Source organism: Actinospongiicola halichondriae, assembly GCF_049103745.1.
In the GTDB taxonomy this organism is placed as follows: Bacteria; Actinomycetota; Acidimicrobiia; order Acidimicrobiales; family Salinilacustritrichaceae; genus Salinilacustrithrix; species Salinilacustrithrix halichondriae.
The window spans coordinates 3,846,309-3,902,902 of record NZ_CP171622.1; the positions used below are offsets into that span (position 1 = coordinate 3,846,309).

The following is a 56,594-nucleotide window of genomic DNA, read 5'->3' on the forward strand; positions in this document are numbered from 1 at the left end:
ACACCCGGAGCACCTCGAACAGGTCGCCGCCGCACGTCGATCCACCGAAGTTGCGCAGCGGACGAGATGTCTGGGGAGCGATGTACTCGTTGGTGACGGGATACGACGGTTCGTCGCGTGTGACCTCGCCCGACTCGAGACCGGCGGTCGCGGTCACGATCTTGAACGTCGATCCGGGGAAGTACCGCTCGCGGTAGGTCTTGGCCAGCAGCGGTTTGGCGCTGTCGGCGTTGAGGACGGTGAAGACGTCGTTGGCCGCGGCGAAGTCCTGGTCGGCGACGGCGTTTGGGTCGAAGGAGGGGAACGACCACATCGTGAGGATCTCGCCGGTTCGTGGGTCGATCGCCACGACCGATCCCCGACGGTCGCCCAGCGCCTCGCGTGCGACCCGTTGCACGTCGGCGCGCAACGACAGCGTGAGATCGCCGACACGGTCCCGTTCGACGAACAGGTCGTTGAGGTCACGGAAGCTGAGGTCGAGCGTGCGTCCGACGAGTTCGGCGTTGTACGTGTCCTCGACGCCGGTCGAACCGAGGTTGAGGGAGTAGTAGCCGACGACGTGGGCGAAGAGGTCGCCCTCGGGATAGGTGCGTGTGCGCTCGAACTGCGACCCGTCGGCGGCATCGACCGACCGGGCGATGACGACACCGTCGGCCGTGGCGATGCTGCCCCGGGGTCCGTCGTAGTCGCGGAGGATCTCGCGGGTGTTCGCGGGATTGTCCTTGAGTCGCTGCGCCCCGAACACCGTCGTCCGGTTCAGCTGGGCGAACAGCACCAGGTAACAGACCAGGAGTGCGGCACCGAGCTTGGCGATCTGGCGGTTCATCCCGCAGTCGCCTCCATCTGGCGCGCGCCACCGGTGGGTTTCACGCTGTTGTCGGAGATGCGGAGCAGCAGGGCCAGCAACACGTAGTTGAGGACGAGGCTCGATCCGCCGTAGCTGACGAAGGGAAGGGTGACGCCGGTGAGGGGGAGCACCCGCGTGATGCCGCCGATGATGATGAACGCCTGGATGCCGAGCAGCGTCGTGAGGCCGGTTGCGAGGAGGGTGTCGAACGCCGAGTCGGCCCGCAGGGCGATGCGCAGGCCGGCACCGACCATGAGGATGTAGGCGCAGAGGATCGCGGTGCCGCCCAGGAGGCCGAGTTCCTCACCGATGGCGGCGAAGATGAAGTCGGTCTCGACCTCGGGGATGCGAGTCGGGGTTCCGAGTCCGATGCCCGTCCCGGCGAGGCCGCCGTCGGCCAGCGCGAACGAGGCCTCGACCACCTGGAAACCCTCGGCCTTGGCGACCGGCCACGGATTCAGCCAGATCTCGACACGGTCGCGGACGTGGGAGAACTGCGAGTACGCGAAGAACGCACCCATCGCGAACAGTGAGGTCCCGACCGTGACGTAGGTGGTGCGTCCGGTCGCGACCCAGAGCATCACCACGAACAGGAAGAAGAAGAGGAGCGACGAGCCGAGGTCCTTCTCGAAGGTCATCACGACCAAGGAGGCTCCCCAGGCGAGGACGACGGGTCCGAGGTACTTCGGGTCCGGCAGGTGGAGCGGTCCCAAACGGAACGTCGAGAGGGCGAGCAACTCGCGCTTCTCGACCAGGTAGCCGGCGAAGAAGATGGCGAGCACCACCTTCGCGGGTTCGCCGGGCTGGAAGTTCACGGGTCCGAGCGAGATCCAGATGCGCGATCCGTTGATGGTCCGTCCGATCACGGGGACGAGCGGCAACACGAGCAGCACGATGCCGACGACGGCGAACGTGTAGCGGTACCGCTCGAGGTCGCGGGCGCGACGAACCAGGATCAGCGTGGCGATGAACGCGCCGATGCCCACGGCGGTCCACAGCGACTGGAGACCGGCGAGGCGCCCGCCGTCCTCCTGCGCCTCGTCGAGACGGACGATGAAGACGTAGCCGACGCCGTTGAGCAGCGCCGCGAGCGGGAGCAGGATGCCGTCGGCGTTGGGGGCGAGCTTGCGGACCGCGATGTGGGCCGCGACGAGCAACGCCAGGATCACGCCGAGGAAGGGCCCGATGTTGGCCGGCATCTCGGCGTTCTTGCCGAGGCCGGCCAGCGCGTAGGCGCCGGCGGTGATCAACACGACCACGAGGATCAGCCCCAGCTCGGTGCGGCGGCGCAGCAGATGCACGGCTCAGCCCGTGGTCGAGGTCGTGGTCGGCGCGGTGGTCGACGTCGTGGTGGTGGTCGACGTGGTCGGGGGAGGAGCGAGGTCCTCGATGCGTTGTTCGACGTTGGTGACGAAACGGCGAGCGCTCTCGAGGGTCGCGAAGGTGCGGCGTTCGTCGAGGTCGTCGACGAACTCGCCCGGGATGTCGGCGGCGTCGATGCCGGTCCCCTCGACTTCGGACGCGTCGATCCACAGCACGCCGCCCGGTCGGCCCTTGAAGATCGTGACCTCGTCGTCGACCACGTCGACGTAATAGGTGTTGGTCGCGTAGTCGTTGACCAACCACAGCCCGCCTCCGATCACCGCGGCGACGATCAGCACGAAGCCGATCGACCGCAGCGTGACCGCTCGTGGACGCCGCGGTTCGGCGCCGGTGCTGACCGGGTCGGCGGCGGTGCCGGCGTCGGCCTCGGCCGAGGGGGCATGGACGTGGGCCTGGTCGTCGGGGAGCGCGAGGAAGGTCTGGGTGTCGGTGTCGGGATCGTGCGAGAACCCGTCGGCATCGGGGATGGCGGTCGATGCCGCAGCCGAGATGTCGCCGTCGTCGATCACGTCGACGATGACGACCGTGATGTTGTCGCGGCCGCCGTGGTCGTTGGCCCGGGCGACGAGGAGTCGCGCCGCCTCGTCGGGGTCGTCGACCGAGCGGAGCACCTCGGCGATCTCGCCGTCCTCGACCTCGTCGGTCAGCCCGTCGGAGCACAGCAGGTAGCGGTCGCCGACGTGGGGGAGGAGTTGGAAGTCGTCGACCTCGACGCGGCCGTCGATGCCGACGGCGCGGGTGACGATGTTCTTCTGGGGGTGCGTCCGGGCCTGTTCGCGGTCGATGCGCCCGTCGCGCACCATCTCGCCGACGAGGCTGTGGTCGTCGCTGACCTGCTCGAGTTCGCCGTTGGTCAGCCGGTACGCACGGGAGTCGCCAACGTTGACGATCGCCAGGCGTTCTTCTCCCGCCTCGGTGACGACGGCGATGGCGACCAGCGTGGTGCCCATCCCCGACAGGGCAGGGTCTTCGCCGCTGCGTTCGAAGACGGTGCCGTTGGCGTCCTGGACCCGGCTGACGAGCTCGTTGACCGTCACGGTCGCGAGGTGCTCGCCGTGATCGAACGCGTCGACGGCCATGGCCGAGGCGACCTCGCCGCCCTGATGGCCGCCCATGCCGTCGGCCACGACGAAGATGCGCGGGCCGAGGAGCATGGAGTCCTGGTTGATGCTCCGGATCTGACCGACGTCGCTGGCGCCGCCGGCGCGCAGGCGGACGGTCATGCGACCTCCATCACGGTCGAACCGATCTGGATCTGGTCACCACGACTGACGACCATGGGCGCGGCGACCTTCCGCCGGTTGAGATAGGTCCCGTTGGTCGAACCCAGGTCCTCGACGTAGAGCTGGTCGTCGCGCGTGAAGATCCTGGCGTGGAGCTGTGACGCGTAGGTGTCGTCGAGGGTGATCTGGCACCCGGCGGCCCGTCCGACCGTGAGTTCGTCGCCCAGGGCGAACACCTGCCCGGCCATCGAGGCGGGTTCGACGACGGTCAGCTTCGGGGGCGTCCGCTCCCGGGAGCGGGTGCGGCGTGCCGTCCGCTTCGTGCCCGTCGGCGGGGCGGCGGTCGCCTTGGCGAGATTGACCTCGGCCCACACCGCACGGAGGACGCGGAAGAAGAACAGGTACAGCAGGACCAGTAGGCAGATCTTGAGGACGTTGAGGAGTGGCTCCGGCACCGGCCCGGACTCTAGGACCTGTGCGGGCGGGACGAGTGGCGTCTAGATCGAACGAGCGAGCCGGACGCCGTCGACCGAAACCGTGCACTTCTCGCTGTGGAACGCGATCATGCCCGCAACCGGTGCGACCTCGCGGAGCGGCGTTGGGTACGACCAGCCGACATCGTGGTGGAGTCGTCCCCCCAACTCGACCGACACGTACTCGGCGTGGCCCTTGTAGGGGCACGAACTCTTGGTCTCGGAGGGACGGAGCACGTCGAGGCGCACGTCGGTCCGCGGGAGGTAGAAGCGGGTGACGAGTCCGGTCTCGAAGACCATGACCGAACGCTTCGAGTGGGCGATGGTCGTGCCACCGAGGTCGACACGCACCTCTCGGGCGGAGTGGAGGGCATCGACGCGCACGTAGGGGCTGCGGGGATGGACGATGACGACCTCGTCCTCCTCGAACCACGAATCGAGTGCGTCCCACTCGAAACGCACGTGGCCAGCCAGTTCGGGAACGTCCTCGATGCTCCACGCGATGCCTTCGGCGCGGTCACCGTCGGGAGACACCACGTCGTAGCGCTGGGCCCGGCCCAGATCGTGGTCGGCTTCGAACTCGTCGGTGGGTTCGAGGCGGGCCGTGACGTCCCCGACGGGGACGAAGTACTGCGGGTAGTGGTCGTGTTCCCAGACCAGGAGCACCGAGGTGGAGTCGATCACCATCGCCCCGTGGAGCGCTGCACGCACCCGCTTCTCGGTCGGTTCGATCTGCAACTTTCGCCTACCCACGGGTCAGAACCTAGTGGCGGCGGGCCAGCTCCTCGGCAGGGAGGTCAGCTGGCCTCGAAGCGGAACGTCGTCGAGCCGAACGTCATCTCGTCCCCGTCCTGGAGCAGACGCTCGCTGACCTTGACGCCGTTGATCTTGGTTCCGTTGGTGGATCCGAGGTCGGCGAGCACGAAGGTGCCGCCCGACGGGCGGATCTCGGCGTGGTTCCGACTGACGTTCGGATCCTCGAGCGTGATCACGCTCTCGGGGATGCGGCCGATGGTCACGATCGTCTCGCCGAGCACGAAACGGTCGCCGTTGGGGAGCACGAGCGACCCGGCGCCGGCTCCACCGTCGCCCTCACGCAGGCGGGCGGTCACCGAGAACGCGCCGATGCGCATCTTCGGGTCGACCTCGAACGCGATGCCGATCGGGCCCATGAAGTCGTAGCCCTCGTCGCGTGCGTGCTCCCGGGCCAACTCGGCCAGGTTGCGGCGCATCGAGTCGCCGACTTCGGCGAACTCGTCGGCGTCCTGCTGCGAGAGGTTCACGGTGAAGTCGTTGGCGACCACGGTGTTGCCGCGCACGCCGATGGAGCGACTGTCGTCCATCTCCCGCGTCAGGCGACGGCCGATCTCGACCGGACGCAGCCCCGAACGGAAGACGCGGGCGAAGGCGCCCTCGACCATCTTCTCCAGCCGCTTCTCGAAGTTCCGCAGTCCCATCGGGGCGCAGGCTAGCGAGGTCCCCGATGGCGTTGGGCACCGACCACGATCGGCCTGTGTCCTGGCCTGGGTCGCGCGCTACCGTGAGCGACTCCACTCGGGCGAGTGGCGGAATTGGCAGACGCGCAGGCTTCAGGTGCCTGTGTCCTTCGGGACGTGGGGGTTCAAGTCCCCCCTCGCCCACGAGTTCGCGGTGGATCCTCCACTGCCGGACCACACCGGTCGGCGGCGCCTCGACCGGATCGGGTTGACTGTCGGCGGTGGCAGACGAACTCCCCCTGACGCAGCGATGGACGAGGGCCGGCCGGTTGGTCGACGACCTCGACACGGCGATGGAGGACGTCCGCGTCGTCGTGCGCATGCGGGGCGAGGCGAACCTGCCGGCGGGAGTCGGTGATCCGTATCGGCGGCTGACGACACGTGCGGCAGACCTGCGGGTGCGGCTGCACGCGGCAGCGTCGATGTCGAGCGCGGCCCAACGCGAGCTCGCCAAGGCCTTGAAGCCGGGCGTGCGAGAGGTGGAAGAGATGGCGCGGCGGATCGCGGTGTTCCTCGCGTCCGACTCGGATGCCGACTCGCTCGACGACGAGATGGTGCGGTTCGAGCAGCTGATCGAGTCGACCCGCGAGCTGGCCGAGCCGGAGTTCGAGTTGCCGGTCGGCGATCGGCTGCGCCTCCTCCGCTATCGAGCGAGTCGACGACTCCGGCGTGACGACCAGTGAGGGCTGGATGCGGTCAGGAGCTGGTCCGCAGCGGCCACGAGATCGGGTGACCGGGCCCTCGGGGAATACCGCCCAGGGGTATCTGTTGTACTGAGCATGGCAACAGCTTCCGATACGACGGTCCCGTGCCCGGCCTGCGGTGTCCGCAACCGCGTTCCGGCGTACGCGTCAGGGCACCCGGCCTGTGCGAAATGCCACGCCGAGTTGCCGTGGCTGGTCGACGCCACCGACACGAACTTCCGCGACACCCTCGACTCGAAGGTCCCCGTGCTCGTCGACGTGTGGGCGCCTTGGTGCGGGCCGTGCCGCATGGTGGCGCCGGCGGTCGCCGACACGGCGGTCCGCTTGGCCGGAGCGCTGAAGGTCGTGAAGTTGAACGCCGACGAAGCCCCCGGTGCATCGGGTTCGCTCGGCGTCCAGGGCATCCCCACGCTCCTCGTCTTCCATGAAGGCAAGGAGGTCGCCCGTCAGGTCGGCGCCCTCCCCGCAGCGGCACTCACCACCTGGGTCGACGGGGTGCTCGCCGACATCGGGACGTCCTGATGGCCGACGTGCACACCGCCGCTCCCGAGGTCGTGGAGGAGAAGCAGGGACGCCGCTGGATCTTCGGCTCGTTCCTGCTGTGCCCGTGTCACCTGCCGATCACGCTGGCGATCGTCGGATCGCTGGCGGGCGGCACGGTCCTCGGAGGCCTGTTGCGCGATCACGTGTTCCTGGCCGGAGCCGTCGTCACGGTCGGCTGGGTGATCGGCACCGCGAACGGTTTCCGACTGGTGAGCCACGCCCAGCGCGGGACGTGCCCGATCCCTCTCCGGGAGCGGTTGCGCCGCCTCCGGTGACTCGACGGTCAGCGCTTGGTGTCGTTGGCGACCAGGTCGTGTTCGAAGGCGAACGCCGTGGCGGCGGCCCGTGACGACACACCGATCTTGGTGAAGATGTTCGACAGGTGCCGCGACACGGTCTTGGCCGACAGGAACAGCGCCTCGGCCATCTCGTTGTTGGTCATGCCCGAGGCGATCAGTCGCAGCACCTCGACCTCGCGCTCGGTGAGGCCGGCAGGCAGGGTCGGGGAGGGCGTGTCGCCGTGGGCGAGGCGGGCGTCGAACGACGCGCCGATCTCGTCGAAGAGCGCTGCGGCACTGGCGAACGACTCGGCGGCTCCCGCAGCGTCGCCCGCCAACTGCAAGGCCTGGCCGACGAGCGTGCGAGCGGTCGCCACCTCGTAGGGGACCTGCAGCGACTCCCAGTCCTGGAGGGCCGTGCGCAGCGTCTCGACGGCGCCGGGGTCGTCGGCCGCCAACTGGAGCCGCCCCCGCGTCGACGCGGCGGTGGCTCGCAGGAACGGGGAGGCGTAGGTGTGGGCGATGTCGTCGAGTTCGTCGGCGGCCTCCGCGGCAGCGTCGAGGTCGCCGGCGGCGATGGCGATGTGGGCGAAGATCGGCAGGACCTTGGCTCGGCTCAGGGGCGTCGAACCGCAGTTGGCCATGCACTCGCCCACGGCGTCACGAGCCGCGCGCAGCTTGCCCTGGGCCAGGCACAACAGCGCGTACGCACCGCAGACCTGGCCGTTGAGCTCCCGAGCTCGCGAGAACGAGGCCTCGGCCGCCACCAGGTCGCCGAGCCGCCTGCGGATGTCGCCCATCTCGGCGTAGGCGGCGGCCGCGTTGGGGAGGTGGCTGCCCATCAACTCCTCGCCGGCGCGCTCGGCCTCGGCCGCCGCCTCGGCGAGGGATCCCTGACGCTTGAGGACGACGGCCTGATGCACGCGGCAGATCCCCGGGAAGATCGCAAAAGGGTGCTGCTCGGACCACTCGGCTGTGGCGTGCGTCCACTCCGCTGCTCGGGCCAGGTCGCCCAGTTCCTCGCAGGCGCTGATGAGGCTGCAGTACACCTTGCCGGTGGCGTAGGGGCCGAGCCGCCCCTCGAGCGCGAAGAGCATGGCGTCGTCGAGACGGGCGAGTCCTTCGGCCGGTTCGCTCCGGTCGATCAGCAGGCGTCCCAGGGTCTGGAGCGCCTCGGCCTCGAGGTCGGCGGAGCGGAGCCGCCGAGCGAGCTCGAGGACCTCGCCCGTGGCCTCGACGGCGGCGTCGAGCTCGCCCCGCCCGTGCGCCATCTCGGCCTCACGCAACGCCAGCGCCCCGTACGACACGCAGTCGGTGTCGGCCTCGAGCGCGGTGCGCGCCCTGCGCAGCCAGGTCGCGGCGATGGTCGGCCGCATGCGGAACTGGTGGTGTTCGTAGAGCCACACGGCGCACTGGCCAGCGCTCCGGTGGTCGCCGAGCTCGTCGTAGACGCGGTAGGCGCCTTCGCGAGCCTCGATGCAGTCGTCGAGCCGACCGAGCCACCACGCGGCATCGGCCAACAGGTCGAGCCGGTCGGCCTCGGCCGAGCCCTCGACCTCTCCCGCGGCCTGGCGGGCGAGGTCGAGTGCGTCCTGCCAGTCGTGGCGCGTGATCGCGTCGACGGCTCGTTGCATCGAGTTGGTCACTGCGGCCGACGCTACCGTCAGGCCGGGGCGGCCATCGCTGCGGCGAGGTGCTCCAGCACCGGGTGGAGATCGGCGGCCGGGCTGATCTCGATGAAGGTCACGCCCTCGTCGGTCCATCCGGTGTGTCCGCCCGGCCACGAGTAGACGTCGCCGGCACGGTTCGTCTCCTCGGTGCCGTCGGCATAGCGGATGGTCACCGAGCCCTCGATGATGTAGCCGGTGTGGGCGCTCTGGCACATGTCACCGGGCAAGCCGACGAACAAGGGCGTGAAGTCGACACCGGCGGGCAGGCGAAGCCAACGGATGAGTTCGCCGTTCCACTCGATGCCTCTGGTGACGATTCCGTCGACGTCCATCTCGACGGGCATCTCTTCGATGGTTGCTCGCATGGTTCCTCCGAACGATCGTCGGGTCGGTCCCGACGTCTGGATGTCCATGGTCGACGCGACCGGCGGTGGCCGCATCGGGCGTGCGCCGCATCGTCGATCGCAGTGGGCGGACGCCGATGGGGTGAACACCCCACGGCGTTCGGCACCGGCTCGACACGAGATGGGGCGACCGTCCGATGCATCGAACGCCGATCAGGACGACGATGGGTCCATGACCACACGAGATCGAGCTGGCGACGACGAGGTCTCCGCACTCATCGCTGCCGGCCGAGACCGTGAGGCTGCGCTCCGGGGCGTCGCTCGATCGTCCCGACCTCCTGGAGGAACCATGGATCCGATCAACCAGCTCGAACAGCTCATGCCGACCCTCGGCGCGCTGGTGAGCACGCTCACACCCGAGGACCTCGCCGCCGAGACCCCGTGCAGCGAGTACACGGTGCAGGGCGTGCTCGAGCACATGGTGGGCGGCGGCGCCGCCTTCGCCGCTGGCTACCGCGGCGATGAGCCCCACGAGTTCGACACCACCGACATCCTCCCCGCGTGGGAGCAGGCGATGACCGAACTCGCCGAGGCCGTCATGGCCCCCGGAGCGCTCGACCAGACGATCGCCGCTCCGTTCGGAGAGGTCTCCGGCGACACCTTCGCTCGCTTCGTGGCCCTCGACGGCCTCGTCCACGGGTGGGACATCGCGACCGCCACCGGCAAGCCCTACGCGCCCTCCGACGACCTCGTCGCCGCCGTCGACGGGTTTGCCCACGAGGCCCTCGACCCGCTCCGCGACGGCGACACGTTCGCCGCCGCCGTCGCGGCCCCGGCCGACGCCTCGCCGATCACCCGGCTCGCCGCCTACACCGGCCGGCAGGTCCGGTAGGCGGTCGATCATGGCCACCGCACCAGCGCTGCCCGACCAAGCAGCAAAGCTCCTCGGCCCGCTCGGTGGCACCGCCACCGTGTGGGGACTCGAGCTCGCCGTCCGTCTCGGGATCGTCGACGAACTCGCGGCGCACCCGGACGGTCTCACCGCTGCCGAGGTCGCCGCTGCGCTCACCCTCGACCCCGAGTACACGCACGTCATCCTGCGGTCGGCCTTCGCCGGCGAGATCGTCGAGCTCACCGACGACCGCTACCGGTTGGCCGACCACATGGCGACCCTCCTGCTCGACCAGGACCACCCGGCCTTCCTCGGTGGAGCGCTGAAGGTGTTCGTCGCCATGCGCGAGACGTTCCTCGACCTCCGCGAGTTCGCCAAGACCGGCCAGCGGGAGTGGTGGGGCGACTTCGATCCCGAGTGGATCGACGCCGTCGGGGCCCACTGCCAGGCGTACTACCGCCGGTTGGTCGACGTGGTCGTGCCGCAACTCCCCGATGTCGAGGCTCGACTGACCTCGGGTGCACGATTCCTCGACCTGGCCTGCGGCACCTGCCGCGGTCCGGCCAAGGTGGTCGGCGCGTTCCCGAACACGATGGTCACCGCCGTCGACGCCGACCGCTACACACTCGAGGTGGCAGAACGGGAGATGAAGGAGCGCGAGCTGGGCGGCCGGTTCCGTTTCGTCCACGCCTTTCTCGAGGAGTTGGACATCGACGGCGGCCACGACCTCGCCCACATCAACGTGTCGTTGCACGAGGCCCGTGACATGGAGCGGGCGGTCGAGCGGGTGCACGCTGCGCTCGACCCGGGTGGAACCTTCCTCGTGTCCGAGTTCCCGTTCCCCGACGACGAGCACGACTGCCGAACGGTGCCCGGCCGCATCATGTGTGGGGTGCAGTTCTTCGAGTCGCACATCGGTTGCCAGTTGCGGCCCGCCAGTCACTTCGTCGGCGTGCTCGAGCGGGCCGGTTTCCGCGATGTCGGTGTCATCGACGTCAACCCGATGCACGTCGTGATCCACGGCACCAAGTAGCCCCAGGGAGAACGCGACGATTGCGGTCAGGATCTGACCGGGGTCGTCGGGAGGATGGGTGCATGACCAACACCACGTCCACCCCCACCATCGACCGGACCGACCCTCGGCCCCAGTTCGCTGCGGCGATCGAGACCCTGCGGTCGGTCGTGCACGGCATCGGCCCCGACCGACTCGGGCTCCCGACGCCGTGCCCGGACATGAACGTCCGCGAGCTGATCGACCACGTCGGCATGGCCGTCGGACGAGTCACGGCCGCCGGCCGGCGACTCCCGCTCGACCAGTGGCCGACCGACGGGTTCTCGGTCGGCGACGACGTCACCGCTGGCATCGACCGGCTGAGCGCCGAGGCGCTCGCCGCATGGACCGACGAGCGGCTCGCCGAGCCGGTGCAACTGCCCTGGACCACGTTGTCTGGTGCCGACGCGCTCGCCACCTACGTCAACGAGATGCTCGTCCACACGTGGGACCTGGCCACGGCCACCGAGCAGACCCCGGACTTCGATCCCGCGGCGATCGCCGTCGCCGAGGCGATCATGCACCAGGAGCTCCCGGCCCCCGAGCGCGGGCCGATGTGGGAGGAGTTCGCGCGGCAGATGCCCGAGGGGATCCCCTTCGCGCAGCCGTTCGCGGACGCGGTCGCCGTGGCTGACGACGCTCCGGCCATCGTCCGACTGGTTGCGTGGAACGGTCGACGTCCCTGAGCGGATCGGGCGACGTCTGGACAGAACGATGGCCCCGGTCGGAACCGGGGCCATCTGGGGAAGTCGCCCGAGCCACGGACAGACATTCCTTGCTCAGCAAGGGTATCGGTCCGGCTGCTCCGCGTCTTTAGCTCATGGGCGATATGTGGTGATCATGCGGCGTGCCGACGTGATCGCCGAAGGGGCGAGACGGCGGTCACGAACAGGTAGCCGAGATCGATCATCCCGACCGCCAGTGCCAACAGCGCCAAGGGACTCGCACCCGTGCGGGGCAGTGTCGCCGACGCCGTCGATCCCGAAGTCCCGGTCTCGCCGGCACTCGCCGCCGCTGCGGTGACCGTCTCGTTCAGGACCTCGGGCCCCGCCGGCTTCGCCGGAGGGATGTCGGTCTCGCCCCGGACCGAGGCCGTCACGATGGTGGCGACCGGGTCCTTCGGCGTGCACGTGAATGCGACCGCGATCGGGCCCAACTCGACCTCGACCGAGGCCGAGGACATCGCGAACGTGACGTTGCCGCCGACGGCCTGCCACGTCATGTCCGGGACGGCGAACGTCGTCTTGGCCGGTTGGGCGACGCCCGCGCTGACCTGGACCGGCCCGACGGCGATCGTCACCGGTTTCGCGGTGACCTCACCCTCCTTGGTGTTGTCGGCGAAGACCGACACCACCGCGGTTCCCGACGGGGTGTCACCAGCCTTCAGGAGGCCGAGGTTGATCCCGGTCTGCAGGACCGAGCCGGGGACGGTGACCGTCCAGCTCTGGTCCTTGAGCGTCACCTGCTGACCCGCTTCGATCGGGGCGACCGTCGTGCCCGAGACCTCGAAGACCAGTTCGCTCACGTCGGGTGTGACGTTGTTCTTGCACGTCGTCGTGTACAGGCCGGTGCCCGACACGTCGGTGGGTTCGAGCGGCGGAACCGTGCTGGTCGTCGTCGACGTCGGGGCCGTGGTGCTGGTCGTCGTCGAGGTCGACGTCGTCGACGTGCTCGTCGTCGAGGTGGTCGAGGTCGAGGTGGTCGACGTGCTCGATGTGGTGGATCCGCCGCTGACGACGACGGTCGTGAACGGCGTGGCCGGGACGGGGTCGGTGCCGGTGCAAGCGGTGGCAGGGGCTGGACCGCAGCCGGCTGGCGACGGGGTCCCCGGGGTGCAGACGAAGGTCACGATGATGATCCCGCCGGGACCGACGAGCGCACTGGTCGAGCTCGACCCGAGGCTGATGGCGACGTCGCCACCGGCAGGGGTCCACGTGGTCGTCGGGAGCGCGGCAGAGACGGCGAGCGGGGTCGCGGTCTCGTCACCCGAGGTCTTGTTGGCCGGGGTCGGGTCGGTGATGGTGGTCACTCCCGTCACCGACAGCGGGCCGACCGACTGCGAGCCCTCGGTCGTGTTCGCGCCCAGGAGCTCGAGCGTGACGTCAGCGGGGATGTTGTTCACCCCGGTCGTCAGGAGCCCGAGGCTGTAGCCGGCGAGGAGGACGGTTCCGGGAACGTCGATGCCGAAGGTGGCACCGCTCAGCGTCACATCGTCGACGCCGAAAACCGCCGGATCCGGAGTGGCGTCACCACTCAGCGTGACGGGCAGGCTCGAGGTTCCGGCCTGCGCGTTGTTGGTGCACGACGTCGCCGTGGTGACGCTGGCGGCGTTGACAGCGGGCGCGGCGAGCGTCGCGAAAGCGAGCGCGCCGACCCAGACGGGTAGGACGAGAAGGGCGGCGCGAAGCCGCCTCCGTCGATCGATCACTGGCTTTCTCCCTCGTGGCTCGGGCTCGCAGCGACGGCGGAACCGACGCTGGTCGTTCGAAACGATCGCCCCACGTGCGGAAATTGTCAAGCGTTCTTGGGTTCGATTCGATGAAATGAAGGCAAGCGGAGGGTCGAGTTATCGCGCGTATGGGTGGTTGACAGATCTAGTCACTCCGTGCCGGCCCCGGCCGACATGTCCGGAATCTGAACAATCCTGCGGGTCGGTCTCTTTCGGTGCCTCGGGGAGAATCAGCCTCTTGACATGGGCTTTCACCCGCGTACTGTCGGCGGAAGTGCCGTCATCTGACGGTGCATCAGGGATCCGCACTGCGGACCCCGGGGGAAGATCGAGTACGGGCATCGCTGTCATTCCGGTGGCGGGTCTCGTTGCGGTCATCGCCATTTCATGGAATTGAAGCCCGAGCCACGGACATCGAAGGAGCATTACCTTGCGAACACCATCAAGGCGGCGCTACGCCGCACTCGCAGTACTCGGCCTGGTGGCCGGGTTGCTGCCGCTGGTCCTGGGGGCTTCGCCCGCCAGTGCCGGCACCGTCACGTCGCCCAACGTGTGTACGAACACCGCGCAGGCGGGGACGTCGCAGCTCGACGTCACGATGAGCGGCGACGGCACGCCCAGCCCGATCGTGCTCGGTGCAGGCGACATCGACCTGACCGGCGCGACCTTCAGCATCGATGTCCCACCGACGGTGCTGCTCGCGGGCTACGGCCTCAACCTGCTGACCGTCGGTGTGAACAACATCCCGGCTGAGGTGACACTCGAGATCATCGGGTCGAACACCACCCAGGGATCGCAGACCGTCGGGCCGCTCGCGGTCGTCGGTACCACGACGATCACCGATCCGACCCCGGCCAACAAGACCTCGGGTGACGAATCGGCCACGCCGCTTGCAGTCTCCGCTCCGGTGCCCACCACCACGTGGACGCCCACCGGCGGCGACGTCGGCCTCCGGCTCGGCACCAGCGCCACGACGGCGCTCGTCGGTCCCGGCGGCGTCATCGCAGTGACCTTCACCTGCCAGCCGGGTACTCCCGGTCCGGCCGGTTGTGGCCCGCTGCCCTTGCCCGTCCAGTGCACGACGGAGATCCCGGCCCCGGCCGCTCCGTTCAGCACGGTCACCGTCACGGCTCCGCCCACCGCTCCGGTGTGCACCAACGAGTCGGCCAGCGTCGGCATCACCCAGACGATCCCAATCGATCTGACGGACAACTGCACCGACGTCAACGGCAACATCGACCCGACCACGTTCAGCATCACCCCGCCGAGCGCGGGAACACTCACCGGCAGCAACGGCGTCTACAGCTACGAAGCGCCGGCCACTGATCCCGGTGGCCCCGTGGTGCTCGACTTCACCGTCGAGGACACTGGTGGGCTCGTGAGCAACACCGGCCAGGTGTCGATCACCATCCTCGCCAACTCGTGCGACGCCACTTCCGGCCCGTGCTCGTTGACCGAGATCGTGGTCCAGCCGGTCGTGGGCACCACCATGACGCTCGACAAGGTCGATGGCCTCGTCGTGATGTCTCCGGTGGTCCTCAACGGCCAGGCACAGGCATCGACCGGTTCGCTCCAGGACGTCACGGTGACCAACGCTCGAGGAACAGCCGCTGGCTGGACCGTGAGCGGGTTCATCACCGACCTGGGTGCACCCGGCAGCCCGACCATCACGGTCGGCGCGCAGACCTTCGCGGCCTGCTCTGCTGCTGGCAGCCTCGGCACCGTCACTGACGGCCACCGTCTCTGCATCCCCGGCGACAACATGGGATGGGCCCCCGCGGCCAGCATCGCCCATGACGTCATCTTCGGTGATGTGGCGCAGGTCGCCGGCGGTCCCGCCGACGCTGCTGACGCCGCCGACTGGCTCGGCCAGCTGATCGCTGCCGGCGCCGCCGGTGTCGACGGCATCGGTGGCCTCACCGAGGTCAACGAGCTGTGCAGCGCTCCGGTGGATCACGCCGGTGGCACCTTCGCTTGCGACGCCGCCCTGTTCCTGGGCGTCCCGGCCTCCGCCGGCGCAGGCACCTACACGGGTGGGCTCGTCCTGACCCTGCTCTGACCCACACATCCGCAGAGGGCGGCGGCGACGACTCCGGTCGGCGCCGCCGCCCTCGGCTCTGTCCGACGAGGTACCTGCATCGATGACGACGACTCCGACCACGAACCGCTTCCGCCGCCGCACGGCGGCACTCGTCGCGTTCGTCCTCGCGATCTCGGTTCCTCTCTCGACCTCCGCGTTCGCCCAAGAATCCCCGGACGACGCCACCGATGATGCGGCGGCGGCCGACGACGGCCCGCTCTTCGCCGTGCAACCCTCCGGGCCCGACGGTCCGGGGACGCGCGACTGGTTCACCTACACGCTCGATCCCGGCGACGTCTTCGGCGACACCGTCGCCGTCTCGAACCTGAGCGACGCACCCATCCGCTTCGCGATCACGCCGACCGACGCCATCAGCGTCGCCGACACCGGCGGATTCGCCGCCCTGAAGGACCCGGCCGACTCGGTCGGCGTCGGGACCTGGGTCCAGCTCGCCGAAGGCGACTACCGGGTCGAGCCCGGCGAACGCATCGACGTCCCCTTCAGCATCACCGTCCCAGAGGACGCCGAGCCGGGTGACCACGTCGGGGCCATCCTCGCCCTCGACGCCGACGCTCCGGGGTTCGACCCGGAGTCCGCGCCGGAGGGCGTCAGCTTCGACGTCAACTACCGCCTCGGCGCTCGCATCTATGTCCGCGTCGGTGGCCCGGTCACGCCCGCTCTGCGCATCGATGACCTGTCCGTGGAGCGCGACGGCGACCAAGCCATCGTCACCTGGGAAGTGGAGAACACCGGGAACCTGCGACTGCAACCGACGGCGGAGGTCCGGGTGACCGGCTGGTTCGGCCGCACCGTCGCCCGCGCTCCCCTCCAGGAACTCCCCGAGCTGATCCCCGACGCCAACTTCGTCGGAGCGACGGTCCTCACGGGCATGCCGTCGTTCGAGCCGCTGACCGCGCACGTCGTGGTCACGGCGCCCGAAGCCGATGCCGAGGCGTCGCTCCGATTCGCCCCGTACCCGTGGGTCCTCCTGCTGGTGCTCCTCCTCCTCGTGATCGGCGCGGCGTGGTGGCTCCGTCGTCGCCGCAACCGGGGCCGGGAGTCCACACCGGTCCGTCCGGCGCAGTCCGCCCCGCGGGTACCGGAGCCGGTGTGAGGCGCGCCACTCGCATGGTGCTCGTGGCCATCGCCTTCCTGGCGGTCGCCCTCATGCCGACGTCGGTGGGTGCCCAGGCCAGCGATCCCACGGTCTCGGTCGACCGCACCGGTACGACGAAGGGCGAGAACCTGCTCGTCACCGGTGCCGGGTGGACGCCCGGCGCGACCGTGATCGTCGAACTGTGCGGCCACGGCGGCATCGACGGGTCGGTCGACTGCGACGTGGCCGGGCAGCGCACTGCAGGAGTCGGCCCGCAGGGGAACTTCAGCGTCGAACTCCTCGCCGGCGTCCCACCACGGCCGTGTCCGTGCGTGATCAAGGCGACCGACCAGTCCACGCAGGTGGCCGCGACCGCATCGATCGCCGTCGCCGGGATCCCGACCGTGCCCATCACCTCGGTCGACGATCCGATCGAGCGGGTGATCGAGATCAGCGCGATCGAGATCGTCGGCGAGCGCAGTTGGACCGAGCTCTTCGGCGCCGGGAGCGACCGGGTGCTCGAGATCACGCTCGTCAACACCGGCTCGGCGCCGGTCTCGTCACCGGAACTCGAGATCGCGTGGGGCAGCGGCTCGGACCCCAGTGGGTTCGTCGAGCCACCCGAGGTCGAGGCCATGGCGCCCGGAGAGACCCAGACCGTCTCGGTCGTCCTCCGCCGCTCGGCGTTGACCATCGGTGAGCAGACGGCAGTCGTCGACGTCCAGGGGATCGGTGTCGCGGTCAGTGCGAGCGCGACGACGTCGGGTTACCCCTGGGGCCTGCTGGTGCTCGGGCTGATCGCGCTCCAGTTGGTGGCGCTCGCGATCCGCAATCGAGTCCGCCGCCGGTTCCAGTCGATGCCGGACGACGACCCGGATCCGCTCGCGATCGAAGGAGCGATGCTCGGTCTGCCGAGTCCGGTGTGGGTCGACGAGGAGGACGATGCCGACGACGATGTCCCCGACGAACCCGAGCCCGATGTCCTGATCGACCTCGCCGACCCCCCACCGGATGGCGAGTCGGTCCCCGACGGCACCGAGATCCCCGAGCCGAGCACGAACGGTCACGCCGTTCCTGTCGTCGCCGTTCCTGCTGTCGCTGCGACAGCGATGGTGACGGTCGACGACGACCGGGCGCGCGAGGCCCTCCGAGCCGAGGTGCTCCGAGCACGTGCGGAGTTGGAGGAGTCAGCGGCGGCGACGACCGACGACGCCCTGCGTCAGGTGGCCGAGGCTCGGGTCGAGATCGAGGGTGCCCAGCGTCGTGTCGACGCCCGCCTCGCCGCCGCGGCGGCGACACGCCAGCGGGCGCTCGACACCCTGACGACGATGCGAGCCGAGGTCGACGCGACCGTCGCCCGTCTGGAGGCGACCCGGCAGGAAGCCGACGCCGCGCTGGCTGAGTCGAGGGCCGCCGCCGCAGCCGCACTTCGTGACCTGGACGCCCGCGAGGAGTCGATCCGCGAGCTGCACCAGGACGGGATGCACGAGGCGCTCGAGCGGCTGGGCGAAGCCGCAGACCGGCTCGACGCCCATTCGGCGACGACCGTTCCCGAGGGTACGGGCGAGCCCGACGAACTCGATCTCCGTCTCGCCGACGTCTTGGCGAGCGCCATCGCCAGCGCGACCCAGACCCGGGGAGACACGAAGTCCTGATCGCAGGGCCTCGGCGCTGACTCTGCGCGTTCCGACCGTTTCGTCCGGGGCCGAACGGTCCATGTCGGGACTTCTGGTCAAGGCTCCCGCCACTTCTTCCGACATCTCCTCCAACGCCGTGTGCAGAGCGCCACGGCCGGTGGAGGGTCGGAACGATGGCGGCAAGGTGGAGACAGGCGATCTCGATGACGGGGCTGGCGGTGGCGTTGACGGCCGGCGCCGCCACGCTGCCGGGGGCTGGAGCATCGCCATCGACCGATGGGCAGGCGCCGTCGGCCCAGCCGCCGATTGTTCGCCGAGGCGGCCCGGCGCTGGACCCGATCACGCGGCACGCCATCGACCCAGCGGCCCTCGAGGCCGCCCGGTCCGGCATCGGCGGCGCCACCTCGGTGATGGAGGAGGTGCGCCTCGAGATCGTGGGCGGCGAGTTGACGGTCGGCCCCGCCGACCGGGAGGTCACGCTGCACCGGGTCCCCGGCACGCGCGCCGAGTGGGTCGGTGACCTCGGCCCGGTCGAGGTCGTCGATGCCCGTGGCACGCACGACGGGTGGACGTTGCGCTGGTTCGTGGACGGGATCGACGTGGCGGGTTCGGAGCGACATCGGATCCCGGCGGCCAAGGTCCGCGTCGTGCCGGGAGACCTGGTCGTCGTCGCCGGCGACCGTCAGGGTCTGACGATCGGTCGAGCGCATCCGGCGACGAAGAAGGGCGCAGTCCTGCTCTCGGCCGACCGAGGATGGGGAGCGGGCACCCAACAGATCGGCGGGACGGTGTCGCTGCGCCTCCCGGCCTCGATCGATGCGGAGACGGTGTCGGTCCGCCTGTCCTTCGCCGTCGCCTAGACCCGCCGGGCGTCGCTGCCGTACCCGACCAGAACTCGGGTGGTCGGCGCGCGATGATCGCACGAGTGCCCCGCCATCGCCCCCTGCCCGGCCGGCCCCCGCTCCTGGCCGCGCTCGTCGCCACGGTCGCGCTCGCTGCCGGCAGTTGCGCGGGGACAGGCGAGGACGCCGCTACGACGTCCGTGACGGATGCGGTGACGTCGACCTCGACGGTCGAGGTGCCACCGGTCGCGGTACCCGCATTCCCGCCCCAGCCTGCGGGCGTGCCGTGGCCGACCGAGGAATGGACCTACGGCGACCTCCCCGCGGGGGTCGACGGCTCGGCCATCGACGAGGCCACCGACACGGCGTTCAACGACGGGGCGGGCGAACGCGTCCGGGCGGTGGTGATCGTGCATGGCGGACAGATCGTCTACGAGCGCTACAGCCCACATCGGCAGGACGGCCCGGCCGAGGTCTACCCGAGCTACTCGATCGCCAAGAGCGTGACGTCGGCGGCCATCGGGATCCTCGTCGGCGACGGCGTGCTCGAGATCGACGAACCCGCGCCGGTGCCCGAGTGGCACGCCGATCCGGACGATCCCCGGGCGGACATCACGCTCGGGCAGATGCTCCACATGAGCACGGGGATGCCGTGGGACGACGGGTTCGGCGAGGACGGGAGCACGCTCGACCAGATGCTGGCCTCCGGGGACATGGCCGCCTTCGCTGCCGAACAGGAGCCCGTCGCCCCACCCGGCGAACAGTTCGTATACAACACCGGAACGTCGACGCTCCTCGCCCGGATCGTCGGCGAGGCCGCGGGCGGCGACGCTCGGCAGTTCCTCGACGATCGGCTCTTCGGACCGATCGGCATGTCGCCGGTCCACACCGCCGTCGATCGTGCGGGGACCTGGTCGGGCGGTATCTCGGCCGACTCGACGGCGAAGGGCTTCGCCAGGTTCGGGCTGCTCTATCTCCGCGGTGGACAGTGGGATGGCGCGCAGGTCATCCCGGAGGACTGGGTGGAGTACTCGCGGACCCCGAGTCCGACCGAGCCCGAGTACGGCGCACACTGGTGGGTCGATCCGCTGCGCCCCGGTGTCTCCTACGCCATGGGGTTCCGGGGACAGGTGATCACCGTCGACCCGATGCACGACCTGGTGATCGTGCAGCTGTCGACGGTGGGCGGACCCTTGGCGCTCGACCACACCGAGGCGATCCTCGATGCCTTCGAGGGTGTCGAGTGAGTCAGGTCGTGGTGGCCGTCGTCGACCAGAACTCGTCGAGCGTCGCAGCGGCCTGATCCGGGTCCTCGAGCATCCACCAGTGGCCCAGTCCGTCGAGCGTGGCGGCCTGTGCGCCGGCGCGTTCAGCCACCGCGTACGAGAACTCGAGCGGTCCGACATAGGTGTCGGCCGAGGGAACGATCACCAGACCCGGCTTGGTGGCGGCGGTCGTCGGGAGTGCTTCCCAGATCGGCGCAAGGTCTTCGGGGCCGGCCGAGCGATAGAGCGCCAGGATGCAGCGTCCCATCGTCTCGTCGTTCGCCAGGGCCACCTTCCGGCCGATCTCGGCCGGCATGCCGAGCGATTCGAAGAGGGCGACCTTGTCGTCGACCGAGGCACCCATCATCCCGGCGACCGTCTCCTCACCCACACCGGGCGTGCGCCACAGCTGGGCCATGTCGTGCCATGCGTAGTCGGGGTGCATCAGGCCGGCGACGTCCATGGCCCAGGAACGGACGAGGTCCGGGCGGGTGGTGACCAGGCCGAAGGAGTGGCCGGCTCCCCAGTCGTGTCCGACCAGGTCGACGTCGCCACCGATGGACTCGAGTTCTGCCGTCAACCACGCGACGTACGACTCGCGGACGGGATCGAAGTCGGAGGGCACCGGTGCGCCGAAGCCGGGTGGGACGAGGCGCACGACCTCGTGGCCGTGATCGACGGCGAGACGTTCGGCGAGCGGATCCCAGATGGCTTCCGTCTCGGGGACACCATGGACGAGGACGACAGGCATGGCCAGAGTGTGACACCGCTGGGGTGGCCGGGACGCGGAACGGCCGGCTCCCGCAGGAGCCGGCCGTTCCTCCCACCCGTCCCCGCCACGGAGATCTCAGATGTGGCGCTTCCGGTGCCGCCACTCGAGCCCTCGGTTGGTCATCTCGCCTCCCCGGGGATCGCGTGCGTCCGTTGAAGCGACCGTACGGACCGCCGCCGTCGCCGTCTGTGCGATCGCGCACAGACGGCGACGAATGTCTGCGCGGCACGGACGCGAAACGACCGACTCACGAGGAGCCGGTCGTTTCGCCTGTCCGGTTTCGGGTGCCGGACGAGGAATGGTCAGCCGACGAAGGCCGCGATCTGTGCCGGGCTGGGAGGCGTGACCTCGCCGTCGCACACGTTCGCGGGAACCTGCGGGTGTGCATGGTGTTCGTTCTCCGAACGGTGCGGGGAACTGTCTGGTGAACCGTACGAATCGGGCATCACGCTGTCGGTGCGATCGCGCACCGCAGCGTTGTGCCACTCGTCACAGACAGCAGTGGGCCGGTCGAATGAGGCCGCCGCCGTTCGTCGTCCCGGTGACACACTCGACACGACCAGGAGGAAGCGACATGGAAGACCGCAGACGGACCCCGGCCGGCGACGCGTTCTGGGAGGCCGTCCTCCCGATGCTCGCCGAGGACGACGTCGAGGAGGGGACGATGATGCAGTTCCCGTGTCTCCGATCCGGCGGCGAGTTCTTCGCGATGCCCCATCACGAGACCGGCGCCGCGGTGCTGAAGCTCCCGGCCGACCGGGTGGCCCGTCTCGTCGCCGACGGCACGGGGGCGCCCTTCGGGCCGGGCAAGAAGGTCTTCAAGGAATGGGTGCTGGTCCCCGCCGCCCACGAGAGGCACTGGTTGTCGCTGGCGGGTGAAGCCCGGGCCTTCGTGAACCCCGCAGTGGTCCCGAACGGTTGACCGATCGGTCGTCACGACCTAACTTGCTTTGGCAACGCATGTTGCCAAACGGGGGTGTCATGGGATCCGAACGGATCGTGGTCGTGGGTGGTGGCGTCGGGGGACTGTGCACGGCGCTCGCGTTGGGCCGCGCCGGTCACGCCGTCGTGCTGCTCGAACGCGACGACGTTCCCGACGTCGCTGACGCCGATGCTGCCTTCGCGGCCGAACGTCAGGGCGCGCCGCAGGTCCATCAGACACACGGCTTCCTCGCACGGCTGGTCGTCGAGCTCCGGGAACGGTTTCCCGACGTGCTCGAGGCGCTGCTCGAGGCCGGGTGCACGACGATGCCGACGACGACCGACCTCGGGGACCCGATGCCCGGCGACGAGGACCTCCAGGTCCTGGTGGTTCGGCGGACGACGTTCGAGTGGGTGTTGCGGCGCAAGGTCGCTGCCGAGTCCGGGGTCGAGATCCGGACCGGCGTCGGCGTGTCGGGTCTGACCGTGTCGACGTCGGCGGGGGAGACCCCGGTCGTCAGCGGCGTCCGGCTCGAGGACGGTTCGGTCCTCGAGGCCGACGTGGTGGTGGCCTCGACCGGTCGTCGCGGCCCGGTCGACGCCTGGCTCGCCGACATCGGCGTCGACATCGACGAGACCGTCGTGCAGAGCGGCCTGATGTACCTGTCGCGCTGGTACGAACTGCCCGACCGTCCCGAGATCGGCCTCGACGCGAAGCTCGGCGGCGACCTGGGCTTCGTCAAGTTCCTCGGGGTCCCCGGTGACGGCGAGACCCTGTCGATCACGCTCGCAGTGCGTACCGACGACAAGGAACTGCGAAAGGCACTCGGCGACGCCGCCGGATTCGAACGGGCCTGCCGGGCGCTGCCCGGACCGGACCGGTTCTTCCTCGACGGGCCACTCGTACCGATCGGCGGCGTGCGCCCGATGGGTGGACTCCTCAACCGTCGCCGGCGCTTCCTCGACGACACCGGTGCGCCGGTCGTGCGGGGCTTCCACGCGGTCGGCGACGCACACACCTGCACCAACCCGCTCTACGGGCGGGGCTGTTCGATCGCGCTGGTCCAGGCGATCGATCTCGCCGACGCACTCGCGGCCCACGGCGGCGACGACATCGCCCGCGCCACGGCCTACGAGGCGTCGGCGGCGCGGAACATCGAGCCCTGGTTCGACGCATCGGTGCAGATGGACCGACTCGGTGCCGACCCCGCTGGCCTCGCTGGCGCCAAGGCCGCCGCCTCGGACGATGCCGCCGCACCGGTCGACGACGCGGCCCGTGGCATGGGCGCCGTGTTCGCCGCGGCCGCCACCGACCCGATCATCGGTCGGGCGCTGGCACGATTCATGAACATGCTCGCCACCCCGGCAGACCTGATGACCGACGGGGCGACCATGACCCGGATGGCCGAGGTCATGTCGAACCCGGACGACTACCCACTCCCACCTCGCGAAGGCCCGCGCCGCCGCGAGCTCCTCGCCCTGCTCGACCAGGAGGTCGCCACACCATGACCCTCGCATCCCCACCGATCGACGGCGTCACGTCGCGCACGGTGCACACCAACGGCGTGGACCTCCACGTCCTCGACGCGGGACCTGCCGACGGGCCGGTCGTCGTCCTGGCGCACGGCTTCCCCGAACTCGCCTACTCGTGGCGCCACCAGATCCCGGCGCTGGCCGCGGCCGGCTACCGGGTCCTCGCACCGGACCAGCGGGGCTACGGCCGCTCGTCGCGACCGGACGAGGTCACCGACTACGACATCGTCCACCTCACCGACGACCTCTGCGGCCTCCTCGACGACGTCGGCGCCACCGACGCCACCTTCGTGGGCCACGACTGGGGCTCGATGGTCGTGTGGCAGATGGCGCTGCTGCACCCCGACCGGGTGAACGGCGTCGTGGGCATGAGCGTCCCGTTCCTGCCCCGAGCGCCGATGGCGCCGGTGCAGATGATGCGTCACGTCTTCGCCGACAACTTCTTCTACATCGTCTACTTCCAGGAGCCGGGCGTCGCCGACGCCGAGCTCGGCGCCGATCCCGCGACGACGATGCGGCGGCTGCTCTGCGGCGTCGCGATCACCGAGGGCGACGACGCGGGCGAGCAGGCGATCACGATGGCCGCGAACGACGGCAAGGGGTTCATCGAGCGCATGCCAGAACCCGACGGACTCCCCGACTGGCTCACGCAGGACGAACTCGACTTCTACGTCGCCGAGTTCACGCGGACCGGCTTCACCGGCGGCATCAACTGGTATCGGAACATGGACCGCAACTGGGAGCTCACACCCCAGGTGCAGGACCAGCACGTGATCGTGCCCTCGGCCTTCATCGGCGGGAGCGCCGATCCCGTGCTCGTCATGAGCCCGCCGGACGGACAGGAGGCATGGCTCGACGACTTCCGGGGCAGCACCGTGGTGCCCGGGGCAGGTCACTGGGTGCAGCAGGACTCGCCTGGTCCGGTCAACGACGCACTGCTCGACTTCCTCGAAGGGATCCAACGATGAGAGCCGCAGTACTCCGCGATGGCCAGATGGTGGTCGCCGACGACGTCGCCGAACCCGAACCGGGCGTCGGCCAGGTCCTGGTGGAGGTGAAGGCCTGCGGCATCTGCGGCAGCGACCTCCACTTCGCCAAGCACGGGCACACGATGCTGGCGTTGGGCGAGGAGATGAACGGCATGCCCGACTTCGGGCGGACGACGCCCGACCTGAGCCGCGACCTCTTCATGGGTCATGAGTTCTCGGCCGAGGTCCTCGAGTACGGACCCGACACCGAGGGGCCGGCTCCGGGTTCCCTCGTCACCTCGATCCCGATCATGCTGACGTCGACGGGCCTGACCGATCTCGCCTACACGAACGACTTCCCCGCCGGATACAGCGAGCGCATGCTCCTGTCGGCGCCGATGCTCGTCGAGGTCCCGAACGGACTCGATGCGACGCGTGCGGCGCTGACCGAGCCGATGGCCGTCGGCCTCCACGCTGTCAACCGCTCCGGGATCACCGAGCGCGACGGTGCGCTCGTTCTGGGCTGCGGACCAGTGGGGTTGGCCGTGATCGCTGCGCTGCGCCTCCTCGGCGTCGAGGCGATCGTCGCAACCGACTTCTCGCCGGCCCGCCGGGCACTCGCCACGACCATGGGCGCCACCGAGGTCGTCGACCCGCGAGACGAGCCGGCGTTCGAGGCGTGGCGTCGAGCGGGTGGCTCGAAGGACCTCGTGGTGTTCGAGGCGATCGGGGTCCCCGGGATCATCAACGAGGTCCTGCGCGACGCTCCACCACGCTCGAAGATCGTGGTCGTCGGCGTGTGCATGGAGCCGGACACCATCACGCCGTACTACGGCATCGGGAAGGAACTGGCCATCCAGTTCGTGCTGGCCTACGACCCGATGGAGTTCGCCAACAGCCTGCGGTCGATCGCCGAGGGCGATATCGACGTCACGCCGATGATCACCGGCGAGGTCGGCCTCGACGGTGTGGCCGGGGCGTTCGACGATCTCGGCAACCCCGACGAGCACTGCAAGATCATCGTCACGCCGTAGCGGTCGGACGAAGCCGTCCACCCCATACTCGACGTCGTGAGCGTCGGCCCCCGACGCCTGCGACGTCGAGTTCCGCTCTGTCGGACTCAGCGGCAGTCGAACGCCAGCTCCTGGATGCGCTGCTGCGCTGCGGGATCGTCGGCGCCGAAGGTGGGATCGTTCAGCGACTCCACGCTGTACTCGTGGACGAGTGCGTCGCTGAGGCAACGCGCCTGGACATCGAGGACGCCGCTCTGCAACAGGCCGAGGCTGAGGTACGAGCGGGTCAGTGCGAGGCCCAGGGCGTCGGCTGACGCATCCTTCCCGACGGCGGCGTCGGGTCCGGGGTCACACGACTCGAACTCGAGTTGCGCTCCGCTGCGCTCGACCGAGGCCTCGGTTCCGGGAGCCGCGGCGACCCACTCCTGGAGTGCGGCCTCCATCTGGTCGAGGTCGGCGGCGCTGTCGGCGCGATAGGTCATGCGAGCGCAGGTGACGCCGTCGCGGTCGAACCCCACATAGGCATCGCCTCCCCACCCGTCGGTGGCATCGAGCGCGGTGAGCAGGTCGACCCGCTCGGCGAGGACGAGGAACCAGCCGAGGGCACCGAACGCCCCGCGGTCGAACTCCTCGCCGTCGGAGACCTTGGGCTCGGTGACCTCCTTCGCGGTGTCGTGGTCCAGCAGCAGGGTCCACGGATCGAAGAGGTGCTCCTCGTTGGTGGGCGGGTCCTCGAACAACTTGTCGACGGCATCGTTCCCGTCGATCTCGACGGCCAGCGTGAGCATGACCTCGCCCAGCGCGTACGGAGAGCCGAAGAGGGTCTGGAGCACCTGCGGGATGTCCTCGGCGTTCGACTCGAACTCCTCGGCCTCGGCGAGCTCGTCGGCTTCGAGGTCGGCGAGCTCCTCGTCGGAGAGGGTGGCGATGTACGCGGTCTCGATCCGGCGGCCGTCGCCCTCGACGATCGCGTCGAAGGCGGTGTCGCCGGCGTCGTCCTCGGCCTCGGCGTAGGCGTCGCGACGCGCGCCGAGATCGAAGTGTTGGTCCTGCAGCGCGTGGGTGAGCTCGTGCACCAGCGTCGACTTCCGCGCCGGGGTCAGCTCTTCTCCACGCATGCGGATGCGCTTGTCCTCGAACGAGTAGAAGCCGACGACGCCCTCGCCGGTCAGGTCGTTGCTCGCCTCGAACAGGTCGAGCTCGCCCTGGACGAGACCGACGGCCCGGAGCAGGCCGGTCGACTGCTCGATCGACTCGCGGTCTTCGTCGGTCAGCTCCGACTCGTCCGAGGTGACCTGGGCGCGGAACTCGTCCTCGCTGAGGAAGTCGACATGGACGGGATGTTCGAACTCGAGGTCACGCTCCTGCTCGACGATCTCGACGAACGCGAGGACCTCGGTCGCCCATTCGTCGGGGTAGTCGATGCCGTCGTCGGTCCCGAGGAGGAAGAACGCCGCGACACCGACTCCGGCGAACGCGAGCAACCCGATGCCGAGGGCGAGGGGCCAGCGTCGCCGGGTGCCTCCGTCGACCGCCTCGGTCTGGCTGGCGTCCGCTGCGCCGAACTCGTCGATGGGCGGCGGTGGCGGGGGTGATGTCTCTGCCTCCGGGATGTCGGCCTCGGGAGCCGGGTCCTCGAATTCGATCCATCCGCCGGGAGGTTCCGGGACCCCGGGATGCGGATTGTGGCCGGGTTCACTTCGCCCGGAGCCAGCCAGGTCGTCGGATTCGCTCACCTGCGGAGGGTATCGACCGTGCCGACCCCCTTCGAGTCATTGCGCCAGTCGGCGACGGAACCACAACTGCAGCAGTGCGAAGTCGAGCACGCCGACGCCGATCACGACGGCGAGGATCCATCCAGTGGTGGTGAACGACACGGTTGTCAGGGCGATGGCCGTGGCCGCGACCCAGGCGAGGTCGCCGATCGAGATCACCAGGGTCGCGGTCGACAACGTTCGGGCGGAGCGGGCAGCGACGAGCGCGACATCGATCGCGAAGAGCACGAGCCCCACGCTGACGACTCGGATCCACGCGGTGCTGTCGATGCCCAGGGTGTCGGCCCAGTACGGCGCCGCCACGAGGCCCGCCACACCACAGGCGAACGAGGTGGAGGCGTTGGCCGCCAGCACGGCGCGGAGGCGCCGGGCCGACGGCTCGGACGATGCCCTCACCGGGCTGGCGTGGCTGCTGGCGGGTGGGGTGTCGGTTCGGTGCAGCGTGTCGGTCATGGGTCGATCCTCCCGACTCGAGGTAGGAGGCGCCATTACCCCTTCGGTAATCGCCGCACGCCGACACCGTCGTTACCGTGCAGCCATGGCCAGACCTGCCGTCGGTGACCTCTTGCGCGAGTGGCGGCACCGTCGCAACCGCAGCCAACTCGATCTCTCGCTCGATGTCGGAGTGTCGGCTCGACATCTGAGCTTCGTCGAGACCGGACGTTCGCGCCCCAGCCCCGAGCTCGTCCTCGCGCTGGCAGAGCACCTCGACGTCCCGCTGCGCGAGCGGAACACGATGCTCCTCGCCGCCGGTCACGCGCCTCGGTTCTCGCAGACGCCACTCGACGACGACGCCATGGCGCGGGTGCGGGTGTCGCTCCAGCGGATGCTCGACGCCCACGATCCATACCCCGGTGTCGTGATCGACCGTTCGTGGAACGTGCTGCTGGCCAACCAGGCGGCCTTTGCGTTCACCGAGGGTGTGCCCATCGACCTCCTCCAACCGACGATGAACGTGTTCCGCCTTTGCCTCCACCCCGACGGTCTGGCGTCGCGCACCACGAACTTCGTCGACTGGGCGACCTACCTGTTGCGTCAGATGCGGCGGACGATCCAGCTCACCGGCGACCCCGGTCTCGAGGCGATCGAGGAGGAGGTGCGTGCCTACCCCAACGTCGCGGCGCTCGATCCGCCGCCGGCGCCCGGCTACTGGGACGAACCGCCGCTGCTGGTCCCGTTCACGATCACGAGCGACGGCATCGAGCTCTCGATGTTCACGACGCTCACCACGTTCGGAACGCCGCGCGACGTCACGCTCGACGAGTTGGCGGTCGAGTTGTTCTTCCCTGCCGACGACGCCACCGACCGGGCCCTCGTGAGGGCTCGACCGGTGGCCACGTCGTCCTGATCAGCGGTTCCGCCGACCGATCAGGGGTTCCCGCCGGAACTGTTGGGGCTGACGCCGTGGATGCATCATCGGGTGAGGGCGATAACCAGCCCGAAACGACGGTCGTCCTGATCAGCCACCCAGTGCGTCGACCACGCTCGTGGCATCGCGACGGGAGGTCTTCGGCACCTCGAAGCGGAGGACCTGTTCGTCGTCCCCGTCCAAGGTCAGGGCGATGGTCGGGAGCTTCACGAGCATCACGCGCTTGTCGCCCGCGACGACGGCGGTGACTCGGTCCCGCTCGAGGCTCAGGACCACGCTCTTGGGTCGAGCCGCCACGGCGGTCACGTCGAGGAGGACGACACGCTGTTCGGTCACGGCGAGCACCAGGCCATTGGTCAGGCGCTGTTCGAGGTCGTCGGCGCTGTCCACCGACGCGGCGATGGCGGCGCCGAGGGCGCCGCCGGCGACTCCGCCACCGATCCGCGAGGCCAGGCGCATCGTGCCGCCGTCGAGTTGAGCCTGGGTCGCGGCGAGGATGCTCTCTCCCGGTCGGAGGTCACCCTCGAGTACAGCTCGCGTGCGATCGGCGAGGTCAGCCATGTCGTGTCTCCCAGTCCAGCGTCGTCGAGTCCCACCATCGCTGCCGGTCGCTAACCACGCCGTAACGGCCGGTGACCGGGCCGGGTCGCACGCCATCTAGGTTCTCCGACGATGGCGGATCTCTCGCGCGTCGGCGGCGCATCGTCCTCCCGCCACGAGCCCACTCGACTCGCGGCGACCACGCTCCTGCGCGGTCGTCTCGTCGGTCTCCTGCGCGGTCGCTTCGAGCGTCGTCTGACGGTGATCGAGGCCGGCGCCGGGTTCGGCAAGTCGACCTTGCTGTCGCAGGTCGTCCGGGAGAACCGGATCGAACAACACGGTGTGGATGCGCTGCTCCGCGTGGCGGACACGGACCGCGACCCGGCGTTGCTGCTCGCAGGGTTGGGAGCGGCATTGGGGATCACCGAGGGCGTGATCACCGTCGACCGCGTCGCCGATGCGGTGTGGGCGCTGGCCCCGGCCTCGGTCGCCGTGGTCATCGACGACGTCCACCGTCTCGTCGACGCCGAGGAGGCGTGCGACGTCCTGCGGCAATTGCTCGACCGGTTGCCGTCCAACGGACACCTGGTGGTCAGCGGCCGTCAGGTCCCCGCGCTGCCGATCGCCCGGCTGCTGAGTCAGGACGAGGCGGTGGTCGTGACCGAGGCGGACCTGTCGTTCACCGACGACGAACTCGTGGACATGGCCGAACTCCGGTCGATCCCGCGGGAGCTCGTCGGCGAGCTGCCGCGGTGGCCCGCGCTCGCCACCCTTGTCAGTGCCGCAGGTCGCAGCGCGTCGATCGACTACGTGTGGGACGAGGTCCTGCGTGCCCTGCCCGACGATCGGCGGCGACTGCTCGCCGCGGTCGTCCCTTTCGGCGAGGTCGACGACGACCTGGTCCGTGCGCTGGGGGGCGAGCTGTCGGCCGAGGAACTGGTCGAGGGAGTGCCGCTCGTCGAGGCGTCGGAGGACGGGTCGTTCCGACTCCACGACCTGTGGGTCGACGCGTTGGCCCGGACACTCGACGACGAGGAACGGAACGCCGGTCTCCGCGTGGGAGGAGCGATGCTCCTCGCTCGGGGCGACGTCGGTCGTGCGGCCGAGGCGTTCGCGCTCGCGGGCGACGAGGACGGTCTCACCGACGTGATCCTCGCCATCGCCCGACGGCCGACGATCACCGCCGACATCCCCGAGATCAACCGGGTGTACGCCCTGCTGCCCGAGTCGATGCACCGACGTCCGGGAGCCAGGTATCTCGAGGCGGCGCGTCACTTCGCCACCGACGACCTCCAGGCTGCGGCGGTCTTCGCTCAGGCCGCCGAGCAGGCACGGAGGTCGGGCGAGGTCGAGATCGAGCTGCTGTCGCACTGGCGTTGCACGCAGATCGCCGATCTCGACATCCCGGGTGGGCCAGACCTGCCAGCCCGGGTCGCCCAGCTCGCAGACGACGGCGTCCCGCTCGCTCGGGGCATCCGCTCGTTCATCGAGTCGCGTCGGAGTCAGCGCGAGGGCGACCCGCACGTCGCCATCGGTCTCATGGGCGGACTCGACGGCTTCGAGCCCGAGCAGCGCGCCATCTCCGTCGCGATCCGGTTCGTCGACCTGGGCCGACCCGAGGCGCTCAACGCGTCGCTCGACGAGGTCCTCGCCAGCGGTATCAGCGACGTCTACGCCGCGCAGGCGGTGTGGATGCAGGGACAGATCGATCCGGTGGACGCCTGGCCCTTCGCCCGCGAACTGCCGGAACGAGCGAAGTCGATCCCGCTGGCCACGGCGACCTCGTTGCGCAGCGTCGTGATCGCGATGGGCGTCGCCGCCGGCGCACACGAGGAAGTGGTCGCGCTCTCGGAGACGAACCGCCGTGCAGCGCGCAGCACCGTTCGACTCAACGAGCTCTTCGCTCGGGTCGCCGGCGGTCTGGTCGAGTTGGTGACGGTCGACGAGGACACCGCGGTGACCACGTTCGCTCGTCTGTTGGACGAGGTTCCCGTGGGGCGCTGGCCCGAGCGGCCGTATCTCTACGCACTGGCCGTCATCCGCGGGCTCCTTCCGGGGGGTGAGGTCCTCGACGAGTGCGACTTCGGGCCGTCGATGACGGTCGCGGTCGAGGCGGGAGCAGCCTTGGCCGCGCTCCGCTCCGGAGACGCCGCACCTGCTGCCGAACTGCCCTGGCAGTCGTCGACGCTGTTGCGGGTCCACGTACCGCCGCCCCTGCTCGCCGAGCTGGCGCTCGCTGCCGGGGCCGTCCCCGAGGCGGCGGAGGTGTTGCTGTCGCTCCCGCACCTGCGGACCTGGTTGCGACGGATCGCCGATCGAGCACCGGTGGGCGGTCCAGCAGGAAATCGACTGGCCAAGGCGGCGGCGACGAGAGTCCAGGCGATGCCCTCGCGTCCGCCCTTCGACGTGGCCATCGACCTCCTCGGCGGGCTCGCGCTGCGCCGGTCCGACGGGCGATCGGTCGACGGATGGAGTCGACGTGAACGGGTCCGGCACCTGTTGGCCTTCGTGGCGTTGGGGCGCGACGTGGCCCGGAGCGAGGTGGCGGCCGAGCTGTGGCCGGACCTGTCGGACGAGAAGGCAGCGGCCAACCTGCGGGTGAACCTGCACCACCTCCAGCAGGCGCTCCAGCCCGACCGCGGCGACGACCCCCCGTGGTTCCTCCAGACCGACAACGCCCGGCTCCGCCTCGTCCACGACGGCGTGGTCGTCGACACCGAACTGGTCGATGCCGCCATGGTCGCCGCGGTCCGCGCCGAGTCGGCGGGCATCCCGAGTGAAGCGTTGACGAACTACGAACGCGTGGCCGAACTCACCGTCGGCGACCTGTTGCCGGAGGTGTCGGCGGACTGGGTCGTGTTCGAGCGGATGCGCCTCCGGTCGATCGCCCATGCCGCAGCGTCCCGACAAGGGGAACTGGTCCTGGCGCGCGGCGAGCCCGAGGCGGCGATGGCCATCGCCGCCCGGGCCCAACGGCTCGACCCCCTGTCGGAACGAGCGCACCGCCTGTCGATCCGGTGCCACCTGGCACTCGGCTCGACAGGGGCGGCTCGAGATGCAGCGAAGCTGGCTCGCGAGACGATGCTCGACGCCGGGATCGCACTCGAGCGCGAGACCGAGGTCCTGCTCGCCCAGTTGGACGTCTGAGCCGACCCGCCGTCCGGGCTACCGGATGGCGGCGGGTACGACGCTCACCGATGACAACATGTCGGCGGTGCCGGCGGCGTAGGAATCGTCGCTGACGATCGAGACGATGAAGAAGTACTCGTCGCCGGCGTGCATGGAGACGAACAGTCCGTTGTCGCCGTCGGGGGTCTGGAGTTGGTGCAGGATCGCGTCCTGACCCCCGATCGAGGCGCTCTGTCCCTCGGTGAACTGGGTGCCGTCGGCGCCGAGCACGCCCTTGATGCCGTCGGTGAAGCGCTCGAGGTCAGGCACCGAGTCGGAGTGGGTGTAGTGGAGCAGCGCGAACGTCGCCGCACGTGGATCTGCGGCGGGGCCGATCACGAGGACCTGCTCGATCGCGTCGGTGTCGACCTCGGTCTCGCCTCCGGCCGGGGAGACACTGGGCTCGGGCACGACCGCAGTCGAGACCTCCCAGCCGTCAGGGATCCGCACGCCGAAGAATCCGTCGAGGAGGATGGCCTTGTCGCCCAGCAGGACGGCCGTCGGGTCGGCCTCCGCGCCCCGAACCGCATCCTCGGCCGGCTCGGGCTCCGGCTCGGCCAGCGTGGTGTCCGGCGCCTCAGTGGTCTCGGTGGTGTCGTCTTCGGTGGTCGTCGTCTCACGGTCGTCCGCGTCGTCGGCGCTCGAGTCGTCACCGCCGCAGGCCGCGACGAAGACGAGCGCGAACGCCGCCACGAGGTGGAAGAACCGGAAGGTGAGGGTGGGTCGCTGCATGTCGGCACGGGACCACGCCCGCGTTATCCAGCGCGAAACCGGCGGCTCGCCAGCACTCGACGATCAGGGTTCGAGCGCCTCGCGTGCGGTCTCGTCGATCGCCGAGGGGTGGGCCGAGAACTGCGACCAGGTCGGGACGCCCAGGTTGATCAGGACCATCTGCTGCCGGGCCCGCTCGATGATCTCGTCGCGCTCGGTGACATCGGCCTCGAGCAGTTCGGCCGTCATGTGCACCATCGTCTCGGCGATCAGCGAGGCCAGCATCTTCCGGTCGTCGACGCTCCAGTCCTTCACGAACGGGAAGGCGGACAGGTCGATCGACAACTCGTCGGCGAAGAGCTGGAGCTCGCGGCGGATGGCCTTGCGGATCCGCTTGACCCCGCCGTAGCGCTCCCGGGCGATGAACCGGAAGTGCAGCTTGTTCCGGTCGGTCGCCAGGACCACCGTCTCGACCGACCGGTTGATGGCGTTGGTGATGAGCGTCGGGTCGGCCCGCGCCTCGCGCAACATCTCGCGGAGCGAACCGAACGACTCGTCGACGAGCGCGAGCCCGAGCTCCTCCATGTCGTCGAAGTGGCGGTAGAACCCGGTGGGCGAGATGCCCGCTTCCTTGGTGACCTCGCGGCAGGCTGATCGAGTCGTAGCTGTTGCGGCTCAACAGCTTCAGCGCCGCGCGCAGGAGCGCCTGGCGGGTGAGCTCCTTGCTCTCCTCGCGGCTCGTGGACGGGCGCCGGCTCGACATCCCGTCCACCCTACGGCCGGGGCAGGGGCACCTTCCGAGCGAGGGCGGTCCCGGTGTAGGCGTAGCGATCGCCGGCTGCCTTGCCGAGGAACCGGAACATCTCCACGACCGCTTCGTCGTCGTCGGTGACGTGGCGGACGAGGTCGTCGACGCCGGGAATGCCCCAGTAGGGGTACATGCTCACCCCGCCGGTCTCGACGATCTCGAGTCCGAGGCCGACCAGCGTCTCGGCGATCTCGTCCGGAGTGAATTCCTGGATGTGTTGGTGGTTGGTGGCGAAGGGCGGATAGCCGAGGGCCTGGTTGACGATCTGGTTGACGCTGTTGCGGTTGGCGTAGGTCAGGAACACCTCGCCGCCGGGCCGGAGGACTCGTGCGATCTCCGCGAGCACCGCGCCGGCGTCGCGGACGTGTTCGATCGCGTCGATGAACATCACGCCGTCGAACCGCTGGTCCGGGAACGGCAGGTCGTGGGCGTCGATCGCTGCGTGTTGGATCCCGGTCTGGTCGGCATCGGCTGCGGCGGCGGTCCGCACCCCCCGCTCGGACAGGTCGAACCGGACGAGCCGTGTGCCCGGCTCGACGACGCCGGCGGCGCTCGACGCGCAGGCGACGTCGAGAACGTCGCGTCCGGCCCACCGACGGAGCACCTGCTCCGCCAGTTCGCGGACATCCTGGTGGTACGCCTGGTCGCGTCGCGTGGGGTACTCGTAGCCGCCGTCGTCGAAGAACTGCTCCTGCATCGCACGCAGATGCGTCGGAGTCGCGGCACCGAACGCCTCGATCGACGGCGCCGCGCCGATCGCACGGTCCGCTTCGTAGGGGTTGTCGGGGATGGGGTCCTCGGAGAGACCGTCGACCGTCATGGTGAACGACCGCAGGTGGTTCTCGTCCGGGGTCACCAGCGTGAGCCCCCGATCGGCGGGACCCAGGATCACGAACACGTCGTTGGCGAACGCCGGTGTCATCTCGCGCTGGAGCCGCTCGAGGAACCGTCGGGGGACCCACGCCAGCTCGCCCTTGTGGATCACCGCCCAGTCGAAGCGCGCGTCGGCCGTGAAGTTGGCGCTGACCCACCGCTGCACCGGAACCGGGAGCGCCCACCAGAACCGGTCGGGAGCGAGGACGGTGTCGTCGTCGCGCAGACGGGCGAGCAGGACTCCAGCCGCCTCGAACCAGGCCCGATCGTGGTACGGGAACGACATCAGCGACCTCCGCGACGCAGCCGACGACCGACTCCGGTCGCGACGTGGGCCAGCCTCGCACGCCACAACGGCGCACCGCGTCCGGCACCGTGCAGGCGTTCCATCCGTTCGGCGCGGAGCGCTCGCGGCAGATACGCCGCCTCGCGATAGGTCGCAGCCAGCGCAGGTCGGTCCATGGCCTCCTCGGTGGCGCGGAGCCACGACCGACCTCCGGTGGTCGGGACGGGGAGGTCGATCTCGAAGTACTCGTGTGCGGCGACGGCGAACCCGGCCAAGGCGATCCGCCCGCCGAGCCCGACGCGCCGGAACCGTTCGACGACCTCGTCCCAGTCGACCTCGGCGCGGAAGGCCGGTCCGAGTTCATGGAGGTCGTGGAGGGCGCGCAGCGGGAGCTCGAGCAGTCGGCCGCCGTCCTCCTGGAGTTGGGCGTGACCGAGCAGCAGGACCATCGCGATGGTCGGGTCGGGTACCCGGCGGCTCATCCCGTCGACGATCTGGACGCGGGCGCGGTCGCGGAGTTCGTCGGCCTGGAGCAGGCTGCGCCGGAACTCCACGAGCGGTTCGACGTGCACCTCGACCGATCCGAAGCGGTCGGGAGCCGACATCGGGCGGAGTTGGTGATCGGTCGGTTCGGCGTCGGCCGGAGCGTCCTCGGCCCGATACCCGATCCGAGCCAGTGCCTCCGCAGCGGCGTCGGCCAGCGACGACGGAACCAACACGTCGACGTCGACCATCTCGCGCGCCGCAGGGTCGGGGAGCAGGCCGGCTGCGAGCCAGTGCGCTCCCTTGAACGGAATGGCGTCGATGCCGGCGACCTCGAGCACGTCGAGGATCCGGTCGAGTTGGGCGCCGAGGTCGGCGATCCGTTCCGCGTTGCGGGCATGACGAGCCGACACGATCGCCAGCGGCGAGCGCTTCGCCGCCGCCAGGGCGGGCGGGAGGGCAGGGACGCCCTGTCGATGGAGCGCCGACCAGAGCCCGGACAGCAGTTGGTGCTGGGCGGCGACCTCGAGCAGCGCCGGCCACCCGACCGCCGGGTCGCCGATGTGCCCGGAGCGTCCGGCGAGGATGTCGGCGAGTTCGCGGGCAGCGGCCGTCGTCATGGCGAAGAGGACGTTTCGGCGGCGGACCTGGCCTCGGCCAGACGTCGCCGCATGCCGTAGACCGCGACGGCGGGTGCGAGCGCTTCGGCTGCGGCGAACGCCTCGGCAGCGGCCGACATGTCGCCGAGCGCGAAGTGACACAGACCGCGGAGGTCGTGGGCCCACTCGCCGAAGATCCGGGCGTCGTACGAGTTGCCGGAGCCGATGACCTCGTCCGGGGTCAGCGCCAGGATCCACCGCACTCGATCGAGCGCCGCGGCCGGCTCGCCGATCGCGAACTCGTGTCGGGCAGCGGCCAACTCCAGGCTCGGGGTGCGGTCGAAGCGATCGAGCGCGGCGGCGAGGACATCGCCGAGCTCGTCGTGTGCGTCGCGGTGCGCGAGCAGATGGAACGCCAGGTTCACGTGCAGCAGGAAGTCGTCCGGTTCCGCGGTGCCGCGCTCGGCGGTCATCGCGATGCCGCGCTGCCAGGTCTCGACGGCGAGGTCGCTGCGCCCCTGGCCCTCGTACACCCGGGCGAGGTGGTCGTAGAGGTACGAACGATGGGGGAGGCGTTCGATCTCGGCCAGCAGCATCGGTTCGTCGCGGCGGTGCTTGGCGCGTTGGTCGCCCTCGTACCCGAGGTGGTCGATCGTCACCAGGTCGAACGGTTCGACACGGAGCGCCTCGGCGGCGGCCACCGCGCTCACCGCAGGGACGATGGTCTCGTGCATCGCTCCGGTGAAGCGGATGTCGGGCCGGTTCCGCCACAGCCGGTACTCGCGATACGGCGTCCAACCGACCCGCGGCACGAACCGCACCAGGGCGGCGAGGCGGTCGTGGTCGTCGGCCAGCGCGGCACGTGCCGCATCGTGGTCGCCGCTGCGGATCCGTTCGTCGGCGTCGATGTAGAGCACCCACTCGCCGCGAGCGAGATCGAGGGCGACGTTGCGAGCGTGGGCGAAGTCGTCGCGCCACGGCTCGTGGCCGATGCGCGCGCCGTGGCGCTGGGCGATCGCGACGGTGTCGTCGACCGATCCGGTGTCGACGACGACGATCTCGTCGACGAGACCTCTCAGCGACGCGAGACAGCCGTCGAGGGTGTGGGCCTCGTCACGGACGATGAGCGCGGCCGAGACCAGCATGCGAGCGAGGGCCTCAGGGCCCCGGGCTCACTGGTTGGTCTGCAGCGTGGTCGACGTCTGGTTCGGCTGGGTGGTCGTCGTGGTGTCGGGCTCGGTCGTCGTGGTGGTCTCGTCCGGCTCGGTCGTCGTGGTGTTGTCGATCGAGTCGTCGGCGACACCCGTGTCGTCGCCGTTCCCACTGCTCGACGGCGTCTGCGCGTAGACCGCGTCGATGCCCGTCATCGTGAACGAGGCCACCGTCGGGACGACGAAGACACCGCCCATCGCCATCTTCTTGAGGAACGAACGCCGCTCTTCACCCACCGGTTCCAGCGCCGCGTCGAAGTCTTCACTCATCAGGGTCCACCTTCATCGATCCGATACCCGACGGAACGTTACCCCGGTTCGTCGACGAGCGCAGCAAGCATCTGCTCGAGGGGCCCACGGGTGATCGTCCGGCATCGGGCTCCTGAGGTCACGGATGCGAGCGCGGCGACGAGGTCGGCCTTCGACTCGGTCAGCACGAACGACTCGCGGATCAGGGGTTGGAGGACCTCCTGGCGGGCGCACTCGCGGACGTCGACCGTGTCGTCGCCGGCGTCGGCGAGCACCACGATCTCGTCCACCGGCGCGATCCGGAGGCCCCAGTCGTCGGAGACGAGGTGGGGATCGACGACCGACACCTCACCGATCTCGAGCGACCGGGCGATCTCGTCGGCGAACTGCGGCACCATCCCGTCTGCACCGCGCTTGACGTGGAATCCGCGCGGCACGGCGAGGCTGGCGCCGTCGCGGACGAGCACGCTCTCGTCGCCCTGGACGCGGCCGCCGGATGCGCAGAGTGCGAGCGCGAGCGTGGTCTTGCCGACGCCGGACGGTCCGACCAGGAGGAACCTGCGGCCCTCGACGTCGGCGGTGACGGCGTGGACCCGGATCCACCCGGACAACGAGGCGAACTCGAAGGCGCGTCGGTACATCCGGATGTAGACGGCATCGACGGCGGTCTCGACGTCGGGCGCCAGCGTGAGCCGGTCGCCCTCCTCGATCACTGCGTAGCCGGTGTCCACTGCCTCGAGCCGGTAGTCCATCGCAGCCACGGGCTCGACCGGATGGTCGACGTCGGGGACGAGCGCTCGGAGGCGGTCGATCGTCGACTCGTCGCCGGCGAGCGTCACGCGGTGCCAGAGCAGCTGGACCTCGAACCCGGCTATCGGAGCACTCCTTCGCCGCGGAGCTGTTCGATGCACGCCTGCACCTCGGCCGTCGGAGGAGCGTCGAGCGACCAGGCGTCCTGGACCAGACCGGCGAGGTCTGCTTCGGAGCGGGTGCCGTCGCAGAGGCCGAGGACGACCGAAGCGGTCGGGTTCAGGTAGTGCACGCGGTCGGTGTTGAGGTCGTAGACGACCATGCCGTCGTCGACCTGGTGCACGTCGAGCCCGTCGGCGAGCTCGGGATGTCGGTCACTCACGCCTGGTGGCTCCTCGGGGATGGGTGGTCATCGGCGCCGAGCACGATGCGCCGCAGGATCGGCGCCACGCTCTCGACGGTGTGGTCGCGGGTCACGGTAGCGAAGGCCGCGTCGGCGACCTCAGACCACCGCGCCGGGTCGTCGAACAGCGATGCGACGGCACGTGCCATGGCATCTGGCCCTTCGGCGACGACCACGTCGACGCCGTCGCGGAGCCCGAGCCCGGCGACGGCGATCGGGGTCGCGACGACGGGCCGGTGGTGGGCCATCGCCTCGAGCACCTTGATCCGTGTCCCCGCTCCCGCCCGGAGCGGGACGACGACGAGGTCGGCGTCGTCGTAGAACGGAGCGACGTCGGGCACCTGGCCGGTGATCTCGACACCGGGGCGGCCGCGCAGACGGTCGAGCCGGTCGTCGACCGCGCCGACGAGCGTCACCGTGGCCGTCGGGTGCTCCGAGCGCACCAGCGGCAGGACGTCGTCGACCAGTCGGAGCGCGGCGTCGACGTTCGGTTCGTACGTGAGGTTGCCCACCAGGAGGAGCCGGTTCTTCCGGGGCCGTTCGGCGGTCGTCGTCGGCAGGCGTGCCGCGTTCGGGAGCGCGTCCACTTCCATGCCGTAGCGCTCGGTCATGGCGTGGGCCTCGGCGTCCGATGCCGCGGTGAGTGCATCGGCGTCGCCGAACCAGACGCGGGCCAGGCGCCCGTAGGCATCGGCCTCGGCGTCGTCCCCGAGCTGGCGCAGCACGGTCTCGGCGTCGTCGTCGAGGTCGATCACGACCCGTCGAGCCCGCAGGGCCGCAGCGAGGCGGAGGCCCATCGGTGCCAGGTACTCGCGCATGGCGACGACGATCCGGTCGGGCGCATCCGCGAGGTGAGCCGCGACATCATCGGCGAGGGTGGGTGGGACTCGGCGGACGCGGTCGGGGAGTGGCTGCGTGCGGGTGAGTCGATCGCGGAGGAGGGCGTCGCCCAGTTGCGCCGACGTGTGGATCCGGGACGAGGCGACGTCGGTCGGCGGCTCGGCCACGACGACCTGTCGCGCCAGTTGCCGGGCCCATGGCGACAGCTCGGACGGTCCCGAGACCGGGACGACCGCCAGATCGACGGGTCCGATGGAGGCGAGGCACTCGAGCAACATCCCGGCGCGCATGGCGAGACCGTTGCCGGTCACCGACGGGGCGATCGGGGCGACGAGCGTGAAGCTCGTGGTCACGGGATCTCTACGGCGCGGAAGGTGGGGTCGTAGTTCTTGGCCTGGTGGGCCACCCCGCCCCACATGCTCGGTACGGCGCGGTGCTGCACCAGCGACGGACGGTGATAGAAGATCGGCGTCTTGCGGGCCGCGAGGTGGAAGATGCGGATGTCGCTCAGCCCGATGTGGGCCCGGAAGTTGTCGAGGATCCAGTCGAGCGTCGGTCGTGACAGGAGGATCGCCTGACTGCCGTACGTGAGCAGCGGGTCGACGATGCGATACGTCTCGCCGTCCTGCGTCGGGTCGAGCGAGCCGATGTCGGGGTCGTAGAGCGACGCGCAGAAGTGGTCGCCGGGCTCGAGGTCGACGATCGGTGGCCAGTTCTCGAGGTTGTGGAGCAGGTGCTGGTTGAAGTCGACGTCGTCCTCCAGGAACAGGAGGAGGTCCCACCCGTCGGCGGCGGAGGCTCGTTCGAGCACCTCTCGGGCGTTGTCGGTCGAGTTCGATCCTCCGACGGCGAAGCGGCCCTGGTCGATGACGGCGACGGGCGGGGTCGTCCAGTCGGTGCTCAACAGGCTCTCGATGGTCTGCGCACGGACGTCTCGTCGCGTGGTCATCGTCGAGATGTACGCCACGATCGCGACCGGCCGCATCGAGCGGAACCTACCCGGGTTGCGCGGATGGCAGGATCGTCGGCCCGTGGCCGCCCAGACCTCCGCCCAGATCCCGCGCATCGTGCACTTCGTGTTCGGCCTGCGTGAGCAGGACGAACCGTTCCACCTCGTCCACTATCTGGCGATCGCATCCTGCGCCGCCGTGGTCGAACCGGTCGAGATCCATCTCCACTGTCACCACCTGCCCTACGGCTTCTACTGGGATCTTGCCCGTCGACTGGTCACGCTGCACCGGATCGAGCGGCCGGCGATCGCCGCCCACGCCTACGACGACGCCGTGGTCGCCCGGTACTCCTACGCCCACGAAGCCGACGTGATCCGACTCGACGTGCTGGCCGAGCACGGGGGCATGTACGCCGACATCGACACGCTGTTCGTCCACACGCCGCCGGCGTCGCTCTGGGACGAGGACTGCGTGATCGGTCGCGAGAAGGACGTCGTCGACCAGCGGACCGGCGTCGAACGGACCTCGGTGTCCAACGCGCTGATCATGGCGCGACCCGGCTCGGCATTCGTCCGCGAGTGGCGCGCCCAGATCGAGGCGGCCTTCGACGGGTCGTGGTCCGCCCACAGTTGTCTCCTGGCCGACGACCTGGCGCAGGCGCGCCCGGACCAGGTCCGTGTCGAGCCCGAGCGCACGTTCCATCACTTCCCGCCCACGCCCGGAGGCCTCCGACGGCTGCTGGTCGACTGCGAAGACCGCCTCGACGGCATCGTGTCGATCCACCTCGCCGCACACCTCTGGTGGGAGGAGCGGCGGGTCGACTTCGTCCGCGAGGTCCACGCCCGCGAGATCGACGAGGACTGGGTCCGCAGCCGTTCGACGACTTACGCGCTGGCCGCTGCCCCGTTCCTCCCCGACCACGGGTTGTTCTGAGATGGCTGCCGACGAACCGCTCGCACGTCTGCGCTACGTGGCCGAGGACGCCCCGACCGGCTACGGCGACGCTGCCGATCGACTGGTCAACGCCCTGCGTGGAGCGGGCACCCGGGTCGAGTACCGGGGCTGGTCGAACACCCGCGGCGGTGCGGCACCGGCGTTGGTGCCGTTCTCTCGCGACACGGTCCCGACCGAGGTGGCGCCCGTCGGTCGGCCCACGGTCGTGCACCTGGTCCCGGAGTACTACCCGCTCGTGCGTGAGGTGGTCGACGGCATGGGGCCCTTCGTGGCCCACACGGTCTGGGAGACCGACCGGATCCCGGCCCACTGGCCGGACCTGATCAACCTCGCCGACCGGGTGGTGGTCCCGACCGCGTGGAACCGCGACGTCTTCGCCGAAGGCGGCGTCACCATCCCCATCGACGTGGTCCCTCACGTCGCGTGCGACCCCGTTCCCGGCGACGGTGGCGCCTCGCTGGGCATCGACGACGACGAGTTCGTCGTCTACTCGATCGGTCGCTGGGACCAACGCAAGGCGATGTTCCACACCGTGCGGGCGTTCCTCGAGGCGTTCGACGGGGACGACCCGGTCGTGCTCGTCGTGAAGTCGGGCCCGAGGATCGAGATGCCGCCGGTCGACGAGTGGGGCACGACGAACCCGATGGCCTGGACCACGGGTTGGCAGATCGCCCACATCGTCAGCCAGTACGTCAACCCCGCACACGTCCGTCTCGAGGTGGGCACGTGGACGGACGCCCAGATCGCCGGCCTCCACACCCGCGGCGACTGCTACCTCAGCCTCCCCCGAGGCGAGGGGTGGGGGATCGGAGCGTTCGACGCCGCCGCCTACGGCAACCCCGTCGTGGCGTCCGGCTGGGGTGGGTTGGCCGACTTCCTCGACCCGGAGGTGTCGTCGCTCGTCCGCGGGGCCCTCGTGCCCGTCGAGCACCACGCCTTCGCCTCGTACTCACCCGACCAGCGTTGGCTCGAGCCCGACATCCACCATGCCGCCGAGCTGTTGCGAGGGGTCTACGGCGACCACGCCCGGGCCGTCTCCCGTGCTCGCGAGTTCAGTGCACAGGTGTTGCAGAAGTTCTCGCCCGCCGTCGTGGCGTCGTCGTTCCTGGACGTCCTCCAACGCAGTGAGGCCGACGTCACACCCTGAATGAGTTGACATATGTGCACTGAAATGTTTCAGTACACATATGTTCACTGAAAGCGCCACCCGCCGGACGCTCCGTCGGGCCGTCCGCGTGATCGACTCCTTCGCCGCGCCCCACGGCGTCGACCGGTACCTCGAACAACTCGTCCCCACCTGGTCGTCGACCGAGGTCCGCGGGCGGGTCACCGCCGTCGATCGCTCCGCCGCCGGCAGCACGATCCTCACGATCGAACCCAACGGCAACTGGACCGGGTTCCGGGCCGGTCAGTACACCCAGCTGAGCGTCGAGATCGACGGCGTGCGCCACACCCGCTGCTACTCGATGAGTTCGTCGGCCACCGACACCCGCTCGTTCCGACTCGGCATCAAGGCCCACCCCGAAGGACTGGTAAGCCAGTACCTCCTGGCGCACGCCACCGAAGGCATGGTCGTGGGGCTCACCCCGGCCGCCGGCGAGTTCCACCTCCCCGACACGCGGCCCGAACGGGTGCTGCTCATCAGCGGCGGCAGCGGGATCACCCCCGTGATGTCGATGCTGCAGACGCTGTGCGCCGAGCGCCACGCCGGCCCGATCACCTTCCTGCACTACGCCACGACGCCGGCTGCGATGCTGTTCCGCGACGACGTCGCCGCGATCGAACTCGCCCACGACAACGTCACCGTCGTCACGGCCTTCGACCAGGAACCCGCCGCCGGGCACCTCACCGGCTTCCTCGACGAGTCACACCTCGACGCTGCCGATCCACAGTGGCGCGACGCCGACGTCTTCGTGTGCGGGCCTGCACCGTTGATGGACAGCGTCCGTCGCCACTACGACGAAGCCGATGCGGCGGGCCGCTTCCACCAGGAGGCGTTCACGCTCCCGATGTTCGTCGGCGAGGCCGACGCTGTCGGTGGGTCGGTGCGTTTCGGCGTCAGCGATGTCGTCGTCGAGAGCGACGGCAGCTCGATCCTCGAGCAGGCCGAGGCCGCGGGCCTCACCCCGAACTCCGGCTGTCGGATGGGCATCTGCCACACCTGCACTCGCTCCCTGACCTGCGGCACCGTCCGCGACGCCGTCACCGGCGAACTGACCACTGGACCGCAATCCAAGGACTCGGCCGTCGAGATCCGGGTGTGCGTGAGCGTGCCCGTCGGCGACGTCGAGATCGACCTGTAGGAGACGAACATGACTGCAACTCTTCCCCGCCCCGTCCTGGAGGCCACGGCGACAGCCCCCGCTGCTGCCGCCATCGAGCGCACCACCGCCATCCGTCACGGCCTGACCGACGATCAGCTCGACGCCTTCGGGGCCGAGCTCGACGCCATCCGCGATCGCATCATCGCCGACCGAGGCCAGGCCGACGTCGACTACATGCGCCGCATCATCAAGATCCAGCGCGGGCTCGCCGTCAGCGGCCGGGCGTCCCTCTTCCTGGGGTTCCTCCCGCCCTTCTGGGTCTACGGCGCGGGTGCCCTCGGCATCGCCAAGATCCTCGACAACATGGAGATCGGCCACAACGTCATGCACGGCCAGTACGACTGGACCCAAGACCCTGCGCTGAGCTCGAGCGAGTTCGACTGGGACACGGTGTGCCCCGGCGACCAGTGGAAGCACAGTCACAACTACCTCCACCACACCTTCACGAACGTCGTCGGCCTGGACCGAGACATCGGCTACGGGATCCTCCGCATGAGCGAGGGCAAGCCGTGGCGTTGGTACGACGTGTTCAACCCGGTCAAGGCCACGGCCCTGATGCTCGCCTTCGACCACGGCGTGATGCTCCACGACGTCGAGACCGAGAACATCCTCTCCGGCAAGAAGTCGTTCGCCCAGCAGTGGCCGATCCTGCGCGACGGTCTGAAGAAGTCGGCCAAGCTCGACGGCAAGGACTACGTCCTCTGGCCGTTGCTGACCGGACCGCTGTTCCTCAGCACGTTGGCGGCCAACGCGACCGCCAACCTGATGCGCAACCTGTGGTCGTTCTCGATCATCTTCTGTGGCCACTTCCCCGAGGGGACCCACGAGTTCTCGATGGAGGAATGCGCCGACGAGAGCAAGGGACACTGGTACTTCCGTCAACTCCTCGGCTCCGCGAACATCCGCGGGAACAAGTTGTTCCACGTCCTGTCGGGCAACCTCAGCCACCAGATCGAGCACCACCTCTTCCCCGACCTGCCGGCCAACCGGTACCAGGAGATCGCTCCCGAGGTCGAGGAGATCTGCAACCGCTACGGGCTGCCGTACAACGCTCGTCGCTTCACGGCCCAGCTCGGCTCGACGTGGAAGAAGATCTGGAAGCTGGCCCTGCCCGGGAGCTGACGCGTAGATCTGAGCAACGGTTGCTCATGCACGGCCGCCGTTGTCGTGGTGCACTCCGGTCATGGTGATCGCACACCTCCTTGCCCAGACCACGCAGGACGGCGTCTCCATGGAGACGTTCGGTTGGGGCATGGCCGTCGTCGGTGTCGCCGGCCTCCTCGGCATGGTCCTGTGGATCGTCGCGGTGCTCCGACAGACCGGGCGAACCACCGGGACGGTGATCGGCTACGCGGCGGTCACCGATTCCGACGGCACCGGCACCTCGTTGGCACGCGTCGCCGAGTACACGGTCGACGACACCCGCTACGAGTGTCAGGACACGTCGTCGTCGAGCCCGCGGCGTGGTGACGTGGGCGACGTCGTGCAGATCCGATACCGCCCTTCCCGACCGGCGAAAGCCAACCTCTCCAGTCCCGGCAGGTCGGTGGCGCGGATCGTGGCCTGGGTCGTGCTGTGTCCCGTCTTCGTCGGCGTGATCGCGATCGGTGTGGCGATGATCACCGAGGCATCCGAGTCGGCCCTCGGCTGAGTGTCAGAGGGCTTCGGCGACGGCGGCGAGGCCGGCGAGCGTCTGCTCCATCCCCGCCCGCGTCCACTCGGCGTCGTGGTCGACGCCGCTCACGACCTTGCCGGCCCGCTTGACCAGCCAGCTGCGCTCGTCGGTCCAGTGCTCCTCGACGATGCAACCGTCACCGTCGGGCTCGATCCGGTACTCCCAGAGGGCGACTCCCAGCGGACCGGACGCGACGCGGAAGCAGAAGGATCGCCCGGGCTCGGCCTCGACGACGGTGCACGCCGTGGTCCACGACTTCTTGCCCAACTCGTTCTCGCCCTTGAAACGCGCGCCGATGGCTGGATCCGTCGCGCCCTTCAGCCAGACGCCGCGTGTGGTCTCGGGCGACCACTCGCCCATGCGCCCCACGTCGCTGACGAGGGCCCAGACCGTGTGGGGATCGGCGTTGATGCGCCGGCTGACCGAGACATGCGACATGAGCGGAGCCTAGGCAGGCAGCTGCCACAATCGATTCCATGAGGCGGAACCTCGTGATCGTGCTGGCCGTCGTCGCGATGATGGCGGTGGCTCCGGCAGCAGCGTCGCCGGCCGCACCAGCGCCGCCGACGTCGGTGAGCGTGCCGGCGCAGGTCGACTCGCTCGTCGTCGACGCGGTCACGACCTATCGACTCGAACCCGAAGCCGCAGTGGTGCGGGTGACGGTCGAGGCGACCCTCACCAACACGGCGCCGTCGCGACGACGGGGCAACTACATCGAGACGCCCTACTTCGACTCGTTCGGCGTGGCGGCGATCGGGCCGGTGGCGGCTGCCGGAGCGACGCGCGACGGGCGTGCACTCACGACATCGGTCGAGCAGGCCGACGGCGGCGACGTCGAGTTCGTGGTCGTCGACCTCTCGCCGAACCTGGTGTACGGCAGCCCGCAGCACATCGTCGTCCGCTACGACATCCCTGCGCAGAGGAGCCGGTCGGAGTTCGCGACGCGGATCAACGACGCGTTCGCGTCCTGGTACGTGGTCGGGACCGGTGGGTCCGGTCAGATCGACGTCATCGTCGACGTGCCCGAGCGCTTCGAGGTCGACTTCACGCAGTTCGTGGCCCACCAGACCTCGGTGGACGGCGGTCGGGCCATCCACCGCTTCGAGGACCTCGACGAGACCGAGTCGTTCTTCGCGGCGTCGGCGCGCGACGACGCCGCACTGGTCAAACGACCGACGTCGGTCGACGACGACGACTTCGAGATCCACGCCTGGCCGGGCGACGAGGAGTGGGCCGACTTCGCCGTCGATGCCGTCGACCGCGGGGTCCCCGTGCTCGCGGCGCGCACGGGCATCGACCTGGCCGGCCAGCGGGAGATCACCATCGCCGAGACGGCGACGCCGTACCTCTACGGCTACGCCGGTTGGTACCTGCCGCTGGAGAACCGGATCGAGATCGGCGACGAGCTCGACCTCCAGGTGATGCTGCACGAGCTCTCGCACCTGTGGTTCAACGGCGACCTGTTCAGCGACCGTTGGATCAACGAAGGACTCGCCGACGTGGTGTCCAACGACATCGTGCGGTCGTTCGGTGAGGAGCCCCACGAGGTCGAGCCCATCGACCCCGACGCTCCGGGGGCACAACCGCTCAACGACTGGGAGAACCCCGGTGCCGATGACGATGCCGAGGCGATCGAGAACTACGGCTACAGCACGTCGTACGCGGTGATGCAGGCGATCTTCGAGGAGATCGGTGCCGATGGTCTGAAGTCGCTGGTGATGCACGCCGACGCCGACCTCCTCGCGTACCTCGGGGATCCCGACCCCGAGGAGTCCTTCGGGGTCTCGGACTGGCGGTACTTGTACGACGTGGCCGAACACGTCGTCGGGTCCGAGGAACTGGCTGGGCTCTTCGATGATCACGTCCTGACCGACGACGACCGAGCGGAGGTCGTCGAACGGGCGGCGGCGCTCGAGCGCTACACGGCGCTCGAGGAGGCTGGGGACGGGTGGTCGCCGCCGCTGGAGGTGCGCCGGCGCATGGGATCGTGGGACTTCACCCGTGCCGCCGACTCGTTCGACGACGCCCAGGCGGCACTCGAGGCCCGAGCGGCCCTCGATGACGTTCTCGCGCCGAGCGCGATCGACATTCCGTCTGCGCTCGAGGACGCCTACGAGTCGGCGTCGGACCTCGACGACGCCCTCGAGTTGACGGCGGCCGTCGACGCGGTGGCGCCGAAGGTCCTCGAGGCCGACGCCGCGGTCGACGACGCCGGACCACTCGAGGTGATCGGACTGATCGGCTCGAGTGCGGGTGCCGATCGCGATGCCGCCCTCGCCGCGTTCGATGCCGGGGACGTGGACGAGGCCGAACGCCTCGCCGACGCGACGATCTCGACGACCGACGGGGCGACGATTGCCGGCGCGCTGCGCTCGCTGGCCGCGCTCGTGGCCACGGCCCTGGTCGTGGCGCTGGTCCGCCGGATCCGCCGCCGGCGGTCAGCTGTCGAGGAGGGCGACCGACTCGTGGAACATCCGGGCGACCTCGGCTCGGATCTGGGCGCGGTCGACGAGGCGCTCGGCGAAGTCGATCCGGAGGTCGACAGGTCCTGAGTCCGTCTCGGCCCGGAACTCGATCGCGGCGAGGTCGAGACCCGTCATCTCGGCTCGGAGGACATCGGGCTGGCCACCGACACCACGGCAGATGATCGCGTTGTCGTCGGCGTGATCGGTGTTCATGTGATGGGCAACGGCCCGCACGACGTCGTCGGTGAGGAAGTCGTCAGCCACCGAGCTCCTCCAGCAGTCGGGTGTTCCAGTCGTAGGCGGCGAGGATCTCGTCGATGATCCGCGCACGTTCGGCCGCGTCCCAGGGCGCATCGTCCAGACGGGCTCGGTAGGCGTCCTTCCACGCCGCAGGGTCCGGGACCTTCGGGAAGTCGTAGAACGCCGTACCGCTCGTCTCGTCGATGCTGTAGTTCGTCTCGATCGCTCGCCGGATGAAGAGCCCGCCGGAGAGGTCGCCCAGGTAGCGGACGTACTGGTGTGCCACCCACCCGCCGGGCCAGGCGGAACGGACCTCGCGCAGACGGTCGCAGTACTCGACGGTCGCGGGGACGAGCGCGACCTCGGCCGCTTCCGGCCACGACGTACCGAGGACGGCGACGAGGTCGCGCTCGAGTGCGGGCAGCCGGACGACAGCGTCGTCCACGAACGGGCCGGCCGCCGGATCGGCCCGCATCGCGTCGTTGCCGCCTTCGAGGGCCTCGTACACCGCGTGGTGCTGGGCGATCAGACGGCCGTAGTCGCGGAGAGGGAGCGACCCGCCGACCAGCGCCGCCAGATAGGCGGACCGTTCGGCCGTTCGGTGAGCGGTCGCCGTCGCCTCGCGGATCTGGATCGAGAACGAGGTCGTCGGGTCGTCGGGCACAGGCGTGTCGGGCAGGGAGGTGTCGGTGGACATGGGCTCACTCTCAGGACAGGGGACCCGGATTCGGCGCACCGGGTTGGACGGATGATGTAAAGCATGCTTATCGTAGAGTGGCGCGCCACCCTAATATCAAAGTGTAGGTGGCATGAGTAGATCGGTCTGCCAGTGAACGTCCCGAACATGTGCTCGCTCCGATCCGTCGTCGCCACCGTCGTCCTGTGCGCGCTGGTCGCCGTCGCGGGGGCTCCGCCGGCGGCCGCCGGCGGCGGTGCACCGGCGACGACCCGGAGTGCCGACGGTCGTTCGGTCTCGGGTGCGGGCAAGACGCTCACCGTCAGCCAGGCCGACGGCCTCGCCTCGAGCGGTCAGACACTTCGGGTCGACGGGTCGGGATACGACGAGGCGAGGGGCGTGTACGTCTCGTTGTGCGTGATCCCCCCGGAGGGGACGACCCCGAGCCCGTGTGGTGGTGGCGTCGATCGTGAGAACACCAGCGGCGCCTCCGCGTGGATCTCGTCCGACCCGCCGTCGTACGCCACCGGTGTGTCGCAGCCCTACGAACCGGGAGGCGCGTTCTCGGTGACCATCGAGGTCAGCCCGGCGATCAACGCCGACCTCGACTGTCGCCAGGTGCGGTGCGCGATCGTGACCCGCAACGACCACACCCGCGGGTCCGACCGCTCGCAGGACCTGCTGATCCCGGTGACCTTCGCCGACCCGTCCGTCCCGACGACGATGGCCTCGCCGCCGGAACCGACCCCGTCGACCGCACCGACGACGACGACGCTGCCGCCCACGGCGTTCGCTCCCGATGCAGCGCTCTCCGCCGACGGCCACCGCGTCGACGACGGGACCCGGGCCATGACCGTCGACGAGGTCGAGGGCCTCGACCCGGCCGGTGCGACCGTCATCGTGGACGGCGCGGGCTTCGCTCCCGATGTCGGCGTCTACGTCGCGTTGTGTCGGGTGCCGGAAGCCAACGCCGTCCCCGGGCCGTGCACGACCGGGGGAGCGGCGTCGGCGTGGTTGTCGTCCACGCCGCCCGACTATGGCGAGGGCCTCGCGAAGCCGTTCGCGGACGACGGGTCGTTCCGCGTCGAACTCGAGCTCTCGGCTGCGATCGACGACACGACCGATTGTCGTGTCGACCCGTGTGCCATCACCGTTCGTCGCGACGACACCGCTACGGACGACCGGACGAGCGACCTCTTCGTGCCCGTCGTGTTCGCGTCGGAGTCCCCGTCGACGACGGAGGCCGAACAGACCGAACCGACCGAACCGGCCGCCGGACCGGTGGACCTCGCCGGAGCGGACGACGCGAGCGTCGACGACGGGGGAGCGAGCGGCGTCCTGGTCGCACTGGCGATCGGTCTCGTGGTGATCGGCGTCGGTGGTGCCTGGTTCGTGCGGAAGCGGAGCGTCACGTGAGGGCGCCTCGCCTCGCCGGACTCGTCGCCCTCGCCGCACTCGCGATCGCCGCGTGCGGTACCGGGGGTGCATCCGTTCCGTCCCCGGCCGATGCCGCACCGGACACGACGAGGGTGGCACTCCCGGTCACGGTGCGATCCGCCGACGGTCGCGACGTCGAGATCACCGACGTCGACCGCATCGTGCCCCTGTCGGGCAACATCGCCGAGGTCGTCTTCGACCTCGGCCTCGGCGCCAACGTCGTCGGGCGGGATGTGTCGGCGACCTTCGCCGAGGCGGGCGACCTGCCGCTCGTGACCCGCGGACACGACGTGTCGGCCGAGTCGGTGTTGTCGCTGCGTCCGACCCTCGTGATCGCCGACGAGGACACGGGTCCTCCCGAAGCGCTCGACCATCTCCGCAACGTCGGCGTGCCCGTCGTCGTCCTCGACCGCCCCGAGTCGGTCGGCGACATCGAGGGACGCATCGACACCATCGCCACCGTGCTCGGCGTGCCCGGCGCCGGCGCAGACGTCATCGCCGACACGAAGGCGCGCCTGGCCGACGTCCGGGCGGCGATCCCCGCCGACGTCGACCCGCCGACCGTCGCGTTCCTCTACCTGCGCGGAACGGCCAGCGTGTACCTGCTCGGTGGCCCGGGTGCCGGGACCGACTCGATGATCGAGCAGGCCGGCGGGATCGACGCCGGCACCGCCATGGGTCTCTCCGATGCCTTCACGCCGATCACCAGTGAGGCGATGGTGAAGGCCGCGCCCGACGTCCTGTTGCTCACGACGACCGGTCTCGAGTCGGTCGGCGGTGCGGACGGCCTGCTGTCGATTCCCGGGGTCGCCCAGACGCCTGCGGGGAAGAACCGCCGAGTCGTGGCGGTGGAGGACGGCCTCCTGTTCAGCTTCGGGAGCCGCACGCCCGAGGCGCTCGCCGACATCATCGAGCAGTTGTACCCGTGACGGCGACCGAGGTGCGCGTGACGCAGGAGGTTCCGGTCGCGCCCTCCGATGACGGTGTCGCGGCGCACCGCTCGATCCGCGGTCCGGTGCTCCTGGCAGGCCTCGCGGTCTCGCTCGTGGTGGCTTGTGTCGCCGGCGCCGCCTTCGGCGCGTTCGAGGTCGCGGCCGCCGACGTCGTGCGAACCGTGGCCCATCATCTCGGACTGGCCGACCGTGTGGCGGACCCGTTGGTCGACGACGTGTTGTGGGAGATCCGGTTCCCGCGTGTCGTGCTCGGCGTGATCGTCGGCGCCTCACTGGGATGCGCCGGCGCCACCATGCAGGGCACGTTCGCCAACCCGTTGGCCGAGCCCGGCATCATCGGGGTCTCGTCGGGTGCGGTGCTCGGTGCGGTGTTCCAGATCGTCACCGGTCTCGCCCCGCTCGGCTCGTGGAGCCTTCCGGCCGGCGCGTTCCTCGGAGGACTGGTCAGCGTGCTCGCCGTCTATGCGTCGGCCCGTGCCGACGGCCGGACCGAGGTCGTGACGCTGGTGCTCACCGGCGTGGCGCTCAACGCACTGCTCGGCGCGGTCATCGGTCTGCTCACCTACTTCTCCGACGACGAGGAGCTCCGGTCGATCACCTTCTGGACGCTGGGCTCGATCGCACAGGCGACGTGGCCCAAGGTGGTCGCCGTCCTCCCGCTCGCGGTCGTCGGCATCGCCGCCGCAACGGCTGCATCCCGCAAGCTCGACCTCCTGGCGCTGGGCGAACGGTCGGCGCGCCACCTCGGGGTCCGCGTCGAGCGGTTCCGCCTCGCCATGCTCGCGCTGACTGCCGTGCTCACCGCGTCGGCCGTGGCGGTGTCGGGGATCGTGCTCTTCGTCGGTCTCGTGATCCCGCACCTCGTGCGGATGGTGGCGGGGCCGGCACACCGCATCCTGCTCCCCGCGTCGGCGCTCGGTGGGGCGACCGTCCTCGTCGTGTCCGATCTGGCCGCGCGGACGATGGTGGCGCCGGCCGAGATCCCGCTCGGGGTGCTGACGTCACTGGTCGGGAGTCCGTTCTTCTTCTGGCAGCTGCGCCGCACTCGAGCGACCCAGGGCGGTTGGGCGTGATGCTGATCGGCCGCCTGGACACCACCGTCCCCGCTCCGCGGCCCGTCGGCGAGGTGCTGCTCCGCGCTGATGGGGTCGGCGTGCGTCGTGGCGAGCGGGTCGTGCTCGATGGAGTCGACGTCGACGTGCGGGCGGGTGAACTCGTGGCGCTGGTCGGTCCGAACGGCGCCGGGAAGTCGACGCTGCTCGACGTGCTCACGGGCGACCTCGCTCCTGCGTCCGGTCGCGTCGAGTTGCTCGGCCGTCCTGCCGACGACTGGCCGCACGAGGTCGTCGCCCGACTCCGCGCGGTGTTGCCACAGCGCCCTGTGGTCGGCTTCCCGTTCACCGCCACCGAGGTCGTGCGCATGGGCCGCTCCCCCTGGCACCGCACCGCTCTCGCCGCGTTCGACGCGGAGCGGGTCGACGCCTGCATGGCCGCGGTCGAGGTCGACCATCTGGCGGCGCGGTCGGTCCTGTCGTTGTCCGGTGGCGAGAGTGCTCGGGTCGCGCTCGCCCGCGTCCTCGCGCAGGACACGCAACTGCTCCTGCTCGACGAACCCACGGCGGCGCTCGACATCCATCACGAGGAGCTCACGCTCCGGGCCGTCCGCGAGCGCGTCGCCGACGGCGCGGGCGCTGTCGTCGTCCTCCACGACCTCGGGCTCGCCGCCGCACACGCCGACCGCGTCGTCGTCCTCGCCGGCGGCGGCGTCGCCGCGTCCGGGCCACCGATCGACGTGCTCCGGCCCGATCTGCTCTCCGACGTCTATCGCCATCCGGTCGACGTCGTCCCCCACCCCACGACCGGATCCCCCTTGGTCCTCCCCCGGCGCTGAGGCGCCTCCCCGAAAGGAACATCCATGCGACCGTTCATCTCTCGATCGTCCCGAGCGATCCTCGCCGTGGTCGTGGCCCTCGCCGCCTCGCCGCTCGCGGCCGCTCGGCCTGTTGCTGCAGCACCCACCGAGGTCTCGGGCGGAACGCTCGACTGGGCCATCTCGGCCCACGTCGAGACGTCGGCGAGCCTGAACGGCGCGCGGTCGGCCGGCACCCCGGTGACCGATGACGGTTCGCAGTGGCACTTCTCGTCCGGGGTCGGGTCCTATGAGCCGGACACGGGGGCGTTGGACCTGGAACTGCCCGGCCATCTCGAGTTCGGCAACACGGTCCGTGGCAACTACGGCTTCCGGTTGGCCAACGTCTCGGTGCACGTCGATGACTCCGGCGACGGCCGGATCGAGGCCGACGTCGCCGTCCGTCCGCCGTTCCAGCCCTATGGATCGACGGTCGCCGATGTCACCGTCGTCACGTTCAGCGACGCGAGCGGCGTGGTCGCCGACGAGTCGGTGACCTGGACGGTCACCCCGGACACCGACGTCGTCCCCGCCGACACCCCGCCGGCATTCGAGGGCGCGCGACAGTTCCCCCAGAGCTTCCTCGCCGCCGTGACCGGAGACTTCGAGGATCACTTCCGCCAGACCAACACCGCCGGTGCCGACGACACCGCCAACGTCGCGAAACTCCCGGCAACACTGACGTTCTCGGTCGAACACGAAGCGGCCGGCGGCGTCGACCAGCCGTCCGTCGAGGTCACGCCGTCCGCGGATCTCGATCCGGCCGGCGCCACGGTGTCGATCAGCGGATCGGGATTCGGTGGTGCGTCCGACGGCGTCTACGTCCGTCTGTGCGCTGCCGCCGACGGGGAGACCGGGACCGTCGCCGGACGGCCGGGGGCCGATCGCTGCCTCGGCGATCCGCAGCTCTGGGTGTCGAACTTCCCGGGAGCGAGTGCGCCGATGGGCGAGGGATCGTTCGACGTCGATCTCGACGTCGTGGCGACGTTCACCGGATCGGAGGGTGCCGCCTTCGACTGTGGCGTCGACCAGTGCGGCATCGCGACGCGGCGCGACCACTTCGGCGGCGCGGACGACTTCTCGCTCGACACGTTCACACCGATCTCGTTCGCCGAATCGGACCCGACCGACCCCGACCCCACCGATCCCGATCCGACCGACCCGGACCCCACGGACCCGATGCCGGTCGACGGTGACGGAGCGCTCGACTGGGGCGTCAAGGCGTCGTTCCGCAACTACATCGAGAACGGACCCGCTGCTGGCACGGTCGAGACGGTCGATCCGGCCGAGCGCAACGAGGACGGCACGTTCCGATTCGAACTCGACGCCGGGCTCGACTTCGTCGACGTCGACGACGTCTTCGCTCCCTTCGCAGGAGGCGTGCACTTCAGTGGCCATGCCGGATCGCTCGACCTCGTGATCACCGAGCCGCGGGTCGACGTCGACGGGACGACCGGCACCCTGGTCGTCGACGCCGTGAGCAAGGAGCTCGAGTCACCGGAGTCCCAGACCTTCGACGACGTGGTCCTGGCCACGCTCGACCTGCGCGACGTGACCCCGACGGCCGACGACGACCGGGTTCGCTACGCCGACATCCCGGCGACGCTGACCGAGGACGGTGCCGACGCCTTCGGCGGCTTCTACGAGGCCGGCGAGGCGCTCGACCCGGTGACGTTCGTGATCACCGCCGACTCCACCGGCCTGGCGCCGACGCCGAGGGCACCCGCCGGCGCCGTCACGTGCATCGCGGATGTCGTCACCGCCGGAGCGTCGGTCGACGTCTGTGGCGAGGGCTTCACCCCCGGCGAGCAGGTGCAGGTGTTCCTCCACTCCTCGCCCCGGTTCCTCTCCGTGGTCCAGGCCGATGCGGACGGCGGCGTGGCGGCGCCGGTGGTGATCCCCGTGGACGTCACGGGCGAACACCGCATCGAACTGCGCGGGGTGACGTCGGGCCGGAGCATCTTCTCGCAGACGTTCACGGTGCATGCGGCGCCGAGCCGAACGCCCGTGGCGGGGACGTTGCCCGCCACCGGCAGCGACTCCACGTTGTTGTTGATCGCCTTCGCCACGATCGCAGCCGGTCTGGTGCTCGTCCGGACGGGGGCCCGCAGTCGTCCGTAGGCTCCGGCCGATGTCGGCCATCGAGCAGCTCCCCGCCCTCGAGATCGAGGGGCACACCCCGTCGCAGCCGAAGGGGGCCGACCATCCCATGCGGGTCATGACCAGGCGGGCCGCCGGCCTGGTCGGCCCGCCATGGGACGGCCAGGCCCGTGCCGAGGTCGCGTCGCTGTTCGACTCCCTCGCTCCCGAGTGGCACACGCGGACGTCCGAGTCCCGAGAGCGGGTGGTCATGGATGCGCTCGAGCGTGGCGAGGTCGGTGGGGATGCAGGCGGTGGCACCGTGCTGGAACTGGGGAGTGGCATCGGTGCCTACTCGGCGCCGTTGGCCGAGCGCTTCGAACGGGTCGTGGCCCTCGACCTGTCGATCGAGATGCTCCGCCTCGCCGCCGACGAACCCGGACTGCGCGTCCTGGCCGATTCGGCGACGTTGCCCGTGCCCGACGGGTCGGCCGATGCCGTGGTCCTCATCAACATGCTCCTGTTCCCGGACGAGGTCGACCGGGTGCTCGCGCCGGGAGGCACCGTGGTCTGGGTCAACTCGAGCGGCGAGTCGACACCGATCCACCTGATGCCCGACGAGGTGGCCGACGCATTGCCCGGCACCTGGACGGGCGTGACGAGTCGGGCTGGCATCGGGTTGTGGGCGGTCCTGCGTCGGGAATGAACCGGACCTCCGGACAGTTGTTGCACATACAACTACTCTGGGAGACCGGGAGCACCTCATGACCGACCTGACGAACGCCGCCGTCGACATCCGCACCGCCGACAGCCGGTTCCACACCGACATCGGCTGGCTCGACAGCCATCACAGCTTCAGCTTCGGCCCGCATCACGACCCGTCGAACGTCGGCCACGGCCTCCTCATGGTCAGCAACGACGACCGGGTCGCGGCCGGCGGCGGGTTCGGAACCCACCCGCACCGCGACATGGAGATCGTGACGTGGGTCCTCGACGGGGAACTCGAGCACCACGACTCCGAGGGCAACGAGGGCGTCCTGTACCCCGGTCTCGCGCAGCGGATGTCTGCCGGGCGCGGGATCCAGCACGCGGAGATGAACCACTCGGCCACCGCACCCGTGCACTTCGTGCAGATGTGGGTGCCGCCCCACGAGACCGGGATCACACCCGGCTACCAACAAGAAGATGTCAACGCGCTGCTGGATGCCGGTGGTCTGGTGACCGTGGCCTCCGGCCGCGACGATGACGCCGCCATCCGGATCCACCAACGCCATGCCTCGATGCTCGTCGCCCGACTGGGTGACGGCGAGACCGTGACGCTGCCCGATGCGCCATTCGTCCACGTGTTCGTGGCCACGGGTGGCGTGGCACTCGACGATGTCGACGT

56 protein-coding genes and 1 tRNA gene (2 of these 57 cut by a window edge) are annotated in these 56,594 nt (G+C 69.8%); 31 read left to right on the forward strand and 26 right to left on the reverse strand.

The genetic code is table 11. The features are described from left to right. The 6 genes in view from AB8619_RS19050 to AB8619_RS19075 are tightly spaced (at most 44 nt apart) and all read right to left on the reverse strand, a layout consistent with a single transcriptional unit that may run on beyond the window. Nucleotides 1–826: the 5' portion of a peptidoglycan D,D-transpeptidase FtsI family protein gene (locus AB8619_RS19050; protein ID WP_436794206.1), read on the reverse strand. It extends 650 nt beyond the left edge of the window; only the first 826 of its 1,476 coding nucleotides appear in the window; the start codon lies at nt 824–826; its stop codon lies off the left edge, out of view. Beyond that, a complete protein-coding gene (locus AB8619_RS19055; protein ID WP_436794207.1) occupies nt 823–2,148 on the reverse strand; it encodes an FtsW/RodA/SpoVE family cell cycle protein in 1,326 nt (441 codons plus the stop codon). The genes AB8619_RS19050 and AB8619_RS19055 overlap by 4 nt, the downstream gene beginning before the upstream one ends. Nucleotides 2,149–2,151: 3 nt before the next feature. Next, entirely contained in the window at nt 2,152–3,453 is a 1,302-nt protein-coding gene (locus AB8619_RS19060; protein ID WP_436794208.1) for a Stp1/IreP family PP2C-type Ser/Thr phosphatase, read from the reverse strand. After that, complete coding sequence (locus tag AB8619_RS19065) at nt 3,450–3,908, reverse strand: FHA domain-containing protein FhaB/FipA (protein ID WP_436794209.1); 459 nt, start codon at nt 3,906–3,908, stop codon at nt 3,450–3,452. Before AB8619_RS19065 ends, AB8619_RS19060 begins: the two co-directional genes overlap by 4 nt. A 42-nt stretch (nt 3,909–3,950) precedes the next feature. Beyond that, the gene (locus AB8619_RS19070) at nt 3,951–4,679 is read right to left on the reverse strand and encodes a DUF427 domain-containing protein (RefSeq protein WP_436794210.1); all 729 of its coding nucleotides are present in this window, start codon (nt 4,677–4,679) and stop codon (nt 3,951–3,953) included. Between the two features lie 44 nt (nt 4,680–4,723). Then, the gene (locus AB8619_RS19075) at nt 4,724–5,383 is read right to left on the reverse strand and encodes an FhaA domain-containing protein (RefSeq protein ID WP_436794211.1); all 660 of its coding nucleotides are present in this window, start codon (nt 5,381–5,383) and stop codon (nt 4,724–4,726) included. Nucleotides 5,384–5,482: 99 nt separating this feature from the next. On the opposite strand from AB8619_RS19075, the gene AB8619_RS19080 reads away from it, so the two are divergent. The 4 genes from AB8619_RS19080 (at nt 5,483) to AB8619_RS19095 (ending at nt 6,944) form a co-directional block, all read left to right on the forward strand. Then, nucleotides 5,483–5,566 (forward strand) — tRNA-Leu (locus tag AB8619_RS19080). Nucleotides 5,567–5,643: 77 nt separating this feature from the next. Then, the gene (locus tag AB8619_RS19085) at nt 5,644–6,105 is read left to right on the forward strand and encodes a hypothetical protein (RefSeq protein ID WP_436794212.1); all 462 of its coding nucleotides are present in this window, start codon (nt 5,644–5,646) and stop codon (nt 6,103–6,105) included. A 204-nt stretch (nt 6,106–6,309) separates the two neighbouring features. Next, nucleotides 6,310–6,648 (forward strand): thioredoxin, encoded by a 339-nt coding sequence (gene trxA, locus AB8619_RS19090; RefSeq protein ID WP_436794213.1) that lies wholly within the window; start codon nt 6,310–6,312, stop codon nt 6,646–6,648. Further along, complete coding sequence (locus AB8619_RS19095; RefSeq protein ID WP_436794214.1) at nt 6,648–6,944, forward strand: hypothetical protein; 297 nt, start codon at nt 6,648–6,650, stop codon at nt 6,942–6,944. The genes trxA and AB8619_RS19095 overlap by 1 nt, the downstream gene beginning before the upstream one ends. Before the next feature lie 8 nt (nt 6,945–6,952). On the opposite strand, the gene AB8619_RS19100 is transcribed toward AB8619_RS19095, so the two are convergent. Beyond that, nucleotides 6,953–8,593, reverse strand: a complete 1,641-nt coding sequence (locus AB8619_RS19100) for a LuxR C-terminal-related transcriptional regulator (RefSeq protein WP_436794215.1) — start codon at nt 8,591–8,593, stop codon at nt 6,953–6,955. 17 nt (nt 8,594–8,610) lie between these two features. Next, nucleotides 8,611–8,982, reverse strand: a complete 372-nt coding sequence (locus AB8619_RS19105; protein WP_436794216.1) for a hypothetical protein — start codon at nt 8,980–8,982, stop codon at nt 8,611–8,613. 211 nt (nt 8,983–9,193) lie between these two features. On the opposite strand from AB8619_RS19105, the gene AB8619_RS19110 reads away from it, so the two are divergent. From AB8619_RS19110 to AB8619_RS19120, 3 genes are all read left to right on the forward strand, one after another. Next, on the forward strand, nt 9,194–9,853 hold the full coding sequence (locus AB8619_RS19110) for a TIGR03086 family metal-binding protein (RefSeq protein WP_436794217.1): 660 nt from the start codon (nt 9,194–9,196) through the stop codon (nt 9,851–9,853). Between the two features lie 10 nt (nt 9,854–9,863). After that, nucleotides 9,864–10,886 (forward strand): class I SAM-dependent methyltransferase, encoded by a 1,023-nt coding sequence (locus AB8619_RS19115; protein ID WP_436794218.1) that lies wholly within the window; start codon nt 9,864–9,866, stop codon nt 10,884–10,886. A gap of 62 nt (nt 10,887–10,948) precedes the next feature. Continuing rightward, complete coding sequence (locus AB8619_RS19120; protein ID WP_436794219.1) at nt 10,949–11,590, forward strand: TIGR03086 family metal-binding protein; 642 nt, start codon at nt 10,949–10,951, stop codon at nt 11,588–11,590. A gap of 152 nt (nt 11,591–11,742) precedes the next feature. On the opposite strand, the gene AB8619_RS19125 is transcribed toward AB8619_RS19120, so the two are convergent. Further along, entirely contained in the window at nt 11,743–13,332 is a 1,590-nt protein-coding gene (locus AB8619_RS19125; RefSeq protein WP_436794220.1) for a hypothetical protein, read from the reverse strand. 451 nt (nt 13,333–13,783) lie between these two features. Here AB8619_RS19125 and AB8619_RS19130 point away from each other — a divergent pair, with 451 nt between their 5' ends. The 5 genes from AB8619_RS19130 (at nt 13,784) to AB8619_RS19150 (ending at nt 20,255) form a co-directional block, all read left to right on the forward strand. Next, nucleotides 13,784–15,412: an Ig-like domain-containing protein gene (locus tag AB8619_RS19130; protein ID WP_436794221.1), complete on the forward strand. Its 1,629-nt coding sequence runs from the start codon at nt 13,784–13,786 to the stop codon at nt 15,410–15,412. Between the two features lie 82 nt (nt 15,413–15,494). Then, nucleotides 15,495–16,547, forward strand: a complete 1,053-nt coding sequence (locus AB8619_RS19135) for a hypothetical protein (protein WP_436794222.1) — start codon at nt 15,495–15,497, stop codon at nt 16,545–16,547. Further along, nucleotides 16,544–18,184: a hypothetical protein gene (locus tag AB8619_RS19140; RefSeq protein ID WP_436794223.1), complete on the forward strand. Its 1,641-nt coding sequence runs from the start codon at nt 16,544–16,546 to the stop codon at nt 18,182–18,184. The genes AB8619_RS19135 and AB8619_RS19140 overlap by 4 nt, the downstream gene beginning before the upstream one ends. 185 nt (nt 18,185–18,369) lie before the next feature. Then, nucleotides 18,370–19,026 (forward strand): hypothetical protein, encoded by a 657-nt coding sequence (locus AB8619_RS19145; protein ID WP_436794224.1) that lies wholly within the window; start codon nt 18,370–18,372, stop codon nt 19,024–19,026. A gap of 65 nt (nt 19,027–19,091) precedes the next feature. Further along, complete coding sequence (locus tag AB8619_RS19150) at nt 19,092–20,255, forward strand: serine hydrolase domain-containing protein (RefSeq protein ID WP_436794225.1); 1,164 nt, start codon at nt 19,092–19,094, stop codon at nt 20,253–20,255. A gap of 1 nt (nt 20,256) precedes the next feature. Here AB8619_RS19150 and AB8619_RS19155 read toward each other — a convergent pair whose 3' ends face one another. Next, complete coding sequence (locus tag AB8619_RS19155) at nt 20,257–21,024, reverse strand: alpha/beta fold hydrolase (protein ID WP_436794226.1); 768 nt, start codon at nt 21,022–21,024, stop codon at nt 20,257–20,259. Between the two features lie 595 nt (nt 21,025–21,619). Between AB8619_RS19155 and AB8619_RS19160 the strand changes: the two genes are divergently transcribed. The 4 genes from AB8619_RS19160 to AB8619_RS19175 are packed head-to-tail and all read left to right on the forward strand — an operon-like array spanning nt 21,620 to nt 25,501. Further along, nucleotides 21,620–21,967, forward strand: a complete 348-nt coding sequence (locus tag AB8619_RS19160; RefSeq protein WP_436794227.1) for a hypothetical protein — start codon at nt 21,620–21,622, stop codon at nt 21,965–21,967. Between the two features lie 59 nt (nt 21,968–22,026). After that, on the forward strand, nt 22,027–23,475 hold the full coding sequence (locus tag AB8619_RS19165; RefSeq protein ID WP_436794228.1) for an NAD(P)/FAD-dependent oxidoreductase: 1,449 nt from the start codon (nt 22,027–22,029) through the stop codon (nt 23,473–23,475). Continuing rightward, nucleotides 23,472–24,467 carry an alpha/beta fold hydrolase gene (locus AB8619_RS19170; protein WP_436794229.1) on the forward strand — a complete coding sequence of 332 codons (996 nt, stop codon included), beginning with the start codon at nt 23,472–23,474 and terminating at the stop codon, nt 24,465–24,467. The genes AB8619_RS19165 and AB8619_RS19170 overlap by 4 nt, the downstream gene beginning before the upstream one ends. Next, entirely contained in the window at nt 24,464–25,501 is a 1,038-nt protein-coding gene (locus AB8619_RS19175; RefSeq protein WP_436794230.1) for a zinc-binding dehydrogenase, read from the forward strand. The genes AB8619_RS19170 and AB8619_RS19175 overlap by 4 nt, the downstream gene beginning before the upstream one ends. 86 nt (nt 25,502–25,587) lie before the next feature. Here the strand turns inward: AB8619_RS19175 and AB8619_RS19180 are convergent, their stop codons facing one another. Both AB8619_RS19180 and AB8619_RS19185 read right to left on the reverse strand, forming a co-directional pair. After that, a complete protein-coding gene (locus AB8619_RS19180; protein WP_436794231.1) occupies nt 25,588–27,216 on the reverse strand; it encodes a hypothetical protein in 1,629 nt (542 codons plus the stop codon). A gap of 36 nt (nt 27,217–27,252) precedes the next feature. Beyond that, nucleotides 27,253–27,708, reverse strand: a complete 456-nt coding sequence (locus AB8619_RS19185; protein WP_436794232.1) for a hypothetical protein — start codon at nt 27,706–27,708, stop codon at nt 27,253–27,255. Between the two features lie 85 nt (nt 27,709–27,793). Here AB8619_RS19185 and AB8619_RS19190 point away from each other — a divergent pair, with 85 nt between their 5' ends. Further along, a complete protein-coding gene (locus AB8619_RS19190; RefSeq protein WP_436794233.1) occupies nt 27,794–28,603 on the forward strand; it encodes a helix-turn-helix domain-containing protein in 810 nt (269 codons plus the stop codon). A gap of 111 nt (nt 28,604–28,714) precedes the next feature. On the opposite strand, the gene AB8619_RS19195 is transcribed toward AB8619_RS19190, so the two are convergent. Then, on the reverse strand, nt 28,715–29,185 hold the full coding sequence (locus tag AB8619_RS19195) for a hypothetical protein (protein WP_436794234.1): 471 nt from the start codon (nt 29,183–29,185) through the stop codon (nt 28,715–28,717). A 111-nt stretch (nt 29,186–29,296) separates the two neighbouring features. Between AB8619_RS19195 and AB8619_RS19200 the strand changes: the two genes are divergently transcribed. Beyond that, nucleotides 29,297–32,311 carry a BTAD domain-containing putative transcriptional regulator gene (locus AB8619_RS19200; RefSeq protein ID WP_436794235.1) on the forward strand — a complete coding sequence of 1,005 codons (3,015 nt, stop codon included), beginning with the start codon at nt 29,297–29,299 and terminating at the stop codon, nt 32,309–32,311. A gap of 18 nt (nt 32,312–32,329) precedes the next feature. Here the strand turns inward: AB8619_RS19200 and AB8619_RS19205 are convergent, their stop codons facing one another. From AB8619_RS19205 to AB8619_RS19250, 10 genes are all read right to left on the reverse strand, one after another. Continuing rightward, the gene (locus tag AB8619_RS19205; protein WP_436794236.1) at nt 32,330–33,064 is read right to left on the reverse strand and encodes a hypothetical protein; all 735 of its coding nucleotides are present in this window, start codon (nt 33,062–33,064) and stop codon (nt 32,330–32,332) included. A gap of 63 nt (nt 33,065–33,127) precedes the next feature. Further along, a complete protein-coding gene (locus tag AB8619_RS19210; protein WP_436794237.1) occupies nt 33,128–33,628 on the reverse strand; it encodes a TetR family transcriptional regulator in 501 nt (166 codons plus the stop codon). A gap of 188 nt (nt 33,629–33,816) precedes the next feature. Continuing rightward, on the reverse strand, nt 33,817–35,010 hold the full coding sequence (locus AB8619_RS19215; RefSeq protein ID WP_436794238.1) for a methyltransferase domain-containing protein: 1,194 nt from the start codon (nt 35,008–35,010) through the stop codon (nt 33,817–33,819). Continuing rightward, nucleotides 35,010–36,113, reverse strand: a complete 1,104-nt coding sequence (locus AB8619_RS19220) for a nucleotidyltransferase family protein (RefSeq protein ID WP_436794239.1) — start codon at nt 36,111–36,113, stop codon at nt 35,010–35,012. Before AB8619_RS19220 ends, AB8619_RS19215 begins: the two co-directional genes overlap by 1 nt. Next, nucleotides 36,110–37,237 (reverse strand): glycosyltransferase, encoded by a 1,128-nt coding sequence (locus AB8619_RS19225; protein ID WP_436794240.1) that lies wholly within the window; start codon nt 37,235–37,237, stop codon nt 36,110–36,112. Before AB8619_RS19225 ends, AB8619_RS19220 begins: the two co-directional genes overlap by 4 nt. 27 nt (nt 37,238–37,264) lie before the next feature. Further along, the gene (locus AB8619_RS19230) at nt 37,265–37,573 is read right to left on the reverse strand and encodes a hypothetical protein (RefSeq protein ID WP_436794241.1); all 309 of its coding nucleotides are present in this window, start codon (nt 37,571–37,573) and stop codon (nt 37,265–37,267) included. Between the two features lie 38 nt (nt 37,574–37,611). After that, nucleotides 37,612–38,391, reverse strand: a complete 780-nt coding sequence (locus tag AB8619_RS19235) for a hypothetical protein (protein ID WP_436794242.1) — start codon at nt 38,389–38,391, stop codon at nt 37,612–37,614. Nucleotides 38,392–38,423: 32 nt separating this feature from the next. Beyond that, nucleotides 38,424–38,684: a PqqD family protein gene (locus AB8619_RS19240; protein ID WP_436794243.1), complete on the reverse strand. Its 261-nt coding sequence runs from the start codon at nt 38,682–38,684 to the stop codon at nt 38,424–38,426. Beyond that, a complete protein-coding gene (locus AB8619_RS19245; RefSeq protein ID WP_436794244.1) occupies nt 38,681–39,898 on the reverse strand; it encodes a glycosyltransferase family 4 protein in 1,218 nt (405 codons plus the stop codon). Before AB8619_RS19245 ends, AB8619_RS19240 begins: the two co-directional genes overlap by 4 nt. Further along, nucleotides 39,895–40,530: a hypothetical protein gene (locus AB8619_RS19250; RefSeq protein ID WP_436794245.1), complete on the reverse strand. Its 636-nt coding sequence runs from the start codon at nt 40,528–40,530 to the stop codon at nt 39,895–39,897. Before AB8619_RS19250 ends, AB8619_RS19245 begins: the two co-directional genes overlap by 4 nt. Before the next feature lie 46 nt (nt 40,531–40,576). On the opposite strand from AB8619_RS19250, the gene AB8619_RS19255 reads away from it, so the two are divergent. The 5 genes from AB8619_RS19255 (at nt 40,577) to AB8619_RS19275 (ending at nt 45,424) form a co-directional block, all read left to right on the forward strand. Next, entirely contained in the window at nt 40,577–41,428 is an 852-nt protein-coding gene (locus AB8619_RS19255; protein ID WP_436794246.1) for a glycosyltransferase, read from the forward strand. Nucleotide 41,429: 1 nt separating this feature from the next. Then, nucleotides 41,430–42,596, forward strand: coding sequence for a hypothetical protein (locus AB8619_RS19260; RefSeq protein ID WP_436794247.1), 1,167 nt, complete (start codon nt 41,430–41,432; stop codon nt 42,594–42,596). A gap of 40 nt (nt 42,597–42,636) precedes the next feature. After that, complete coding sequence (locus AB8619_RS19265) at nt 42,637–43,752, forward strand: ferredoxin reductase (RefSeq protein WP_436794248.1); 1,116 nt, start codon at nt 42,637–42,639, stop codon at nt 43,750–43,752. A 9-nt stretch (nt 43,753–43,761) separates the two neighbouring features. Then, entirely contained in the window at nt 43,762–44,895 is a 1,134-nt protein-coding gene (locus AB8619_RS19270; protein WP_436794249.1) for a fatty acid desaturase family protein, read from the forward strand. 61 nt (nt 44,896–44,956) lie between these two features. After that, nucleotides 44,957–45,424, forward strand: coding sequence for a DUF3592 domain-containing protein (locus tag AB8619_RS19275; protein ID WP_436794250.1), 468 nt, complete (start codon nt 44,957–44,959; stop codon nt 45,422–45,424). Nucleotides 45,425–45,427: 3 nt separating this feature from the next. On the opposite strand, the gene AB8619_RS19280 is transcribed toward AB8619_RS19275, so the two are convergent. Next, complete coding sequence (locus AB8619_RS19280; protein ID WP_436794251.1) at nt 45,428–45,886, reverse strand: SRPBCC family protein; 459 nt, start codon at nt 45,884–45,886, stop codon at nt 45,428–45,430. A gap of 38 nt (nt 45,887–45,924) precedes the next feature. Between AB8619_RS19280 and AB8619_RS19285 the strand changes: the two genes are divergently transcribed. Beyond that, nucleotides 45,925–48,000 carry a hypothetical protein gene (locus AB8619_RS19285; protein ID WP_436794252.1) on the forward strand — a complete coding sequence of 692 codons (2,076 nt, stop codon included), beginning with the start codon at nt 45,925–45,927 and terminating at the stop codon, nt 47,998–48,000. On the opposite strand, the gene AB8619_RS19290 is transcribed toward AB8619_RS19285, so the two are convergent. Both AB8619_RS19290 and AB8619_RS19295 read right to left on the reverse strand, forming a co-directional pair. Then, nucleotides 47,887–48,177, reverse strand: a complete 291-nt coding sequence (locus AB8619_RS19290; RefSeq protein ID WP_436794253.1) for a DUF2470 domain-containing protein — start codon at nt 48,175–48,177, stop codon at nt 47,887–47,889. The genes AB8619_RS19285 and AB8619_RS19290 overlap by 114 nt on opposite strands. After that, complete coding sequence (locus tag AB8619_RS19295; protein ID WP_436794254.1) at nt 48,170–48,850, reverse strand: heme oxygenase (biliverdin-producing); 681 nt, start codon at nt 48,848–48,850, stop codon at nt 48,170–48,172. The genes AB8619_RS19290 and AB8619_RS19295 overlap by 8 nt, the downstream gene beginning before the upstream one ends. A gap of 147 nt (nt 48,851–48,997) precedes the next feature. Between AB8619_RS19295 and AB8619_RS19300 the strand changes: the two genes are divergently transcribed. The 7 genes in view from AB8619_RS19300 to AB8619_RS19330 are tightly spaced (at most 58 nt apart) and all read left to right on the forward strand, a layout consistent with a single transcriptional unit that may run on beyond the window. Beyond that, nucleotides 48,998–50,245, forward strand: coding sequence for a hypothetical protein (locus AB8619_RS19300; protein ID WP_436794255.1), 1,248 nt, complete (start codon nt 48,998–49,000; stop codon nt 50,243–50,245). Further along, on the forward strand, nt 50,242–51,195 hold the full coding sequence (locus AB8619_RS19305; RefSeq protein ID WP_436794256.1) for a heme/hemin ABC transporter substrate-binding protein: 954 nt from the start codon (nt 50,242–50,244) through the stop codon (nt 51,193–51,195). Before AB8619_RS19300 ends, AB8619_RS19305 begins: the two co-directional genes overlap by 4 nt. After that, the gene (locus tag AB8619_RS19310; protein ID WP_436794257.1) at nt 51,192–52,292 is read left to right on the forward strand and encodes a FecCD family ABC transporter permease; all 1,101 of its coding nucleotides are present in this window, start codon (nt 51,192–51,194) and stop codon (nt 52,290–52,292) included. The genes AB8619_RS19305 and AB8619_RS19310 overlap by 4 nt, the downstream gene beginning before the upstream one ends. Further along, a complete protein-coding gene (locus tag AB8619_RS19315) occupies nt 52,292–53,110 on the forward strand; it encodes a heme ABC transporter ATP-binding protein (RefSeq protein WP_436794258.1) in 819 nt (272 codons plus the stop codon). Before AB8619_RS19310 ends, AB8619_RS19315 begins: the two co-directional genes overlap by 1 nt. 24 nt (nt 53,111–53,134) lie before the next feature. After that, a complete protein-coding gene (locus AB8619_RS19320; protein ID WP_436794259.1) occupies nt 53,135–55,249 on the forward strand; it encodes an HtaA domain-containing protein in 2,115 nt (704 codons plus the stop codon). A 10-nt stretch (nt 55,250–55,259) separates the two neighbouring features. Then, complete coding sequence (locus tag AB8619_RS19325; RefSeq protein WP_436794260.1) at nt 55,260–55,913, forward strand: class I SAM-dependent methyltransferase; 654 nt, start codon at nt 55,260–55,262, stop codon at nt 55,911–55,913. Between the two features lie 58 nt (nt 55,914–55,971). Then, a protein-coding gene (locus AB8619_RS19330) for a pirin family protein (RefSeq protein WP_436794261.1) crosses the window boundary here: on the forward strand, nt 55,972–56,594 show its 5' portion. The gene runs 115 nt beyond the window's last position; only the first 623 of its 738 coding nucleotides appear in the window; the start codon lies at nt 55,972–55,974; the stop codon falls past the right edge of the window.

Bases quoted from the DNA above. Each gene is read 5' to 3' on its own strand.
- AB8619_RS19300 (WP_436794255.1), top strand. From the start codon at position 48,998: ATGTGCTCGCTCCGATCCGTCGTCGCCACCGTCGTCCTGTGCGCGCTG.
- AB8619_RS19260 (WP_436794247.1), top strand. From the start codon at position 41,430: ATGGCTGCCGACGAACCGCTCGCACGTCTGCGCTACGTGGCCGAGGAC.
- AB8619_RS19220 (WP_436794239.1), bottom strand. From the start codon at position 36,113: ATGACGACGGCCGCTGCCCGCGAACTCGCCGACATCCTCGCCGGACGC.
- AB8619_RS19120 (WP_436794219.1), top strand. From the start codon at position 10,949: ATGACCAACACCACGTCCACCCCCACCATCGACCGGACCGACCCTCGG.
- AB8619_RS19145 (WP_436794224.1), top strand. From the start codon at position 18,370: ATGACGGGGCTGGCGGTGGCGTTGACGGCCGGCGCCGCCACGCTGCCG.
- AB8619_RS19060 (WP_436794208.1), bottom strand. From the start codon at position 3,453: ATGACCGTCCGCCTGCGCGCCGGCGGCGCCAGCGACGTCGGTCAGATC.
- AB8619_RS19075 (WP_436794211.1), bottom strand. From the start codon at position 5,383: ATGGGACTGCGGAACTTCGAGAAGCGGCTGGAGAAGATGGTCGAGGGC.
- AB8619_RS19210 (WP_436794237.1), bottom strand. From the start codon at position 33,628: ATGGAGGAGCTCGGGCTCGCGCTCGTCGACGAGTCGTTCGGTTCGCTC.
- AB8619_RS19325 (WP_436794260.1), top strand. From the start codon at position 55,260: ATGTCGGCCATCGAGCAGCTCCCCGCCCTCGAGATCGAGGGGCACACC.
- AB8619_RS19230 (WP_436794241.1), bottom strand. From the start codon at position 37,573: ATGAGTGAAGACTTCGACGCGGCGCTGGAACCGGTGGGTGAAGAGCGG.
- AB8619_RS19105 (WP_436794216.1), bottom strand. From the start codon at position 8,982: ATGCGAGCAACCATCGAAGAGATGCCCGTCGAGATGGACGTCGACGGA.
- AB8619_RS19135 (WP_436794222.1), top strand. From the start codon at position 15,495: ATGACGACGACTCCGACCACGAACCGCTTCCGCCGCCGCACGGCGGCA.
- AB8619_RS19315 (WP_436794258.1), top strand. From the start codon at position 52,292: ATGCTGATCGGCCGCCTGGACACCACCGTCCCCGCTCCGCGGCCCGTC.
- AB8619_RS19160 (WP_436794227.1), top strand. From the start codon at position 21,620: ATGGAAGACCGCAGACGGACCCCGGCCGGCGACGCGTTCTGGGAGGCC.
- AB8619_RS19205 (WP_436794236.1), bottom strand. From the start codon at position 33,064: ATGCAGCGACCCACCCTCACCTTCCGGTTCTTCCACCTCGTGGCGGCG.
- AB8619_RS19110 (WP_436794217.1), top strand. From the start codon at position 9,194: ATGACCACACGAGATCGAGCTGGCGACGACGAGGTCTCCGCACTCATC.
- AB8619_RS19175 (WP_436794230.1), top strand. From the start codon at position 24,464: ATGAGAGCCGCAGTACTCCGCGATGGCCAGATGGTGGTCGCCGACGAC.
- AB8619_RS19225 (WP_436794240.1), bottom strand. From the start codon at position 37,237: ATGCTGGTCTCGGCCGCGCTCATCGTCCGTGACGAGGCCCACACCCTC.
- AB8619_RS19265 (WP_436794248.1), top strand. From the start codon at position 42,637: ATGTTCACTGAAAGCGCCACCCGCCGGACGCTCCGTCGGGCCGTCCGC.
- AB8619_RS19320 (WP_436794259.1), top strand. From the start codon at position 53,135: ATGCGACCGTTCATCTCTCGATCGTCCCGAGCGATCCTCGCCGTGGTC.
- AB8619_RS19200 (WP_436794235.1), top strand. From the start codon at position 29,297: ATGGCGGATCTCTCGCGCGTCGGCGGCGCATCGTCCTCCCGCCACGAG.
- AB8619_RS19295 (WP_436794254.1), bottom strand. From the start codon at position 48,850: ATGTCCACCGACACCTCCCTGCCCGACACGCCTGTGCCCGACGACCCG.
- AB8619_RS19275 (WP_436794250.1), top strand. From the start codon at position 44,957: ATGGTGATCGCACACCTCCTTGCCCAGACCACGCAGGACGGCGTCTCC.
- AB8619_RS19285 (WP_436794252.1), top strand. From the start codon at position 45,925: ATGAGGCGGAACCTCGTGATCGTGCTGGCCGTCGTCGCGATGATGGCG.
- AB8619_RS19215 (WP_436794238.1), bottom strand. From the start codon at position 35,010: ATGTCGTTCCCGTACCACGATCGGGCCTGGTTCGAGGCGGCTGGAGTC.
- AB8619_RS19115 (WP_436794218.1), top strand. From the start codon at position 9,864: ATGGCCACCGCACCAGCGCTGCCCGACCAAGCAGCAAAGCTCCTCGGC.
- AB8619_RS19280 (WP_436794251.1), bottom strand. From the start codon at position 45,886: ATGTCGCATGTCTCGGTCAGCCGGCGCATCAACGCCGATCCCCACACG.
- AB8619_RS19170 (WP_436794229.1), top strand. From the start codon at position 23,472: ATGACCCTCGCATCCCCACCGATCGACGGCGTCACGTCGCGCACGGTG.
- AB8619_RS19190 (WP_436794233.1), top strand. From the start codon at position 27,794: ATGGCCAGACCTGCCGTCGGTGACCTCTTGCGCGAGTGGCGGCACCGT.
- AB8619_RS19195 (WP_436794234.1), bottom strand. From the start codon at position 29,185: ATGGCTGACCTCGCCGATCGCACGCGAGCTGTACTCGAGGGTGACCTC.
- AB8619_RS19250 (WP_436794245.1), bottom strand. From the start codon at position 40,530: ATGCGGCCGGTCGCGATCGTGGCGTACATCTCGACGATGACCACGCGA.
- AB8619_RS19185 (WP_436794232.1), bottom strand. From the start codon at position 27,708: ATGACCGACACGCTGCACCGAACCGACACCCCACCCGCCAGCAGCCAC.
- AB8619_RS19165 (WP_436794228.1), top strand. From the start codon at position 22,027: ATGGGATCCGAACGGATCGTGGTCGTGGGTGGTGGCGTCGGGGGACTG.
- AB8619_RS19155 (WP_436794226.1), bottom strand. From the start codon at position 21,024: ATGCCTGTCGTCCTCGTCCATGGTGTCCCCGAGACGGAAGCCATCTGG.
- AB8619_RS19095 (WP_436794214.1), top strand. From the start codon at position 6,648: ATGGCCGACGTGCACACCGCCGCTCCCGAGGTCGTGGAGGAGAAGCAG.
- AB8619_RS19270 (WP_436794249.1), top strand. From the start codon at position 43,762: ATGACTGCAACTCTTCCCCGCCCCGTCCTGGAGGCCACGGCGACAGCC.